At 65.6% G+C, this 56,639-nt stretch carries 53 protein-coding genes, 2 pseudogenes and 1 riboswitch (1 of these 56 running past the window's edge); of the genes and pseudogenes, 28 read left to right on the top strand and 27 right to left on the bottom strand.

Annotated elements, in window-relative coordinates; all coding sequences use genetic code 11:
* Positions 1-123 carry the end of a DNA polymerase III subunit alpha gene (locus QOH60_RS04490; RefSeq protein WP_526417529.1) on the top strand. The gene continues 3,162 nt to the left of window position 1, outside the view, so the window shows 123 of its 3,285 coding nt (coding positions 3,163-3,285); its start codon lies beyond the left edge, outside the window; it ends in the stop codon at positions 121-123.
* Positions 124-135: 12 nt separating this feature from the next.
* On the opposite strand, the gene QOH60_RS04485 is transcribed toward QOH60_RS04490, so the two are convergent.
* Entirely contained in the window at positions 136-552 is a 417-nt protein-coding gene (locus tag QOH60_RS04485; RefSeq protein ID WP_526417527.1) for a TIGR03667 family PPOX class F420-dependent oxidoreductase, read from the bottom strand.
* Between the two features lie 23 nt (positions 553-575).
* Here QOH60_RS04485 and QOH60_RS04480 point away from each other — a divergent pair, with 23 nt between their 5' ends.
* On the top strand, positions 576-1,223 hold the full coding sequence (locus tag QOH60_RS04480) for a nitroreductase family protein (protein WP_526417525.1): 648 nt from the start codon (positions 576-578) through the stop codon (positions 1,221-1,223).
* Between the two features lie 82 nt (positions 1,224-1,305).
* Here QOH60_RS04480 and QOH60_RS04475 read toward each other — a convergent pair whose 3' ends face one another.
* Positions 1,306-1,770, bottom strand: a complete 465-nt coding sequence (locus QOH60_RS04475; protein ID WP_526417523.1) for a tRNA (cytidine(34)-2'-O)-methyltransferase — start codon at positions 1,768-1,770, stop codon at positions 1,306-1,308.
* A 397-nt stretch (positions 1,771-2,167) separates the two neighbouring features.
* On the opposite strand from QOH60_RS04475, the gene QOH60_RS04470 reads away from it, so the two are divergent.
* From QOH60_RS04470 to QOH60_RS04455, 4 genes are read left to right on the top strand one after another with little or no spacing between them, the layout of a single operon-like run.
* Positions 2,168-4,885, top strand: a complete 2,718-nt coding sequence (locus QOH60_RS04470; RefSeq protein ID WP_526417521.1) for a sensor histidine kinase — start codon at positions 2,168-2,170, stop codon at positions 4,883-4,885.
* Positions 4,882-5,301, top strand: coding sequence for a roadblock/LC7 domain-containing protein (locus tag QOH60_RS04465; RefSeq protein WP_526417519.1), 420 nt, complete (start codon positions 4,882-4,884; stop codon positions 5,299-5,301). Before QOH60_RS04470 ends, QOH60_RS04465 begins: the two co-directional genes overlap by 4 nt.
* Before the next feature lie 7 nt (positions 5,302-5,308).
* Positions 5,309-5,659, top strand: a complete 351-nt coding sequence (locus QOH60_RS04460) for a DUF742 domain-containing protein (protein ID WP_526417517.1) — start codon at positions 5,309-5,311, stop codon at positions 5,657-5,659.
* Positions 5,640-6,224 carry a GTP-binding protein gene (locus QOH60_RS04455; protein ID WP_526417515.1) on the top strand — a complete coding sequence of 195 codons (585 nt, stop codon included), beginning with the start codon at positions 5,640-5,642 and terminating at the stop codon, positions 6,222-6,224. The genes QOH60_RS04460 and QOH60_RS04455 overlap by 20 nt, the downstream gene beginning before the upstream one ends.
* Before the next feature lie 8 nt (positions 6,225-6,232).
* Here QOH60_RS04455 and QOH60_RS04450 read toward each other — a convergent pair whose 3' ends face one another.
* From QOH60_RS04450 to QOH60_RS04440, 3 genes are all read right to left on the bottom strand, one after another.
* Positions 6,233-6,916, bottom strand: a complete 684-nt coding sequence (locus tag QOH60_RS04450) for an LpqN/LpqT family lipoprotein (RefSeq protein ID WP_526417513.1) — start codon at positions 6,914-6,916, stop codon at positions 6,233-6,235.
* A 103-nt stretch (positions 6,917-7,019) separates the two neighbouring features.
* Positions 7,020-9,671, bottom strand: coding sequence for an ATP-binding cassette domain-containing protein (locus QOH60_RS04445; protein WP_526417511.1), 2,652 nt, complete (start codon positions 9,669-9,671; stop codon positions 7,020-7,022).
* Positions 9,672-9,711: 40 nt separating this feature from the next.
* Positions 9,712-10,908, bottom strand: coding sequence for an NADH:flavin oxidoreductase (locus QOH60_RS04440; RefSeq protein ID WP_526417566.1), 1,197 nt, complete (start codon positions 10,906-10,908; stop codon positions 9,712-9,714).
* 53 nt (positions 10,909-10,961) lie between these two features.
* Here QOH60_RS04440 and QOH60_RS04435 point away from each other — a divergent pair, with 53 nt between their 5' ends.
* From QOH60_RS04435 to QOH60_RS04425, 3 genes are all read left to right on the top strand, one after another.
* Entirely contained in the window at positions 10,962-11,840 is an 879-nt protein-coding gene (locus QOH60_RS04435; RefSeq protein WP_526417509.1) for a bifunctional methylenetetrahydrofolate dehydrogenase/methenyltetrahydrofolate cyclohydrolase, read from the top strand.
* Positions 11,837-12,118 (top strand): DUF3017 domain-containing protein, encoded by a 282-nt coding sequence (locus tag QOH60_RS04430; RefSeq protein WP_526417507.1) that lies wholly within the window; start codon positions 11,837-11,839, stop codon positions 12,116-12,118. The genes QOH60_RS04435 and QOH60_RS04430 overlap by 4 nt, the downstream gene beginning before the upstream one ends.
* A 130-nt stretch (positions 12,119-12,248) precedes the next feature.
* Entirely contained in the window at positions 12,249-13,772 is a 1,524-nt protein-coding gene (locus tag QOH60_RS04425) for an FAD-dependent oxidoreductase (RefSeq protein ID WP_526417505.1), read from the top strand.
* A 3-nt stretch (positions 13,773-13,775) separates the two neighbouring features.
* On the opposite strand, the gene QOH60_RS04420 is transcribed toward QOH60_RS04425, so the two are convergent.
* The 6 genes from QOH60_RS04420 to QOH60_RS04395 are packed head-to-tail and all read right to left on the bottom strand — an operon-like array spanning position 13,776 to position 18,501.
* Positions 13,776-14,399, bottom strand: coding sequence for an ATPase (locus QOH60_RS04420; RefSeq protein ID WP_526417503.1), 624 nt, complete (start codon positions 14,397-14,399; stop codon positions 13,776-13,778).
* A gap of 23 nt (positions 14,400-14,422) precedes the next feature.
* Positions 14,423-14,779 (bottom strand): type II toxin-antitoxin system prevent-host-death family antitoxin, encoded by a 357-nt coding sequence (locus QOH60_RS04415; RefSeq protein ID WP_526417501.1) that lies wholly within the window; start codon positions 14,777-14,779, stop codon positions 14,423-14,425.
* A gap of 36 nt (positions 14,780-14,815) precedes the next feature.
* Positions 14,816-15,265: a lipoprotein LpqH gene (locus QOH60_RS04410; protein WP_526417499.1), complete on the bottom strand. Its 450-nt coding sequence runs from the start codon at positions 15,263-15,265 to the stop codon at positions 14,816-14,818.
* Positions 15,266-15,293: 28 nt separating this feature from the next.
* Positions 15,294-16,022 (bottom strand): class I SAM-dependent methyltransferase, encoded by a 729-nt coding sequence (locus QOH60_RS04405; RefSeq protein ID WP_526417497.1) that lies wholly within the window; start codon positions 16,020-16,022, stop codon positions 15,294-15,296.
* Positions 16,019-17,140, bottom strand: coding sequence for a homoserine O-acetyltransferase MetX (gene metX, locus QOH60_RS04400; protein WP_526417495.1), 1,122 nt, complete (start codon positions 17,138-17,140; stop codon positions 16,019-16,021). Before metX ends, QOH60_RS04405 begins: the two co-directional genes overlap by 4 nt.
* Entirely contained in the window at positions 17,137-18,501 is a 1,365-nt protein-coding gene (locus QOH60_RS04395) for a bifunctional o-acetylhomoserine/o-acetylserine sulfhydrylase (RefSeq protein ID WP_526417493.1), read from the bottom strand. The genes metX and QOH60_RS04395 overlap by 4 nt, the downstream gene beginning before the upstream one ends.
* Before the next feature lie 41 nt (positions 18,502-18,542).
* Positions 18,543-18,662, bottom strand: a riboswitch (SAM riboswitch).
* 222 nt (positions 18,663-18,884) lie between these two features.
* Here QOH60_RS04395 and QOH60_RS04390 point away from each other — a divergent pair.
* Entirely contained in the window at positions 18,885-21,125 is a 2,241-nt protein-coding gene (locus QOH60_RS04390; RefSeq protein ID WP_526417491.1) for an NADP-dependent isocitrate dehydrogenase, read from the top strand.
* Positions 21,126-21,191: 66 nt separating this feature from the next.
* Positions 21,192-22,409, top strand: coding sequence for an NADP-dependent isocitrate dehydrogenase (locus QOH60_RS04385; protein ID WP_526417489.1), 1,218 nt, complete (start codon positions 21,192-21,194; stop codon positions 22,407-22,409).
* Here the strand turns inward: QOH60_RS04385 and ephH are convergent.
* Positions 22,406-23,239: an epoxide hydrolase EphH gene (gene ephH, locus QOH60_RS04380; RefSeq protein ID WP_526417487.1), complete on the bottom strand. Its 834-nt coding sequence runs from the start codon at positions 23,237-23,239 to the stop codon at positions 22,406-22,408. The two genes, QOH60_RS04385 and ephH, sit on opposite strands and share 4 nt — an antisense overlap.
* An 82-nt stretch (positions 23,240-23,321) precedes the next feature.
* Between ephH and trpS the strand changes: the two genes are divergently transcribed.
* Together trpS and yhjD are read left to right on the top strand one after the other, a co-directional pair.
* Positions 23,322-24,329, top strand: coding sequence for a tryptophan--tRNA ligase (trpS, locus tag QOH60_RS04375; protein WP_526417485.1), 1,008 nt, complete (start codon positions 23,322-23,324; stop codon positions 24,327-24,329).
* 67 nt (positions 24,330-24,396) lie between these two features.
* Entirely contained in the window at positions 24,397-25,380 is a 984-nt protein-coding gene (yhjD, locus tag QOH60_RS04370) for an inner membrane protein YhjD (RefSeq protein ID WP_526417564.1), read from the top strand.
* A gap of 23 nt (positions 25,381-25,403) precedes the next feature.
* Here yhjD and QOH60_RS04365 read toward each other — a convergent pair whose 3' ends face one another.
* From QOH60_RS04365 to QOH60_RS04350, 4 genes are all read right to left on the bottom strand, one after another.
* A complete protein-coding gene (locus QOH60_RS04365) occupies positions 25,404-26,663 on the bottom strand; it encodes a D-alanyl-D-alanine carboxypeptidase family protein (RefSeq protein WP_526417483.1) in 1,260 nt (419 codons plus the stop codon).
* 173 nt (positions 26,664-26,836) lie between these two features.
* Positions 26,837-28,198, bottom strand: a complete 1,362-nt coding sequence (locus QOH60_RS04360) for an aspartate aminotransferase family protein (protein ID WP_526417481.1) — start codon at positions 28,196-28,198, stop codon at positions 26,837-26,839.
* Positions 28,195-28,716 (bottom strand): Lrp/AsnC family transcriptional regulator, encoded by a 522-nt coding sequence (locus QOH60_RS04355; protein WP_526417479.1) that lies wholly within the window; start codon positions 28,714-28,716, stop codon positions 28,195-28,197. Before QOH60_RS04355 ends, QOH60_RS04360 begins: the two co-directional genes overlap by 4 nt.
* 4 nt (positions 28,717-28,720) lie before the next feature.
* A complete protein-coding gene (locus QOH60_RS04350) occupies positions 28,721-30,442 on the bottom strand; it encodes an amino acid permease (protein ID WP_526417477.1) in 1,722 nt (573 codons plus the stop codon).
* Between the two features lie 103 nt (positions 30,443-30,545).
* On the opposite strand from QOH60_RS04350, the gene sigJ reads away from it, so the two are divergent.
* Positions 30,546-31,493, top strand: a complete 948-nt coding sequence (sigJ, locus tag QOH60_RS04345; protein ID WP_526417475.1) for an RNA polymerase sigma factor SigJ — start codon at positions 30,546-30,548, stop codon at positions 31,491-31,493.
* Here the strand turns inward: sigJ and QOH60_RS04340 are convergent.
* Positions 31,417-32,067, bottom strand: a pseudogene (locus QOH60_RS04340) (carboxymuconolactone decarboxylase family protein); the annotation flags it as partial. The gene sigJ and the pseudogene QOH60_RS04340 overlap by 77 nt on opposite strands.
* 34 nt (positions 32,068-32,101) lie before the next feature.
* Between QOH60_RS04340 and QOH60_RS04335 the strand changes: the two are divergent.
* Both QOH60_RS04335 and QOH60_RS04330 read left to right on the top strand, forming a co-directional pair.
* On the top strand, positions 32,102-32,878 hold the full coding sequence (locus tag QOH60_RS04335; RefSeq protein ID WP_526417473.1) for an SDR family NAD(P)-dependent oxidoreductase: 777 nt from the start codon (positions 32,102-32,104) through the stop codon (positions 32,876-32,878).
* A gap of 14 nt (positions 32,879-32,892) precedes the next feature.
* Positions 32,893-34,539 carry an acetolactate synthase large subunit gene (locus QOH60_RS04330; RefSeq protein ID WP_526417471.1) on the top strand — a complete coding sequence of 549 codons (1,647 nt, stop codon included), beginning with the start codon at positions 32,893-32,895 and terminating at the stop codon, positions 34,537-34,539.
* Positions 34,540-34,628: 89 nt separating this feature from the next.
* Here QOH60_RS04330 and QOH60_RS04325 read toward each other — a convergent pair whose 3' ends face one another.
* The 4 genes from QOH60_RS04325 to sdhC all read right to left on the bottom strand — a co-directional run bounded on the left by QOH60_RS04325 (position 34,629) and on the right by sdhC (position 38,184).
* Positions 34,629-35,342 (bottom strand): succinate dehydrogenase/fumarate reductase iron-sulfur subunit, encoded by a 714-nt coding sequence (locus tag QOH60_RS04325; protein WP_526417562.1) that lies wholly within the window; start codon positions 35,340-35,342, stop codon positions 34,629-34,631.
* A gap of 73 nt (positions 35,343-35,415) precedes the next feature.
* Entirely contained in the window at positions 35,416-37,197 is a 1,782-nt protein-coding gene (gene sdhA, locus QOH60_RS04320) for a succinate dehydrogenase flavoprotein subunit (protein WP_526417469.1), read from the bottom strand.
* A 10-nt stretch (positions 37,198-37,207) separates the two neighbouring features.
* Positions 37,208-37,606, bottom strand: a complete 399-nt coding sequence (locus QOH60_RS04315) for a succinate dehydrogenase hydrophobic membrane anchor subunit (protein WP_526417560.1) — start codon at positions 37,604-37,606, stop codon at positions 37,208-37,210.
* A 167-nt stretch (positions 37,607-37,773) separates the two neighbouring features.
* On the bottom strand, positions 37,774-38,184 hold the full coding sequence (sdhC, locus tag QOH60_RS04310) for a succinate dehydrogenase, cytochrome b556 subunit (protein ID WP_526417467.1): 411 nt from the start codon (positions 38,182-38,184) through the stop codon (positions 37,774-37,776).
* Between the two features lie 241 nt (positions 38,185-38,425).
* Here sdhC and QOH60_RS04305 point away from each other — a divergent pair, with 241 nt between their 5' ends.
* The 5 genes from QOH60_RS04305 (at position 38,426) to QOH60_RS04285 (ending at position 44,224) form a co-directional block, all read left to right on the top strand.
* Entirely contained in the window at positions 38,426-38,815 is a 390-nt protein-coding gene (locus tag QOH60_RS04305; RefSeq protein WP_526417465.1) for a cytidine deaminase, read from the top strand.
* Positions 38,812-40,104, top strand: coding sequence for a thymidine phosphorylase (locus QOH60_RS04300; protein WP_526417463.1), 1,293 nt, complete (start codon positions 38,812-38,814; stop codon positions 40,102-40,104). Before QOH60_RS04305 ends, QOH60_RS04300 begins: the two co-directional genes overlap by 4 nt.
* Positions 40,104-41,192 (top strand): adenosine deaminase, encoded by a 1,089-nt coding sequence (locus QOH60_RS04295; RefSeq protein WP_526417461.1) that lies wholly within the window; start codon positions 40,104-40,106, stop codon positions 41,190-41,192. The genes QOH60_RS04300 and QOH60_RS04295 overlap by 1 nt, the downstream gene beginning before the upstream one ends.
* Positions 41,193-41,389: 197 nt before the next feature.
* Complete coding sequence (locus tag QOH60_RS04290; protein ID WP_526417459.1) at positions 41,390-41,839, top strand: hypothetical protein; 450 nt, start codon at positions 41,390-41,392, stop codon at positions 41,837-41,839.
* Positions 41,840-41,854: 15 nt separating this feature from the next.
* Positions 41,855-44,224: a hypothetical protein gene (locus tag QOH60_RS04285; RefSeq protein ID WP_526417457.1), complete on the top strand. Its 2,370-nt coding sequence runs from the start codon at positions 41,855-41,857 to the stop codon at positions 44,222-44,224.
* Positions 44,225-44,292: 68 nt separating this feature from the next.
* Here the strand turns inward: QOH60_RS04285 and QOH60_RS04280 are convergent, their stop codons facing one another.
* Both QOH60_RS04280 and QOH60_RS04275 read right to left on the bottom strand, forming a co-directional pair.
* Positions 44,293-45,105: an alpha/beta fold hydrolase gene (locus tag QOH60_RS04280; RefSeq protein ID WP_526417455.1), complete on the bottom strand. Its 813-nt coding sequence runs from the start codon at positions 45,103-45,105 to the stop codon at positions 44,293-44,295.
* Positions 45,106-45,145: 40 nt separating this feature from the next.
* The gene (locus QOH60_RS04275) at positions 45,146-45,796 is read right to left on the bottom strand and encodes a TetR/AcrR family transcriptional regulator (RefSeq protein WP_526417453.1); all 651 of its coding nucleotides are present in this window, start codon (positions 45,794-45,796) and stop codon (positions 45,146-45,148) included.
* A gap of 56 nt (positions 45,797-45,852) precedes the next feature.
* Here QOH60_RS04275 and QOH60_RS04270 point away from each other — a divergent pair, with 56 nt between their 5' ends.
* A complete protein-coding gene (locus QOH60_RS04270) occupies positions 45,853-46,389 on the top strand; it encodes a VOC family protein (protein ID WP_526417450.1) in 537 nt (178 codons plus the stop codon).
* A gap of 159 nt (positions 46,390-46,548) precedes the next feature.
* Here QOH60_RS04270 and QOH60_RS04265 read toward each other — a convergent pair whose 3' ends face one another.
* Positions 46,549-47,943 carry an HNH endonuclease signature motif containing protein gene (locus tag QOH60_RS04265; RefSeq protein ID WP_526417448.1) on the bottom strand — a complete coding sequence of 465 codons (1,395 nt, stop codon included), beginning with the start codon at positions 47,941-47,943 and terminating at the stop codon, positions 46,549-46,551.
* 138 nt (positions 47,944-48,081) lie between these two features.
* On the opposite strand from QOH60_RS04265, the gene QOH60_RS04260 reads away from it, so the two are divergent.
* Entirely contained in the window at positions 48,082-48,429 is a 348-nt protein-coding gene (locus QOH60_RS04260; protein ID WP_526417446.1) for a VOC family protein, read from the top strand.
* 11 nt (positions 48,430-48,440) lie between these two features.
* Here the strand turns inward: QOH60_RS04260 and satS are convergent, their stop codons facing one another.
* Positions 48,441-49,769 (bottom strand): protein export chaperone SatS, encoded by a 1,329-nt coding sequence (gene satS, locus QOH60_RS04255; RefSeq protein ID WP_526417444.1) that lies wholly within the window; start codon positions 49,767-49,769, stop codon positions 48,441-48,443.
* Between the two features lie 114 nt (positions 49,770-49,883).
* Here satS and QOH60_RS04250 point away from each other — a divergent pair, with 114 nt between their 5' ends.
* From QOH60_RS04250 to QOH60_RS04240, 3 genes are read left to right on the top strand one after another with little or no spacing between them, the layout of a single operon-like run.
* Positions 49,884-51,110 (top strand): hypothetical protein, encoded by a 1,227-nt coding sequence (locus tag QOH60_RS04250; protein WP_526417442.1) that lies wholly within the window; start codon positions 49,884-49,886, stop codon positions 51,108-51,110.
* 10 nt (positions 51,111-51,120) lie between these two features.
* Positions 51,121-51,816 carry an esterase gene (locus QOH60_RS04245; RefSeq protein WP_526417440.1) on the top strand — a complete coding sequence of 232 codons (696 nt, stop codon included), beginning with the start codon at positions 51,121-51,123 and terminating at the stop codon, positions 51,814-51,816.
* A 32-nt stretch (positions 51,817-51,848) separates the two neighbouring features.
* Positions 51,849-52,409, top strand: coding sequence for a hypothetical protein (locus QOH60_RS04240; protein WP_526417438.1), 561 nt, complete (start codon positions 51,849-51,851; stop codon positions 52,407-52,409).
* 11 nt (positions 52,410-52,420) lie between these two features.
* Here QOH60_RS04240 and QOH60_RS04235 read toward each other — a convergent pair whose 3' ends face one another.
* On the bottom strand, positions 52,421-53,422 hold the full coding sequence (locus QOH60_RS04235; protein ID WP_526417436.1) for a putative nucleotidyltransferase substrate binding domain-containing protein: 1,002 nt from the start codon (positions 53,420-53,422) through the stop codon (positions 52,421-52,423).
* A 121-nt stretch (positions 53,423-53,543) separates the two neighbouring features.
* On the opposite strand from QOH60_RS04235, the gene QOH60_RS04230 reads away from it, so the two are divergent.
* Complete coding sequence (locus QOH60_RS04230) at positions 53,544-55,109, top strand: amino acid permease (RefSeq protein ID WP_526417434.1); 1,566 nt, start codon at positions 53,544-53,546, stop codon at positions 55,107-55,109.
* Between the two features lie 6 nt (positions 55,110-55,115).
* On the opposite strand, the gene QOH60_RS04225 is transcribed toward QOH60_RS04230, so the two are convergent.
* A complete protein-coding gene (locus tag QOH60_RS04225) occupies positions 55,116-56,282 on the bottom strand; it encodes an agmatinase family protein (RefSeq protein ID WP_526417432.1) in 1,167 nt (388 codons plus the stop codon).
* 116 nt (positions 56,283-56,398) lie between these two features.
* Between QOH60_RS04225 and QOH60_RS04220 the strand changes: the two are divergent.
* Positions 56,399-56,639: pseudogene (locus QOH60_RS04220) on the top strand (homocysteine S-methyltransferase family protein); the annotation flags it as partial.

Here is a 56,639-nt window from a genome sequence, read left to right as displayed (position 1 = left end):
ACCGCGCCGGCGATGCTGATCCGCGGTCAGCTGCAGAACGCCACCGGCGCGGTCACCGTGGTCGCCGAACGCATGGGCCGCATCGAGATGGCGATCAGCTCCCGTTCGCGCGATTTCCGCTGACCGCTCAGTTCCCTATTCGGCGGGCGGCGTCGTCCACACCTTGTCGATGCTGATCTTCAGCCGGGTGCTGTACGCGGCGAAAAACTCCTCGGTGAAACCGAAACTCTTCGCGAGCTCGCTGTATTTGGCTACGTACTCCTGGTCTTGCAACGGATCGGCGCCCTCCGCGTCGATGCTCGTTTCGCCGCCGACAGCGACGACCCCGCTGCCGTTGCCGTCCGAATCCAGGCTGAAGCTGACCCGGGGGTGTGCCTTGATGTGTCGGATCTTAGCGGCGTTGGGTTCGGAGTAGATGATGACGTCCTTGCCGTCAAAGTAGAACCAGACGAGCCGCGGCACCGGCTGTCCTGATTTGGCGACGGTGGTCAACCACCCGTAGTTGTCGGATCGGAGTCGGTCGGAGACATCTTGCGTCAGTTCGGCTGTCATGTTTGCGAATGTAGTCTCGCCCCATGACAAGCCTGAATCTGTCCGCCGACGAGGTCCTGACGACGACGCGCTCAGTGCGTAAACGACTCGACTTCGACAAGCCGGTGTCACGCGACGTTCTGCTGGAATGTCTAAAACTTGCGATCCAGGCGCCCACCGGCGGCAACCAGCAAGGCTGGCAATGGGTGTTCGTCGAGGACCCCGACAAGAAGAAGGTCCTCGGCGAGATCTATCGGCGCAACTTCAACGAGTACCGCAAGATGCAGGGGCCGGAGTACGCCGAGGGCGACAGCCGCGGCGAGCAGCGCGAGCGGGTGGTGTCGTCTGGGTCCTACCTCGCCGACCACATGCAGGACGCGCCCGTGCTGTTGATTCCGTGCCTGGAAGGCTCGGTGGACTACGCGACGCTCGGCGCCGCGTCGTTCTGGGGCTCGATCATCCCGGCGGCGTGGAGTTTCATGATGGCGCTGCGCTCGCGCGGGCTGGGGTCGGCGTACACGACGCTGCATCTGCTCGGCGACGGCGAGAAGCAGGCCGCCGACCTGCTTGGCATCCCATTCGAGAACTACCGGCAGGCCGGGCTGTTCCCCGTTGCCTACACCAAGGGCACGGATTTCAAGCCGGCCAAGCGGCTGCCGGTGGAGCAGGTCGCGCACTTCGACACCTGGTAGACGCCCCCTTCAGCGAGAGTGACGTTACGTAGACGCCTACTCGACGTTTCTCTGCATAACGTGAATTTCGGCGTGGCCGGCCCTAGACCGCTCCTGCGAACCCGTGCTGTCTCCACGCCTCATACACCGCGACGGCCGCGGCGTTAGAAAGGTTGAGCGATCGGCGTCCGCTGATCATCGGGATACGCACGGCCGCGGTCACGGCCGGATCGGCCAGCGTCTGCGCGTCCAGCCCCGTCGGCTCCGGCCCGAACAGCAGCACATCACCTGGCTGATACGTGATGTCGGCGAAGGACGTCGTCGCGTGCGCGGTGAACGCGAACACCCGAGCAGGCAGCAGGGCCCGCCACGCCGCGGCCAGGGAATTGTGCACGGTGACCGACGCGAGGTCGTGGTAATCCAGACCTGCGCGTTTGACCTTCGGTTCGGACAGATCGAAACCAAGCGGCTGCACCAGATGGAGCTCGCAACCGGTGGCAGCAACCATACGAATCGCGTTGCCTGTATTCGGGGCAATCCGTGGACAGAAGAACATGACGCGGAACATCTGCAGCATGATGACAGCAGCGATGAGCGCGCGCGCGGAGAGCGAACCAAAAGAGCAAACGAAAAAAATCAACACCCCGGCGCGGAGGCAAACAAAGCGAACCCGCTTGCGTCGGCGCTGAACAATCGAGCGCAATGGCAGACTTTACGACGCCAGCGTGCGAAGTTAATTTGCTCGCGTAGAATTCCAGCGACGCAACGCAGCGCTTGTGAAATCTGTCTGTTCAGTAAGAACGGGTGGTGTCCACACGCGATGGCTGGCATACTCGTCGAATTGCCAGGCGTTTACCGCCCGCCCGGCTGGCTAAGACCACCGGGGACCACAAAGCAGGAAAGTCCATGAACCACGCGAACATTCACCACATCGGCAAATCCGCGCCTTGCAAGGGCCGCGGTCGATGACCATGTTCGAGCAGCCGGCGCTGCATGAAGAGGAAAATGACTTTCCTGAGCCGGCCCCTTCCAAGCGCCCGTCACGGCTGTCCCCGGCGAACTGGTCGGTTCGCTGGAAAGTCCTCGCGATCGTCCTCATTCCGGTCGCGCTGGCGATGGCTCTGGCCGGCTTGCGCGTCTACAACAGCGTCACCGACGCGCGCGATCTGCGGCAGGCGGCCGACCGGGCCGAGATGGTCACCCCGATCGAGAACTACACCGGGGCGCTGGAAAGCGCGATCCTGGCCTATTCGACCGGCACCGATGGACCCGTCGCGCGCAAGGCTTTTGATGACAGCAAGGGCGAACTCGAGCGCCAACTCTCGCGCACGAAGGTTGATCCCGACGTCCGCGATGGCATCGACCGCCTGCTGAAGGCCGGGCCGGCGCTGCTCGACCAAGTCGCATCCAACAGCATCGGGCTGCGCGACACCGTGACGACATATGCACCGGTCCTGCTGACCGGTGAGGACGCGATCGCCGGATCGGTTCGCGTCGACGACGAGAAGATTCGTGCCCAGGGCCAGGGCCTTAGCCGCGCGGTGGGGGCTCGCGGCCAGATGTTCATGCAGAAGCTGCTGGTCAACCGCGGTGGTGAGCTGCCAGAACCGATGCTGCGCACGTCGGCGATCACGCTGGCCGGTACCGAGCCGTCCACTTTGTTCGGGATGAACGAGGTGCTCGGCGTCAACTCACCGGACGCCAAGGCGTTGCAGGAGCAGTTCGTCACGCGCATGGCGATGATCTCCAACCCGGACGTTCCGCTGGTCGGCAACCCCGACCTCATGCAGTCGTTGCAAACCACCGACGACATCGCCAAAAAGGTGATCTCCAACACCACGGCCTCGGTCACCGGCGAGGTGGACAACCAGGCAGCTGCGGCCCGGACCGCAGCGATCCGCGACTCGGCAATCGTGGTGGGCGCGATCCTGGTCGCGCTGCTGCTGGTGTTCCTCGTCGCTCGCGCGCTGGTGCGGCCGCTGCGCCGGCTGCGCGAAGGAGCTCTGCGGGTGGCGCATGAGAACCTGCCGGACGAGATCGAGCGCATCAATGCGGGCGAGAGCCCGGGCGCGATCGAGCCCATCGCCGTGCACACCACAGAGGAGATAGGTCAGGTCGCCCACGCGGTGGACGATCTGCACGAACAGGCGCTGCTCTTGGCCGCCGAACAGGCGCGACTGCAGGTGCATGTCAGCGACATGTTCGAAACAATGTCCCGGCGCAGCCGGTCGCTGGTCGACCAGCAGCTGTCGCTGATCGACGACCTCGAACGTCACGAGGACGACCCCCAGCGGCTGGACGCGCTGTTCAAACTCGACCACCTCGCAGCGCGGATGGGCCGCAACGGCACCAACCTGCTCATCCTGGCGGGTGCGAAGATCCGTCGTGAGCAGATCGAGCCGATGCCGGTTGCCGACGTCGTCAGCGCCGCAGCGTCACAGGTGGAGGACTACCAACGGGTGGTCACGGCGACCGTGCCCGAGAGCTCGGTGGTCGCCGAGGCCGCAGGAGACATCGTCCACCTTCTGGCCGAACTCATCGACAATGCCCTGCGCTATTCGCCGCCGGCCTCTGAGGTCAAGGTGTCTGCGGTCCACACCGGCAACCGCGGTGTCGTGATCGAGGTCAGCGACGTCGGTCTCGGCATGACCGACGGCGATCTGCGGATCGCGAACATGCGGCTGGATTCCGGCGGCGAGGTCACCCCGTACACCACCCGGCACATGGGCCTGTTCGTGGTCGGCCGCCTCGCGAGGCAGCACGGCCTGGTGGTCCGGATGCGCAGTTCGGTGGCGGGCGAGCCGCGGTCCGGGATGACCGCGGGCGTGTTCATCCCCGCCGCGCTCATCGACCGGATGCCCGACCCGGATTCCCCGCCGCAGTCCGCGTTTCAGCCGGTGGCCGACCCCGTCCCTGACGTTGCCTCCTCGGCAACCCTGCACAGCGACGCCGGGCTCTTCGGCCAGCCGTACCGCAACGGACGCGCGTCCGGGCTGCCCCGGCGCAGCCCGGGGACCAGCGGAATCGTCGATGAGCCAGACAGTGCCCCGGCGCCGGTCGAACCGCGGACACCGGCGGACACGTCTGCGTTTTTCTCCTCGCGGGAGAAGGCCTTCGAGCCTGAGCCAGAGGAGACGGTGGATCAGCCTGAGGCCCTCTACGAGCCGGACCTCGAGCCGCAGCACGAGCCGCAGCCGGCGCCACTCGAAACGCCGGCTCCCGTCGAGGAAGCAGCGCCCGCGGAGCCCGCGCCCCGAAAGCGGCCGCCCTCATCCCCGCTCGGCGATACCGATGTGATCTTCCAGCGCATGGTGTCGGAGTGGCTGGTCGACCCGCAGGAGATCATGCCCCCGATGCAGTCGTGGGAGTCGGTGTGGGACACCGGCTGGGCGGCCGCAGAGGAAGCCGAGGCAGCCCCAGTCGATACGCGAACAGAACACGGACTGCCCGTGCGCGACCCCGGCGCGCGACTGGTGCCGGGCTCGGCGGAATCCGGACGACCCAATGGTGCCGCGCACCGCAAGGACGACGACGCCAACGGCGAGGGCAACGGCGAGGGCAACGGCGGCGGTGAACCGGCGTCGCGGCGCGATCCCGACGCGGTGCGTGCGTCGTTGTCGAGCCACTGGGGTGGTGTGCGCGCCGGTCGGTCACATGCACGTGACGAACCGGACGATGAATGACGAAGAAGGACAAGCGTTCCCATCATGACCAGTCACTGGACTGGCTGGTGTCGGCGTTCGCCCGAGAAGTACCCGGTGTGGCCCACGCGATCCTGGTGTCCGCCGACGGTTTGCTCGTCGCGGCAAGCGAGCATCTTCCGGTGGAGCGGGCAGACCAATTGGCCGCTGTCAGTTCAGGTTTGGCCAGTCTGTCCACCGGAGCGGCTCAGCTCTTCGAGGGTGGCGACGTGCTGCAGTCGGTCGTAGAGATGGAGCACGGCTATCTGCTGCTGATGCGCGTCGGCGACGGGTCGCATCTGGCGGCGCTCGCATCCACGTCATGCGATATCGGACAGGTGGGTTACGAGATGGCGGTTCTCGTGGAACGTGTTGGCGGCGTGGTCAAGTCGTCACGGCGGGCGACCCAGCACTCGTGAGGCGTACATGGATAACGAACCAAGCCTGGTACGGCCGTACACGCTGACGGCCGGGCGGACCCGTGCAAACATCACGCTGCCGTTGGAGGCCCAGATCGAGGTGGTGGAATCTCATGTCCAGCAGAACTGGCTTCCCCACGACGTTCGCGCGGACATTGTGACGTTTTGCGACACAAGGCCTTCGGTGGCCGAGATCGCGGCCAAGCTCAACCTGCCCGTGGGTGTCGCCAGAGTACTCGTTGGCGACCTCGTGGAGGCCGGCCATCTGCGTATCCTGGCCACACTCGATGAGACATCGTCGATCGTGGAACGGCGCGAACTGATCGGAAGGACGCTGCGTGGCCTCCGTACTCTCTGACAGGCGCGTCGCAGCGTCGACGAAGATCGTGATCGCCGGTGGATTCGGCGCGGGTAAGACCACGTTCGTCGGCGCGGTGTCCGAGATCATGCCGCTGCGAACTGAGGCGATCCTCACCGAGGCATCGGTCGGTGTCGACGAGCTCGCGGGCACGCCAGCGAAGCGAACGACAACCGTCGCAATGGATTTCGGCCGGATCACCTTAGGCGCCGAAGATCTGGTGTTGTACCTGTTCGGGACACCGGGCCAGCGGCGCTTCTGGTTCATGTGGGACGACCTGGTGCGCGGCGCGATCGGGGCGATCATCCTCGTCGACATCCGGCGCCTGCAGGACAGCTTCGCGGCGGTCGACTTCTTCGAGGCTCGCGACCTGCCGTTCCTGGTCGCGATCAACGAGTTCGACGGTGCCCCGTCCTACCCGGCGGACGAAGTGCGCAAAGCGCTGTCGTTATCCCCGCATGTGCCGGTGATCACCATCGATGCCCGGCAACGTGATTCAGCAAAAGAGGCACTGATCTCACTTGCCGAGTATGCGCTCACCCAGCTGACGCCCGGGCGCCGCTGACGCGAACCTCAGGCCTTGATCGTGGTCTTCTCGTCGACCACGTTCATCGCGTCGGCGAGCGCGTCCTTGTCCGCATCCGGCGAGTCCGCGCTGAGCTGAAGGACGAACACGCCCTTGTCGCTCTTGATCAACACGGTCTTCTGCCCAGCGACGCGAGTCTTTCCATCTGCGGTGTAGGGCCCCGAGATCTGGGAAGCCGGGAAGTTGTCGAGTGTGGTGCGCGACCCGTCGCCTCCCGAGAACCCCGGCAGGTTCTTGACCTCGCCTGACGCGGCGGCGAGGAATTGATCCTCATCGACGTCGCCAGAGAGCTTGAAAAGGATTGCCTGGATTTTCGGGGGATCGCTTGGGTCCGTCGCGTTGCTGAACGCGATCGTCGGGTCTTTCTCTTCTTGGAGGGGTTTCCAGCCGTCGATATCCGGCAGCCCGATCGCGGGCGAGTTCGGATCGTCGGGCGGGAGCTTCGTGCTCGTCACGTTGTTCTTCTTCAGGTAGTCGTCGATGGTCTCATTGGACCCCGAGGCCTGCGCAGACGTGGACGTTGTCGACGAGGATGACGACTTCGATGATGACGAGGCCGATGACGACGTCGACGACTTGGTGTCGTTCTTGTTGGAATCACAACCGGCGAGCCCGAAGGCCAATGTCGCAGCGGCGATCGCAACGCCGATGGCCGGAGCTGACTTCTTCATACGGTGGTCTCCCAGGGTTTTCAGTGCCGGCCGTCGCCAACATCGCTCGCCGGATTAAACCATGCCCGAGCGAACCTCGGCGAGAGTCGTGATCTTGGGTCCGTCACGTTAGGTGGCCCGAAAGCCGGATCCGCCAGCGAACGAACGCGGTGTAGCCGACGCAGATGGCCAGCAACATGCCGATGTCGAACCACCACGCCGCGGCGTCGTGTTTCCAGTGCGCGTCCCGCGGTAACAGCGGGCCCGGGACCAGCCTCAGCAGGTCGATGGTTGACGCCGAAGCGGCGAAGCCCCACCGCGCCGGAGTGACCCACGACATCTGGTCGAGCACGGCTCGCCCCGTGACGGGAATCATGCCGCCGGAGAACACCAGCTGCGACATGATCGCCACCACGAGCAGCGGCATGATCTGCTCGTTGGACCTAGCAAGCGCCGACAGTGCGAGCCCGACCATCGCGGCGGCGATGGTGGTCGCGGCGATGTCGACGAACAACTCGATGCTGGGATTGCCGATCACCGAACCGCTGGTGACGGCATCTTTGCCCCAGCCCTTGCCGATCACGGCGATCGTGGTGACAATGGCCGACTGCACCACCGAGAACGCCGCGAACACAATGACTTTCGCCAAAAGGTATGCGGTGGTGGACAATCCAACGGCCTGCTCACGGCGGAAGATCGCTCGTTCGCCGATCAGAGCACGGATGGTCAGCGCGGTCCCCATGAAGATCGCGCCCACGTTGAGCATCACCAGGATCTGTCCCGGTTCGTTGGGCGCCTCCCCGCCCTCAAGCGCTGTCTTGGGGACGCCGAAACCGACGTCGCCAGGCACGGACAGCGACAACACACCCATGATGAATGGCAGCAGCATCAGGAACGCGAAGTAGCCGCGGTCGGATATCACCAGGCGCATCTGGCGTCGCGCGATGGTCGAGAACTGGCGTCGCAGGCTCGTTTTCGCCGGCTTTCCCAAGTCCTGGGGCGTCTCGGAGGCCGGTTGCGGCGGTGGCGGGCCATGCTGGGCGAGGTAGCGTGCATGCGCCGCGTCGGGATCCCCGGCGACCGAGCTGAAGATGTCAGCCCAGTTGGTGGTGCCCATCGACGGGCCGATCTGGTTGGGCGGCCCGTAGAACGCCGTCTTACCGCCCGGCGCCAGCAGCAGCACTTGGTCGCACACGTCGAGATAGGTCAGCGAGTGCGTCACCACCAGCACGACGCGCCCTGCGTCGGCGAGGCCCCGCAGCATCGTCATGACCTGGCGGTCCAGCGCGGGGTCGAGTCCCGATGTCGGCTCGTCGAGGATCAGCAACGACGGGCCGGTGAGCAGCTCGAGTGCCACCGACGCGCGTTTGCGCTGGCCGCCGGACAACTTGTCGACCCGGGTGTCGGCGTGCCTGGTCATCTCGAGTTCCTCGAGCACCTGCGAGACGACCGCGGCGCGGTCGGCCTTGGTGGTGTCCGGTGGCAGCCGCAGCTCGGCGGCGTACATCAGCGCCTGGTTGACGGTCAGCTGGCCGTGCACGACGTCGTCCTGCGGCACCATGCCGATCCGGCTTCGCAGCGATGCGTACTCGGCGTGAATGTTGTGGCCCTCGAACGACACTGCGCCACTTGTCGGCTGCGTGTAGCCGGCGACGAGCCGGGCGAACGTGGATTTGCCTGCGCCCGAAGGCCCGATGACGGCCGTCAGCGTTCCTGGCCGCGCAGTGATCGAGATGTTGTCCAGTAGGGTCTTGTTGCCCTCGATCGTCCACGTGACCCCGTGGACTTCCAAACCGCCTGTCCGAGTAGCGGCTTCGGTCTCGGTGCGACGAACCAGCGTACCGCCCTGGAAGACCAGGTCGACGTTTCCGATCGTCACGGTGTCGCCCTCGTGCAGCAGCGCCTGGTCGACCCGGTTGCCGTTGACGAACGTGCCGTTGATGCTGCGCTCGTCGCGAATCTCGGTGCCCGCGGGCGTGGGCACCAGCGTCGCGTGATGTCGTGAGGCCAACACGTCCGGGACGACGATGGTGTTGTCGGTCGCGCGGCCGATGGTGACGGATCCGGCCGGCGGCGCGCCCCCGCCGCCGCGCAGGATCCGGATCATGCTTGTCGCCAGGTTGCCGTCGCTGCCGCTGCCGGGTCGCGCTGCGGGCCCTATCTGGGTCTGACCAGTCTGAACGTAGTTCGGCTGCGCTGGCGGCGCGGTCCGCGGGCCGCCAGGCGGCCTGCCCTGCGGTGGCCCGCTCGGTGGCCGCGACGCCGGACCGCTGGGTGGCCCGCCAGGGTAGCTGCGCTGGGGCTGCGAGGGGCTTGGCGGATAGCTCGGCGGATAACTGGGCTGGGGCTGCGAGCCGCTGGGCGGATAGCCCGCCGGCGCCTGCTCGGGAGCGGGCCACGTCGTGCCGGATCGCGCAGCCCGTACCGGCACCACGGTGGTTTGCGGTGGACGGCCTACCGCGCCCGTGTGCCGTCCGACCTCGAACATCAGCCGGGGGCCGTCGGGATTTCCGATGTTGATGATCTGGCCGTCGCGGATGTCGACGGTCGGCACGCGCCGGTTGTCGACGAACATCCCGTTCAGGCTGCCGTTGTCGATCGCCACCCAACGGCCGTGATCGAATCGCAGCAGCAGATGTGCGCGCGACACCAGTGAATTGGCCACGCGAACGTCGGCCCGTAGGTCGCGCCCGACGACCACGTCGTGTCCGGGTGCGAAGGTGCGCTCCGACCCTTCAGTCTTTACGGTCAGCGCGCGCGGCGATGGCTGGCTCATCGGCCATCACTCTATAGGCACTCGTGCTTCTTGCCCTGGGTTAGCCCGGTGCTCCAGTAACCACACAGTGTGTGCGCACCGATGGCCGCGACCGAAATGCGGCAGGCATGCACTTGTTGCAATGCGTGCAAGCGGAATGCGTGGTCGCGTCGGCGGCGATCCGGTTGACCAGATCGGGCTCCGCGAGCAACGCCCTTGCCATCGCGACGAATTCAAAGCCCTCCGCCATCGCGAGGTCCATCGTCTCGCGGTTGGTGATGCCCCCGAGCAGGATCAGCGGCAGCGACAGCTCGGCGCGGAACTTGCGGGCATGGTCGAGCAGATACGCGTCGCGGTACGGGTATTCGCGAAGAATTTTCTTGCCGATCATCCGCACGCCCCATTTCATCGGCGGCCTGAACACCCCGGCGAATTCCTTGATAGGGACGTCGCCGTGAAATAGGTACATCGGGTTGATGAACGAGCTGCCCGCTGTCAGCTCGATGGCATCCAGGCCGCCGTCCTCCTCGAGCCACTTCGCGGTGGTCAGCGCCTCGTCGGTGCGGATGCCGGGCCGCAGCCCGTCGGACATCGTGAGTTTGGCCGTCACCGCGATCTGGTTGCCTGCCGCGCGGCGGACTGCCTGCACGACTCGGCGAGCCACCTTCGCGCGGTTCGCCAGCGACCCACCGAACTCGTCGTTGCGGCGGTTGATCAGCGGGCTGAGAAACGCGCTGCAGAAGTAGCCGTGGCCCAGGTGGACTTCGACGGCGTCAAAGCCTGCGTCGATTGCGATTCGGGTGGCATGGGAGTGGGCGGCGATCACTCCCTCGATGTCGTCGCGGCCGGCCTTCTTCGTGAATTGCATGACGAGGGGGTTGAAGAAGCGGCCGGGTGCCAGGGCCGGACCTCCGGGGCGGCCGGCCCTTACAGGACCTGCATGACCGATCTGGGCGCTGATCGCTGCGCCTTCGGCGTGGATGGCGTCGGTGAGCCTTCTCAGGCCGGGGATGGCTTCGGGCCGCATCCACATCTGGCCGGGTTCGGTGCGGCCGGCGGCCGACACGGCGCAATAGGCCACCGTTGTCATGCCCACGCCCCCTGCGGCGGGCAGCCGGTGGTACTCGATCAAGTCGTCGGTCACCAGCGCGTCGGGACTGGCCGCCTCGAACGTCGCGGCCTTGATGATCCGGTTGCGCAGGGTGAGCGGCCCGAGCTTGGCGGGGGAGAAGACATTTTTCGGTCGCTCTTCGCGCAAGCGCTCATCGGCGGGCGGGCTGGCCACCCCAGCAGCATGTCAGACTGGCGTTCGTGACTGCGACAGTGCTCGATGGCAAGGCCACCAGGGACGAGATTTTCGCCGACCTGACGCAGCGGGTGTCGGCGCTCACCGCGGTCGGCCGGAAACCTGGTCTTGGCACGATCCTCGTCGGCGACGACCCGGGCTCGCAGGCCTACGTGCGCGGAAAGCACGCCGACTGCGCGAAGGTCGGCATCACGTCGATCCGCCGTGACCTGCCTGCCGACATCACCCAGGCGAAGCTCGACGAGACCATCGACGAGCTCAACGACAACCCCGAGTGCACCGGCTACATCGTCCAGCTGCCGTTGCCCAAGCACCTGGATGAGAACGGGGCGTTGGAGCGCGTCGACCCGGACAAGGACGCCGACGGGCTGCACCCGACGAACCTCGGCAGGCTGGTGCTCGGCAAGGCCGCGCCGCTGCCGTGCACGCCGCGCGGGATCGTGCATCTGCTGCGCCGCTACGACGTCGAGATCGCGGGCGCGCACGTGGTGGTGATCGGCCGGGGGATCACCGTCGGCAGGCCGCTCGGCCTGCTCCTCACCCGTCGTTCAGAGAATGCGACAGTAACGTTGTGCCACACCGGAACTCGTGATCTGCCTTCGCTGACCAGGCAGGCCGACATCGTGGTGGCGGCGGTTGGCGTGCCGCATATGGTGACGGCCGACATGGTCAAGCCTGGCGCGGCGGTCGTCGACGTCGGGGTATCGCGGGTGGACGGCAAGCTGACGGGCGACGTCCATCCCGACGTGTGGGAGGTCGCCGGGCACGTGTCGCCGAACCCGGGCGGCGTGGGTCCGTTGACGAGGGCGTTTCTGCTGACGAACGTGGTCGAGCGGGCCGAGGGGGCGATGAGCGCTTGCGCGAAGAGCAGACAGCAGCCGTGACTGTTCGCGACGTCGTCCGCAACCAGTGGGCGATCATCGTGGTGTTCGCGATCTTCTTCGCCGCGTTCGGCCTCATCGTCACCGACTACTGGCGCCGCGGCTCGCTGCTGCTCGGCATCGGAGTCGGCGTGGCCGCGGTGCTGCGACTCGTGTTGTCCGACGAGCGGGCGGGCCTGCTCGTGGTGCGGGGCCGGGCCACCGACGTCATCGCGATGGCGCTGGTCAGCGCCGCGGTGATCCGCATCGCGTGGACGATCGATCCGTTGGGCACGCGGTAGGCCGCGCTGTCGTCTCAGCAGCCGCACGAGTTACACAGCGGAGGCATAGCTCGTCCGCGGGGTGCCGGTGGGACCCGTGTGAGGGCTGATACCGAGGTTACCTACAGGCACCTTCGCTACCCTGGCGACAGTGCCGAACGAACACGTCGACGTCGTCGTCGCGGGCGCCGGGCCGAACGGGCTGATGCTGGCCTGCGAGCTCGCATTGGCAGGCGTCCGCCCGGTCGTTATTGACCTGCTCCCCGCTCCCAGCACCGAACCGAAGGCGAACGGCCTTGTCGGCCAAGTAATTCGGCTTCTCGACATGCGCGGGCTGTTCCAGGAGTTCAGCCGGTCGGACGAGCCACCCTCACCCTTGTACGAGTGGATCTTCTCGGGCATGCGAGTGCCGCTGGCAGGCGTCGCAGACAACCCGATGTACGCATGGATGATCGCTCAGCCGCAGTTGGTACGGCAACTGAACGATCGCGCGCACGACCTCGGGATAGACGTCCGCTGGGGCCATGAGTTCACCGATCTGGAGCAAGGTGCCGACGGCGTCGCGGTCACGGTCACGTCGCCTTCGGGTGTATACACCTTCGACTCGAGATTCCTCGTCGGTGCCGACGGTGGTCGCAGCCCGGTGCGCAAACGGGTCGGCATCGATTTCCCCGGCTACACGTCCGATGTCGTGGCGCGACTGGCCCACGTCCGCGTGCCTGACAAGGTGCGCAATCCGGACGGAACCATCGACATCCCCGGCAGCGCGCCAGTGCGCTTCGGCCACAACAGGTTCGACGGCGGTGTCCTCATCTATGCCCAGTTCGAGCCCGGCAGGCACATGGTCGGCACGGTCGAGTACGCGTCCGAGCTCCCCGATGAGTCCACGCCGTTCACCCTCGACGAGCTCCGCGACAGCACCCGCCGAGTGCTCGGCGTCGACTTTCCGCTGGAGCCGCCGCAGGGCGACGGGCCGCACGCCATGCGGCGCATGTCTGGGCAGAACACCCGGCAGGCCGTCAGCTATCGCGTGGGAAACGTTTTCCTACTGGGAGATTCGGCCCACGTGCACTCTGCGATGGGTGGCCCCGGTCTGAACCTCGGACTTCAGGACGCGCTGAACCTGGGCTGGAAGATGGCTGCGACCGTCAACGGATGGGCGCCGCCGGGCCTGCTCGACACCTATCAAAGCGAGCGGTATCCGGTGGGCGAGCGGGTGATGATGCAGTCGTCGTCGCAGACGGCGCTGATGGCATCCGGGCCCGAAGTAGCCGCCTTGCGAACGCTTTTCGGTGAACTCCTGCAGATCCCGGCCGTCGCGGACCACATGGCCCGGCTGCTCGCCGGTGCCGACACGCGCTACGACGTCGGCGACGATCACCGCTTGTCGGGGCTGCTGGTGCCCGACCTGACGTTCGACGACGGCCGTCGGGTCGCCGATCTGTTGCACGCTGCGCGGCCCGTGCTGGTCGACTTGTCCGGCGGCGATGTCTCGCGCGAAGCCCTCGGCTGGGCCGGCCGAGTCGATACGGTCGTCACCACACTTGCCGACGAGCCGATGCGCGGGTTGCTGCTTCGCCCCGACGGCTATGTCGCTTGGGCCGCAGACGAATTCGAGAGTGCCGATCGCAGTCGGTTGCACGCCGCGCTGCGTCGCTGGTGCGGCGAGCCCTAGCCACTACAACGACAGCGTGGCAGCGACGATCGGCTTCGCCCACTCCGGCGTCGACGACAGATCGGGCGCCCCGACGATCTTGCCGTGGTCGACGTGCACGACGAGCACCGGCCGCGGCGCGTCCCCGACAGCTGGGTCCGCTTGTGCCGAGTTGTCGTAGACGCGTAGTTCGGCCAGCGCGGGCAACAGTTTGATCAGATTCAGCCGGCTGTGCTGCCACCGCCGCCGGATCGTCGACTCGGGGATGTCGTGGCCACCCGCCTGCACGCGGTGGCGTACCCGGGCGATGTGTGTCTGAACGCTGTCCAGACCGACGTACCAGACGCGCACCTCGATGCCGTCTGCAGCTGCCTCAGCGAGCAGCCGCGGAATCGTAGTGCCGCCCAACGTTGTTTCGAACGCGAAATTGAGCCGCTCGGCGATCGCCTGCTCGAGAAGCCGCTTTCCCTGCCGCCAGGCCGCGGAGTTCGCCTTGTTTTGGTCGAGCCCCGGATTGGCCGTGATCAGCTCCCGCGCGGCCTCGTCCGGGTTGTAATAGTCGCTGCCTGCGGCGCGAAACATCGCGCCGCCAATGCTGCTCTTGCCCGCGCCGTTGACGCCGGCGAGGACGTAGATCTGTGGGCTCACGCGGACGTGAGGAGCATGAAGGGCTAGGGCCGCCGCTTCGGACGGGCAGCCTTCACCGCCGCGCGCCCGAGCCGCTGCGGTGACGCGCCGAACGCGTCGGCCATCGCCGTCTTCGCCTTCGGTGTCTGCATGCGCAGTAGCAGGTCGTCGAAGCGCTCGGTCAGCTCGTCCAGCGCGGGTTCGCTTGCCCGCGTGAGCGCTTCGAACTCGGCGATCGACAGCAGCACCGCGCGTGGCGTGTTGTGCTTGGTGATCGCGATGGCGCCGTTGACTGCGGCCTGCTCGAAGATCGTCCCAAACTCGTTCTTGAATCGGGTTGCGGCCACCGTGGGCAGGTCGACCAGGTCGCCCGCACGGTTGCGGAATGTCAGGCTAGGCATACGCCCATTCTAGCTCTTATGGCCAAATTAGCCATTCTATCCAGAAGTTCCGGGGCAGTTCGCCGCAGTGATCTCGATGTTCTTCTTGATGTGGGCATCCTTGGTCTGATGGATCTTGCCGCGCACGGTGAACGTGTTGTCGGCCTTCGTCACGGGCATCGCTTCACCCATGGTCGACGTTGTCTCCCAGAAGTACTTGTTGTCTCCGTCCACGCCCGAGACCGCGATCGAATGGGCAGTGAGGTCAGCGATGCCGATGTCGGCGACGATATCGCCCTTGGTGTTCGCGATCGGCGCGTACACAAGCAGACTCCCGCCAGTGCCTAGACACTTCACCGGGTCGCCGAGCGCGACGTTTTTGTCGTCGAACTTAAGGGTCACCGGGGCAGCTGGGGGCGCCGGCGCCTTTGATTGTTCACTTGTCGAGCACCCGGTGGCGGACGTGATCAGCAGGGCGGCGAGGACGAATCCGAGTCTTGAGAACACGCCGAGGCACACTACCGCCTCAACACGATCAAGCAGACAACGTCGCCCGAATGCAGATCGTCACGTACGGCAGCGCCACGCCTGTCGCGTTCTTCAGTGCCGGGTGGGTGGCTAGCAGCTTCCGCACCTCATCCAACGTGCGCGTCCGGACGTCCGCAGGGGATGTGATGCAATAGCTGCGCGAAGCCACGAGATCGATGAGTGCTTGCGGCGTAAGGTAACTCGTCCACTCCAGCTGATGGCGTTGGGCGTCCTTGAACGGCTCCGGCAGCGTCACCTGGTGGTTGTGCGGATCGTCCTCATGGCCGATGATCCCGCCGAGTTCCTTCACCCAGCCCAGCCGCTCGTCTCGCGTGTTCCACACCAGGCCGAGCCGGCCACCCGGTCGAAGCACGCGCGCCAGCTCGGGGATGGCCCGTGTCTGATCGAACCAGTGCCAGGCCTGTGCGACGAGCACCGCGTCCACGCTGTTGTCGGGAAGCGGGATCTCCTCGGCCGTGCCCAGCAGCGCAGGTGTATCGGGCAGCGAATTGCTCAGAACCTCAAGCATTTCCGGGATCGGGTCGACGGCCACCACCGAGAGACCGCGTTCCACGAGTCGCGTGGTCAGCTTTCCGGTACCGGCCCCGAGGTCGAGCACGTCACGGGCCCCACGTGGCAGCAGCCAGTCGATTGCTTCCGGTGGATACGACGGCCTGCCCCGCTCGTACGCGGCGGCCTCAGCTCCGAACGACAGGGACCGTGCGAGTTCTGTCATCGCTGTGCGAGTTTCAGCGTCTGCCTGATCAAGTCGCCCACGGCTTCCGACTCGATCAGAAAACCGTCGTGCCCGTAGATCGAGTCGACGACGTTGAGGCCCGTGCACCCGGGCAGCAGTTCGGCAAGCTCTTCCTGCAGCCGCAGCGGATACAGCCGGTCAGAGGTGATTCCCCCGACCACCACCGGCACCTTGCACGCCCGCAATGCGGCGGGTACGCCACCGCGGCCGCGGCCGACGTCGTGGCTGGAGAGCGCGTCGGTAAGCACGACATACGTGCCCGGATCGAACCGGTCCACCAGCTTTGCTCCTTGGTGCTCGAGGTAGCTCTGCACCGCGTAACGCCCGCCGGCCAACGGATCTTCCTCACCCTGCGGCTGGTTGGCGAACCTCTCGTCGAGTTCCACTTCTCCCCGGTAGGTCAGGTGAGCGAACCGGCGCGCGATGTCCATGCCGTCCAACGGCAGCCGGCCCGTGTCGTAATAGTCCCCGCCCTGCCAGTTCGGGTCGGACTTGATCGCGGCGACCTGCGCACACTGCGTGCCGACCTGGTCGGCGGTAGCCCGGGCGCCCACTGCCAGCACCAGCGCGGCGCGGACCGTGGCGGGATGGCTGACGATCCACTCCAGCGCCCGTGCGCCGCCCATCGAGCCGCCGACGACCGCGGCCACCTCCGTGATGCCAAGCGCCGCTAGCGCGGCGACGTCGGCGTCGACCTGATCCCGCACAGTGGTCGTGGGAAACCTTGAGCCCCAGTGCTTCCCATCGGGTGCCAATGAGCTCGGCCCCGTCGAGCCACGGCACCCGCCGAGCACATTGGTGGCCACGGCGCACCAGCGGTTCGTGTCGATCGCCGCGCCGGGGCCGACGGCGCTGTCCCACCAGCCCGCGGTCGGGTGACCGGGCCCCGCGGGGCCCGTCACGTGCGAGTCGCCGGTCAATGCGTGCAGCACCACCACGACGTTGTCGCGGGTTGGCGACAACTCACCCCAGCGCTGCACCGCAATCGAGACGTCGTCGAGTACCTGACCGCTTTCCAGCCGCAGCGCTCCGATGTCGACGATGCGTATGTCGCCTGCGGCGGGGAGTTCTGTGGTGGGCACGTCGAAGATCGTCACGAGACGCTCGTGCCGGTGAACGGCTTGGCGGCAGCGAAGCCCTGCTCAAGGTCGGCGAGGATGTCGTCGATGCCTTCGATCCCGACCGCCAGCCGCACCAAGCCAGGCGTGACGCCCGTGGTGAGCTGCTCCTCGGGACTGAGTTGGCTGTGCGTCGTGGACGCGGGGTGGATCACCAACGAACGCACATCTCCGATGTTGGCGACGTGGCTGTGCAGCGTCAGCGCGTTGACGAACGCCTTGCCGGCGTCCACCCCGCCCGCGATCTCGAACGCGAGCACAGCGCCGGTTCCCTTGGGCGCCAACTTCTTTCCCAGCTCGTACCATGGCGAGCTGGGCAGCCCGGCATAGTTCACCGACAGCACGCCGGGGTGGTTGTCGAGGTATTCGGCGACCCGTTGGGCATTGGCGACGTGCCGCTCGACCCGCAGGCTCAGCGTTTCCAGGCCTTGCGCCACGAGGAATGCATTGAACGGCGAGGCCGCCGAACCGTAGTCACGCAGCAATTGCACCCGGGCCTTCAGCGCGAACGCCGGTGGCCCAAGCCCGGCATACACCACGCCGTGATAGCTCGGGTCGGGCGTGGTGAAACCCGGGAACTTGCCGTTGGTCCAGTCGAAGTGGCCGCCGTCGACGATCACGCCCGCGATTGCCGCCCCGTGGCCGCCGAGGTACTTCGTTGCCGAATGCACGACGATGTCGGCGCCGTGGTCGATGGGCTGGATCAGGTACGGCGTGGCGACGGTGTTGTCGACGATCAGTGGCACCCCGGCGTCGTGGGCGACTGCCGCGACCCCCGGGATGTCGAGGATGTCGTTCTGCGGGTTGGAGATCGTCTCGCCGAAGAACGCCTTCGTGTTGGGCCGTGCCGCCGCCCGCCACGACTCCAGGTCGTCGGGGTCTTCGACGAAACTGACGTCGATCCCGAGCTTGGGCAGCGAGTAGTGGAACAGGTTGTAGGTGCCGCCGTACAGCCGGGGGCTGGACACGATGTGGTCGCCGGAATTGGCGATGTTGAGCACCGCGAACGTCTCCGCGGCCTGCCCGGACGATAAGAACAGCGCCGCAACCCCGTTCTCCAGCGCGGCAATGCGCTCCTCGACGACGTTGGTGGTCGGGTTCATGATCCGGGTGTAGATGTTGCCGGTCTCGGCGAGGCTGAACAGAGCGGCAGCGTGGTCGGTGCTCTTGAAGGTGTACGACGTCGTCTGGTAGATCGGCAGCGCCCTGGCGTTGGTCGCGGCGTCAGGTACCTGGCCGACGTGGATCTGTTTGGTTTCGAACGACCACTTTGAACTGGGGTCGACGTCGGAGCGAGGCTCGTCCGAGCGACCATCATATGACGCGGGCTCAGTGCTCATGGGGGATCATCTCCTGTAATGACGGGGGGTCCGTCATCACGGACCCGCGCTTGCCGTGTAGCCGCTACCGGCTACTCAACCTGGTCATCACCCGGGGCACCCCACCGCGGTTGGAGGGTTGCCGGCCAGCAAGCCGGGGCTTGACGCTGGCACTCATGACCGAAGAAAAGGGTATCGCACACCGCTGAGCGGGTGCCAGCGGGTTCTGCGGACGCGAGGAGCAATAGGAGCTGCGGACGCGAGGAGCAATAGGAGCTGCGGACGCGAGGAGCAATAGGAGCTGCGGACGCGAGCTCAGTTCGACCTGGGTCTGACACGGAGCAGCCCTCGACGGAATACTGGTAGCCGGCTTGACCGAACCGACGTCGGGAGACGACCAAGACATGAGCGCCGAACAGCCGACCATCATCTACACGCTGACCGACGAGGCGCCGCTGTTTGCGACCTACGCCTTTCTGCCGATCATCCGGACCTTCACCGAGCCGGCGGGCATCGACGTCGAGACGAGCGACATCTCCGTCGCCGCACGCATCCTGGCCGAGTTCGCCGACGACCTGACCGACGAACAGAAGGTGCCGGACAATCTGGCCGAGCTGGGCAAGCTCACGCAGGACCCGAAGACGAACATCATCAAGCTTCCGAACATCAGCGCTTCGGTACCGCAGCTTTCGGCCGCCATCGAGGAGCTGCAGGAAAAGGGTTACGCGATTCCCGACTATCCGGCGCATCCGAAGACCGACGAAGAAAAGGCACTCAAGGAGCGCTACGGCAAGGTGCTCGGCAGCGCCGTCAATCCGGTTCTGCGCGAAGGCAATTCGGACCGTCGCGCGCCCAAGGCGGTCAAGGAGTACGCGCGCAGGCACCCGCACAGCATGGGAGAGTGGTCGCAGGCGTCACGCACGCACGTCGCGACGATGAGGGGCGGCGACTTCTACCACGGCGAGAAGTCGATGACGCTGGACAAGGCGCGCACGGTGCGGATGGAATTGAAGACCAAGCGTGGCGAAACGATCGTGCTCAAGCCCGAGACGGCGCTGGACGACGGCGACGTCATCGAGAGCATGTTCATGAGCAAGAAAGCTCTGGTCGAGTTCTACGAGCAGCAGATCGAAGACGCGTACAAAACCGGTGTGATGTTCTCGCTGCACGTCAAGGCGACGATGATGAAGGTCAGTCACCCCATCGTCTTCGGCCACTGCGTGAAGGTCTTCTACAAGGATGCGTTTGCCAAGCACCAAAAGGTGCTCGACGAGCTGGGCGTGAACGTGAACAACGGAATGGTCGATCTGTACAACAAGATCGAGGCGCTGCCGTCATTCCAGCGCGAGGAGATCATCAAAGACATTCACGATGTCCACGAGCACCGGCCCGAACTGGCCATGGTGGATTCGGCCAAAGGAATCACCAACTTCCATTCGCCCAGCGACGTGATCGTCGACGCGTCGATGCCGGCGATGATCCGGCTCGGCGGCAAGATGTACGGCGCCGACGGGCGCACCAAGGACACCAAGGCGGTGAACCCCGAGTCCACGTTCTCCCGGATCTACCAGGAGATGATCAACTGGTGTAAGACCAACGGCCAGTTCGATCCAACGACCATGGGCACCGTGCCGAACGTCGGCCTGATGGCGCAGAAGGCCGAGGAATACGGCAGCCACGACAAGACTTTCGAGATCCCCGAGGACGGCGTCGCCGACATCGTCGACGTCGACACCGGTGAGGTCTTGCTGTCGCAGGACGTCGAGGAGGGCGACATCTGGCGGATGCCCGTCACCAAGGACGCGGCGATCCGGGACTGGGTCAAGCTGGCCGTCACCCGCGCCCGCGCCTCGGGCATGACGGTGGTGTTCTGGCTGGATACCGAGCGTCCCCACGAGGCCGAGCTACGCAAGAAGGTCAAGGCGTACCTGAAGGACCACGACACCGAGGGCCTGCACATCCAGATCATGCCGCAGGTGTGGGCGATGCGGTACACGCTCGAGCGGGTGACCCGCGGTCAGGACACCATCGCCGCGACCGGAAACATCCTCCGTGACTACCTCACCGACCTGTTTCCGATCCTGGAGCTGGGCACCAGCGCGAAGATGCTGTCGATCGTTCCGCTGATGGCCGGCGGCGGCATGTACGAAACCGGCGCTGGCGGTTCGGCGCCCAAACACGTCCATCAGCTGGTCGAGGAGAACCACCTGCGCTGGGATTCGCTCGGCGAGTTCCTCGCGTTGGGCGCCTGCTTCGACGATCTTTCAGACAAGACCGGCAACAAGCGGGCCGCGCTGCTTGGCACCACGTTGGATGCCGCGATCGGCAAGCTGCTCGAAAACGACAAAGGCCCGTCGCGCAAGACCGGTGAGATCGATAACCGCGGCAGCCAGTTCTATCTCGCGTTGTACTGGGCGCAGGAACTTGCCGCCCAGACCGAGGATCAGGAGCTGGCCGACCATTTCGCCGGGCTGGCGAAGGCGCTGGCGGACAATGAAGAGGCCATCGTGGGTGAATTCGCCGAAGTGCAAGGCAATCCGGTGGATATCGGCGGCTACTACTACCCCGACCGCGAGAAGACCACCTCGGTGATGCGGCCGAGCAAGACGTTCAATTCGACGCTTGCGGACGCGAGGAGCGAATAGGCACCGCGGACGCGAGGACCGAATAAGTACCGAAGCCGCGCAACGCGACTAAGTACTGTGCTCACCATGTCCAAGATCAAGGTCGAAGGCCCAGTTGTCGAGCTGGACGGCGACGAGATGACCCGGATCATCTGGAAGTTCATCAAGGACATGCTGATCCTGCCGTACCTGGACATCGACCTCGACTACTACGACCTGGGCATCGAGCATCGCGACGAGACCGACGACCAGGTGACCATCGATGCGGCACACGCGATCCAGAAGCACGGCGTCGGCGTCAAGTGCGCCACCATCACCCCCGACGAAGCGCGGGTCAAGGAATTCAACCTGAAGGAGATGTGGCTGTCGCCCAACGGCACCATCCGAAACATCTTGGGCGGCACCATCTTCCGCGCGCCGATCGTCATCAACAATGTGCCACGGCTGGTACCGGGCTGGACCAAGCCGATCATCATCGGCCGGCACGCATTTGGCGATCAGTACCGCGCAGACAATTTCAAGGTCGACCGGCCCGGCACGTTCACGGTGACGTTCACCCCGGACGACGGCAGCGAACCGATCGTGCACGACGTGGTCAAGATCCCCGAGGACGGCGGGGTGATGATGGGCATGTACAACTTCAAGAAATCCATCGAGGACTTCGCTCGCGCGTCGTTCAAGTACGGGCTCAAAGAGCGCTATCCGGTGTACCTGTCGACGAAGAACACCATCCTGAAGGCCTACGACGGCATGTTCAAAGACGAGTTCCAGCGCATTTACGACGAGGAGTTCAAAGAGGAGTTCGAAGCCAATGGGCTGTCCTACGAGCACCGGCTGATCGACGACATGGTGGCCTCATGCCTCAAGTGGGAGGGCGGCTATGTCTGGGCATGCAAGAACTACGACGGCGACGTGCAATCCGACACGGTCGCACAGGGTTACGGGTCACTGGGCCTGATGACGTCGGTGCTGATGACCCCGGACGGCAGGATCGTGGAGGCCGAGGCCGCGCACGGCACCGTCACGCGGCATTTCCGTCAGCACCAGGCCGGCAAGCCCACGTCGACCAACCCGATCGCGTCGATCTTCGCCTGGACCCGAGGCCTCGACCATCGAGGGAAGCTCGACAACACTGCGGAGGTCGTCGACTTCGCACAACAGCTTGAACACGTCGTCATCGAGACGGTCGAGGGCGGCCAGATGACCAAGGACCTGGCATCGCTGATCGGTCCCGACCAGGAGTACCTGAGCACCGAGGAGTTCATGGGCGCCCTCGACGACAACCTGCAGAAGGCGCTGGCCTAGCCGGCCGATTGCGCCCGCGGCCGGTGGACGTACTGATCGACGAAGCCAAGGATGACGTCGGCGACGCGCTCAGGTGCCTCGAACATCGGGATGTGGCCGACGTCGTCGAACTCGGTGACCTGTGTGATCTCCGGGATGGCTCCGGTGAACCCGCGGGTGTAGCGCGGGTGGGGCAGTACCCGGTCCTTCTCGCAGATCACCAGATGCGTCGGCACCCGGGTGTCGGCCAGTTCCATCAGCCCGGGAGCCAGCAGCGACTTGATCAACAACTGGTAGTACGCCGGGCAATTCGCGACGTCGTCGAGGATATCGAGCATGTTCTCGTCGCTGAGCCGCTCGGGGTACGCGCTGATCGGGAAATGGGCAAGCCACCGGGCGAACGGAATTCGCATCGAGTGCTTCTTGAGGAGCTTCACCACGACGTAGACCGGTGCTCCCGCCAAGAACTTCGCGACGATCTCGAACTTGACCGGGGACCAGCGGTGCCAGCCACCGGCCGGGGCGATCGCGGTCACCGTGCGGGCGCGGGCGCGTCGCTCCAACTCGAAGGCGACCCAGCCGCCCAGCGAGTTGCCGACGATGTGCGCGGTGTGCCAGCCGAGTTCGTCCATCTGCCGTTCGACGTGATCGGCGAGGGTGGCGCTGCCCAGGAACGACGAGCCTTTCGGGCCGCCGTTGTGGCCTGCCATGGTCGGTGCGAACACCTCGTAGCGACCGGCGTCGGCAATTCGCGGCGCGACGTCTTTCCACACCGTCTGGGACATGATGAATGGGTGCAGCAAAAGCATCGGCTCGCCGGAGCCCACATGGATCGGTGCACGCTCAGCCATGGGGTGACGATAAAGGCGATACCGCCGGTACCGCAAATTACAAGGAAACCCGCTTGAGGTGGCGTGGAAAGATTCAGTGGTCATGAGCAGTCAAAAACGCGTCTTCTCCGGTGTCCAGCCCACTTCCGACTCCCTGCATCTGGGCAACGCGCTCGGTGCGGTCACGCAGTGGGTGGCGCTTCAGGACGAGTTCGACGCGTTCTTCTGTGTGGTCGACCTCCACGCGATCACCGTGCCTCAGGACCCCGATGTGCTGCGGCGGCGCACGCTGCTGACGGCCGCGCAGTACCTGGCTCTGGGTATCGACCCGGCCCGCAGCACCATTTTCGTGCAGAGCCATGTGCCCGCTCATACCGAATTGGCTTGGGTGCTGGGGTGTTTCACCGGATTCGGGCAAGCATCGCGGATGACGCAGTTCAAGGACAAGGCGCAGCGGCAGGGTACGGATTCCACGACCGTGGGACTGTTCACCTACCCGGTGCTGCAGGCCGCCGACGTCTTGCTCTACGACACCGACCTGGTTCCGGTCGGTGAGGACCAGCGTCAACATCTCGAGCTCGCCCGCGATGTGGCGCAACGATTCAACAGCCGCTTCCCCGGCACCTTCGTCGTGCCCGACGTGCTGATCCGCAAAGCGACCGCCAAGATCTACGACCTCGCCGACCCGACGGCGAAGATGAGCAAGTCGGCAGCCACCGACGCCGGTGTGATCAACCTGCTCGACGATCCCAAGATCACCGCCAAGAAGATCCGTTCCGCGGTCACCGACAGCGTCAGAGCGGTCCGCTACGACCCCGACGCGCAGCCGGGCGTCTCCAACCTGCTGGTCATCCAGTCGGCGGTGACGGGTGAAAGCGTCGAGAAGCTCGTCGACGCCTATGCAGGCCGCGGCTACGGGGATCTGAAGGCCGACACCGCTGACGCCGTCGTCGAGTTCGTCGCCCCGCTCAAGTCCCGGGTGGACGAGTTGGTCAGCGACACAACGGAGTTGGAGGCAATCCTGACGAAGGGCGCCGAACGGGCCCGCGAGGTGTCGGCGAAGACGGTCGCGAACGTCTATGAGCGGCTAGGGTTCTTCCAGATTCCGTAGCGGGGGAGCAGTGGCGAAGAAGGACACGTCGGAACCGGACAAGCCCGGCTTTCTCGACCGGCTGCGGATGCGGTTTCCGTGGTTCGACCATGTGATGCGGGCCGCGCAGCGCTATCAGGATTGCAAGGGTGATTTCTTCGCCGCCGGGATCACGTACTTCACCGTGTTCGCGCTGTTTCCGTTGATGATGGTCGGTTTCTCGGTAGCGGGATTCGTGCTGGTCCGCCACCAGGATTGGTTGAATCAGATCAAGGACTGGGTCAAGGGATCGGTGAAGGGCGACACCGCGCAGACCCTGACGTCGTTGATCGACGCCGCGGTCGATTCACGGACCTCAGTCGGTCTGATCGGCCTTGCCGTTGCGGCGTATGCGGGATTGGGCTGGATCGGCAACCTGCGTGAAGCCCTGAGCGCGATGTGGGAGCAGCGTCACGAGCCGGGCGGCTTTGTCCGCACGAAGCTCTCGGATCTGATGGCCTTGGTTTCGGTGTTCTTGGCGATCATCGTGACGGTCGGGCTCACTGCCCTGACCACCAGCGACCTGATGCAAAAAGTGCTGAGCTGGTTCAATCTTGAGGACGCGCCCGGCGTGACCTTGGCGCTGAAGATCGTCACGCAGCTGCTGTCACTGGGGATTTCGTGGCTGCTGTTCTCATGGATGATCGCGCGGTTGCCCCGGGAATCGCTGAGCTTGCGAAGTGCCGGGAAGGCCGGGCTGCTGGCGGCGATCGGCTTCGAGGTCTTCAAACACGTAGCGTCGATCTACCTGAGCCGAATCACGCATGGGCCGGCCGGGGCCACGTTCGGTCCCGTGCTTGGTCTGCTGGTGTTTGCGTACATCACCGCGCGGATGATCCTGTTCGCGACGGCATGGGCAGCGACGTCCACCGAGAACCTTGCCCTCGCCCCGGTCGCAGCGCCTGGCCCCGCGACAATCGAGCCGCGCGACTTCGGCGACGAGGGCGCCCGCGCCCGCACAGCGGTGGTGGCAGGGATCGTGGGAGCGCTTGCCGCGCTTGGCCTTTCGCGGCTGCGATCCAAAAAAAGGTGAGCGCGGCTGCGACGGCGCCGTGACTAGCTGTGCGCGCGGCGGTTGATTGAGCGCGCGCCGAGCATCAACCCGAACACGGTGACGGTGCCGACGATCGCCACACCGATCCGCACGGGCAGCTCGTTGACGGCGGTGGGAAAGCTGGCCGCGGCCAGCCCCGGGGCGGCGGGTCCGGCGTTCGCGATACTCAGCGACGGGTCTGGGTCGACGAGCTTGCCGACTCGCGTGCCGGGGGGTGTGGCGTACCCGTAGTCGAGCAGATGGGCCGCCTGCTCCCACGGCGCGATCGGTTGGCGCGTGCCTTTGAGCAGCACTGCCACCAGGCGCCGACCGTCGCGGTTGGCCGCCCCGACGAACGTCTGGCCGGCGTCGTCGGTGTAGCCGGTCTTGCCGCCGATCGCACCCGGGTAGTTGTACAAGAGCTGGTTGTCGTTCTCGAGCGTGTATCCGGGATGGTCGGTCTTGTCCGGATCGTCGGCCCGCGCCGGGTGACCGGGGAACTCGAACGTGCGGGTCGCCACCACTTGCGCGAATGTCGGGTTCTCCCACGCGTAGCGGTAGAACAACCCCATGTCGTAGGCCGACGTGCTCATGCCCGGCCCGTCAAGACCGGAGGGCGTGGCCACGCGGGTGTCGCTGGCGCCGAGCTTGCCTGCGAGCGTGTTGATCTTGCCAAGCGCGGCGTCCATGCCACCCAACTGCATCGCCAGCGCGTGCGCGGCGTCGTTGCCGGAGTGCATCAGCAGGCCGTGCAGCAACTGGAAGACGGTGTAGTTTCCGCCGACGTCCACACCGACCCGGGTGCCGTCGGCGTTGCCGTCCTCGACGGTTCCCGCGACGACCTTGTCCTGGCTCAACTCGTTGATCGACGCCATCGCGATCAGCACCTTGATGACGCTGGCGGGCCGATGCCTGCCGTGCGGATCCTTGGCGGCGATGACGTCGCCGTTGTCGAGGTCGGCGACCAGCCATGCCTCGGCGGAGACATCGTCGGGCAGTGGTGGCGTGTTCGGCGCGACGACGACGCCGCAGCCGGACAGCGCTTTGCCGCCGACCGGATCAGCCGGAACGGCCAGTGGTTGCGGCGGGTCGCCGGCCGTCGGCACCTCCGACTCGTCGACGGCAGGGGGCGTGGAGACGCGGTAGGGGCAACTCGCGCCGTCCGGTGACGCGGCGGGTTCGCCGTGGGCGGCCGGCATCGTCAGCAGTGCCGGGGCGCAGACCATCAACACGGCCGTGACCAGGCCTGCAGCGCCGCGGCCCGCGGTTCGCAAAGTCGCCATCGTGTGCAGGTTAGGCGGCGTATCCCGCGATTCCAGGGAGCCACGCTGTGACTGGTGTGGTTTGTGTTGCAAATGTGGCCACGGGGCGTGGGTCGCCGCGGCGAAATTCACGTTATGCAGAAGAAGTGCGAGAAAGGCTCTGCGTAACGTGAATCTCGACGAAAAGGCCCGGACTACAGCCTGGCCCAGGCCTCCGACAGCACGTGGCGCAACTTCTGCTCGATCTCGTCGAAGACGGCCTGCCCGCTGATCAGCGGCGGCGCCAGTTGCACCACGGGGTCGCCGCGGTCGTCGGCGCGGCAGTACAACCCGGCCTCGAACAACGCCGAGGACAGGAAACCGCGCAGCAACCGTTCGGATTCGTCGTCGTCAAAAGTGGCCTTGCTCGTTTTGTCTTTGACGAGCTCGATCCCGTAGAAGAACCCCTCGCCGCGGACGTCGCCGACGATCGGCAGGTCGTAGAGCTTCTCCAACGTGGCGCGGAATGCGGGTGCGTTCTCCTTCACGTGAGCGTTGAGGCCCTCGCGCTCGAAGATGTCGAAGTTGGCCAGCGCGACCGCTGAGGAGACCGCGTGGCCGCCGAACGTATACCCGTGCGGGAACGTCGTCTTGCCGTCGTTGAAAGGCTCGAACAGCCGGTCCGTGGCGATCATCGCGCCGATCGGCGAGTAGCCCGACGTCATGCCCTTCGCGCAGGTGACGATGTCCGGCTGGTAACCGAAATCCTCGCAGGCGAACATCGAGCCGATCCGGCCGAACGCGCAAATCACCTCATCGGAAACCAGCAAAACGTCGTATTCGTCGCAGATTTCGCGCACGCGCTCGAAGTAGCCCGGCGGTGGCGGGAAACAGCCGCCCGCGTTCTGGACGGGCTCGAGAAACACCGCCGCGACAGTGTCGGGCCCTTCGAACTCGATTGCCTCGGCGATCCGGTCGGCAGCGTAGCGGCCGAACTCCTTCTGATCGACGTCGAAAGGCGCTGGGGCGCGGTAGAAGTTCGTGTTCGGCACGCGGAAGCCGCCGGGGACCAGCGGCTCGAACGGCGCCTTGAAGGAAGGCAGGCCGGTGATCGACAGCGCGCCCTGGGGCGTGCCGTGATAAGCGATCGACCGCGAAATCACTTTGTACTTACCGGGTTTGCCCGTCAGCTTGAAGAACTGCTTGGCCAGCTTCCACGCCGATTCGACAGCCTCACCGCCGCCGGTGGTGAAGAACACCCGGTTCAGATCACCGGGCGCGTACTGCGCAAGGCGGTCTGCCAACTCGATTGCCGTCGGTGTCGCATACGACCACAGCGGGAAGAAGGCGAGCTCGCGGGCCTGCTTGGCCGCGACCTCTGCGAGTTCTGCGCGGCCGTGGCCGACCTGGACGACGAACAACCCGGACAGGCCGTCGAGATAGCTCTTGCCGTGGCTGTCCCAGATTCGCACGCCCTCACCGCGAACGATGACCGGTGGCGTGATGCCCGGCCCGTGCCTGGCGAAGTGGCCCCATAGATGCCGATCGGCCTTGGCCGACAACTCTGTCGACGTCATCGTGTACCCCAATTGTATTGCTGTTTGACAAGTTTCAGGTATACCAGCGTCTCGGTTGAGGTCACGCCGGGCAGTGCGCGAATCTGCGTGTTGAGCAGCTCGAGCAGATCGTCGTCGTCCTCGCACACCACCTCGACGATCACGTCGAAGGACCCGGCGGTCAACACCACGTAGTCGATCGACGGCAGGGCCGCAAGCTTCTCCCCGAGCTTGATCGCGTCGCCCGTGCAGCGGATGCCGATCTGCGCCTGGCGGGCGAACCCGAGCTGCATCGGGTCGGTGACCGCCACGATCTGCATCACGCCGGCGTCGATCAACCGCTGCACGCGCTGGCGCACGGCCGCTTCGGACAGTCCGATGGCCTTGCCGATGCCGGCATAGGACCGTCGGCCGTCCTCCTGCAGTTGCTCGATGATCTTCTTGGACAGATCGTCGAGCTGGACCCCGGCCGCGGCCCGCGCCGGGCCCGCCCGCAGGGGGACCGCCTGAATGCGAGCCCGGCCGTCGGCTTTGGCCATCAGATCAACCGTCCTTTGTGTACTCCGTGCCGGTCTCGGGATCGACCGCGGTCTTGCCCGGTGGCAGGTTCGAAAGATCGTGCGCGACGATCGTGTCCTCTCGAGAGTCTGGCAACCTCCCCACCGTCGGCGCTCCCGCCCCCACCCCGGCGGGCGCGTGCTCGAGCACCAGGTCCGCGCTCCGCATCGGCAATGTCTCGCCTTTGAAGAATCTCGGAGCCATCGCCCACCAGACGAACATCAGGATCACACCGAGCAGCAGAGCCCCGACACCTACCACCGCGACCGCGCCGAACCCGAAGATAGTCACGTTGTTCCCGTCGTCGTCGGTGAGCCAATCGACCTCCGCGTACTTGATCAGGCCGTAGACGAACATCACGAACAGGCTGACGCCGCCGAGCAAGGGGACGACGCCCCGCATGACGAAGTCACGGGCGTTGCGAGTCAACGTCTTGCGGTAGAACCACACGCACGCCAAGCCGGTCAGCCCGTAGTAGAACGCGATCATCAGTCCGACCGACCCGATCAGAGCAGTTAGCAGGTTAGTGCTGATCACCGTGAACAGCAGATAGAACAGGATCGATACCGCGCCCATCACGATCGTCGACACGCTCGGCGTCAGGTACTTGCGATGGATCTTCGCGAACGAATCGGGCAGCGCCTTGTAGACGCCCATTGACAGCGTCGTCCTCGCCGTCGGCAGGACCGTCGTCTGTGTCGACGCGGACGCCGACGTCAGGATTGACGCGGCCAGCAGCAGCAGCCCGATGTGCCCGAGAACGCTGTCGCCGAACAGGGGCGGCCCGATAGCGCGGAATACATCGTCTGAGTTGTCGGTGTTGCCCAGCCCAATGCCCTCTTCGCCAACGCCTGCGTACGCGACGGCGGCAACCGACACCAGCGCGTACGTGGCCAGCAGCAGGAAGGTGGAGATCACGGCCGCCCGTCCCGGGTTGCGGCCGGGGTCGTCGGATTCCTCGTTGCATGCGACGGCAGTGTCCCAGCCCCAGTAGATGAAGATCGTGGTCAATATCGCGGGGGCGATGACATCCCCGAACCCCATTCCGCTGGGCCAGAACCAGGACAGCGAAGGCATCAGCGAATAGTCCTCAGCCTGATGGGTGTAGACCTTGTACAGCGCGACAACGGCGAAGAGCACCAGCACGATGACCTCGATGGACAGCAGCGCGTACTGGATGCGCGCCGACACCTCGATGCCGCGATAACAGATGTAGGTCATCACGACGATCCAGATCACGCCCGCGACCGTCGACCACACCACGTTGTCGGCCAGGTTTGCGACCGAATCCCCGGCCCCGAGTTCGCCGACGAACGTGAACGAGTACGAACCGGCGATCTGCGCCAGGTTGGCCATCACGATGACGTCGGCGGCGATGATGCCCCACCCGCCCAGCCATCCGACAATCGGCCCGAACGTACGAGACGCCCAAGTGAAGGTGGTGCCGCAGTCCGGCTCTGCCTTGTTGAGTTCCTGATAGGCCACCGCGATCAGGTACATCGGGATGAACGAGATCAGCACGATCGCGGGGGCTTTGACCCCGACACTCGTGTGGTTTATCGCGACGATCAGGCCCAGCGTGGCCGCCAGGCTGTATGCCGGCGCGGTGGACGCCATCCCGACGACGATGCTCGACACCAGACCGAGTGCGCCGCCCTTGAGGCCCTTGCTTTCGACGTTCGTAGCCGTAGGTTCACTTACAGTCATGCGTCGGACACTACGATTTCAGTCGTCATTTCGCTTAGGTACGACGGATTTATTTCCCTCGTTGTAACACGGCAACGGAATCGGCCCTGACTAGGCTGATTGGGTGACCGCTGCACAGCGTGTCGACGAGTTCGAGACCCTCCGGCCGCATCTGCTCGCCGTGGGTTATCGGCTCACGGGCACCTATGCCGACGCCGAGGACGTGGTGCAGGACGCGTGGTTGCGTTGGCAGCGGTCATCGGTCGCGCCGGACGATCTGCGGGCCTGGCTCACGACGGTGGTGAGCCGGCTCGCGCTGGACCGGCTGAGATCAGCGGCGCACCGGCGTGAGGCGTACCTCGGAGATTGGCTGCCGGAGCCGGTGGTGACCACGTTCGGCGTGGCCGATCCGCTGGCGGCGGTGGTGGCCCATGAGGACGCGCGCTATGCGGCGATGGTGGTGCTGGAGAAGCTGACTCCCGATCAGCGCGTGGCCTTCGTCCTGCACGACGGGTTCGGCGTGCCGTTCTCCGAGATCGCGTCGATTCTCGCGGTGAGCGACGCATCGGCGCGACAGCTGGCCTCGCGGGCGCGCCGGCTGGTGAGCGATCATGACGGACCGGTTGACACCGCGCACGACGAGATCGTCGGCCGCTTCCTGGCCGCGATGGCGTCAGGCGACCTCGACGCCGTCGTCTCGCTGCTGCATCCTGACGTGACATTCACCGGTGACTCGAACCGCAAGGCGCCCACGGCTTTCCGTCCCGTCGAGGGCCCGACCAAGGTGGCGCGGTTCCTGTTCGGGCTGGCCCGCCGCTACGGGCCAGGGTGGCTCGAGTCGAGTCAATTGGCGTTGATCAACGGCGAACTCGGCGCGTACACACCGGGCACGCCCGCCCGCGACGGCTTCCCCGAGATGATGCCGCGCATCACGGTGCTCAGTGTGCGCGACGGAAAGATCTGGGCCGTGTGGGATGTGGCGAACCCCGACAAGTTCAGTGGCTCGCCGCTGTCTGATCGCCTTCCAGCTGCTGGTTCCCCCATGGAACCCGGCACGCGTCACCCGAGCTGAAGCCCTGCTCGGTGATGCCGAGCGCGGTGTTCATCCGGGCCCGCATGTTCTCCAGGCCCACCTGATACGTCAGCTCGATTACTCCGGCGTCACCGAAGCGCGCGCGCAAATCCGCGACCTGCTCGTCGGTGACGGTGTGCGGGTCCGTCGTCATTGCGTCGGCGTAGGCGATCGCCGCCCGCTCGTCGTCGGTGTAACGCGGCGAGGTGGCGTAGTCGTCGATGTGCTTCAGCCGGTCGACGTCGAGGCCTTCCATGCGGATCAGCATCGCGCCGAAGTCCACGCACCACGAACATCCGATCGCGCGGGCGGTCCAGTAGACGGCAAGCTCGCGGACATTGGCGGGAAGCTTTGTCGACGCCCGCTCGACGGCCGTCTCATGGATAGCGCCAGCGATCAGCAGCCCGCGATGATGCGCGGTGATCGCGAAGGGCTCGGGCACCTCGCCGAAGCGGCGTTTGGCGTAGCGGTACATCGCGCGGGTGAGCAGGCCGGCGCGCTTCGGGGGCAGGGATTCGATGCGTGTTTTCTGGGTCATGCCCTGTAGACGATGCACTCGATGAAGATGTGACGCCGACGCTTCAGAACGTTGGCTCTAGTCTGTCGGCGTGGATATCAACGGAGTAAGTGCAATCGTCACAGGTGGGGCGTCCGGTATCGGTGCCGCCACCGCCCGCCAGTTGGCCGCCAAGGGCGCCAGGGTCGTCATCGCTGATTTGCAGGCCGACCGCGGCCAGGAACTCGCCCACGAGATCGGCGGCGCGTTCGTCAGCGTCGACGTCACCAACACCGCTCAGATCGAAGACGCGGTCAACACCGCGGTCGACCTGGGTCCGCTGCGTGCCCTGGTCAACTCGGCCGGTGTCGGCTGGGCGCAGCGCACTATCGGCAAGGACGGCGAGTTCGAATCGGCACACAACCTGGACGCCTACAAGAAGGTGCTCGCCATCAACCTGGTCGGCACCTTCGACTGCATCCGGTTGGCCGCGACCGCGATGAGCCGGCTCGATCCCACTGAGACGGGTGAGCGCGGCGCGATCGTGAACATGACCAGCGTTGCCGCTTTCGACGGCCAGATCGGTCAGGCCGCGTACTCGTCGTCGAAGGGCGGCGTGGTGGGCATGACGCTGCCTGTGGCCCGCGACCTGTCAGCCGTCGGGATTCGCGTCAACACCGTGGCGCCGGGGCTGATCGACACCCCGATCTACGGCGAGGGCGAGGCTTCCGAGGCGTTCAAAGCCAAGCTGGGCGAGTCGGTTCTGTTTCCACGGCGGCTGGGCACACCCGACGAGCTCGCCTCGATGGTGCTCGAATTGATCACCAACTCCTACATGAACGCCGAAGTCGTCCGGGTCGACGGCGGTATCCGGATGCCGCCGAAATAGTTTGGAGGTCATTGATGACGACGGCTGCGGAGCTGATGGTCAAGTGCCTTGAATCCGACGGGGTGGAGGTTGTCTTCGGCATCCCGGGGGAGGAGAACATCCACTTCATCAAAGCCTTGGCGGCTTCGCCGATCCGTTACGTGCTGACACGGCACGAGCAGGGTGCATCGTTCATGGCCGAGATGTACGGCCGCGTCACCGGACGCGCGGCCGTGGTGTCGAGCACGCTGGGGCCGGGCGCCATCAACATGCAGCTCGGTGTCGCCGACGCAACGACCAACAGCACGCCGCTCGTCGCGATCTCGGCACAGGTGGGGCAGGACCGCGAATTCAAAGAGTCGCATCAATACGTCAACCTCACGTCGATGTTCCGTCCCATCACCCTGTGGGCTGAGGGCGTGCCGACGCCGCGCGCGATACCCGAGATGTTCCGCAAGGCGTTCAAAACCGCGGAGACCGAACGACCCGGCGCGGTGTACCTTGCGATTCCCGAACACATCGACGCCGACGAAGACGACTACGACCTTGCGCCGCTGCGTCGCGACGTCGTGCGGCCCGACGCTCCGTCACCGAGCCAGATCGAGCGTGCGGCCGCGATGTTGCGGGAAGCCAAGCGCCCGGTGGTGCTGGCCGGCCACGGCGCAGCACGCGGCCACGCCACCGAGGCGCTGATCCGTTTGGCCGAGGCGCTGGGAGTGAACGTAGCCAACACTTTTCACGGCAAGGGCGTGATGCCCGACGATCACCCCAACAGCATGGGCACGATCGGGTTCATGCGCCACGACTACGCGAACTTCGGATTTGACAACGCCGACGCGGTGATCGCCGTCGGCTACGAGCTGCAGGAGTTCGATCCCGTCAAGATCAATCCGAAGGCGGACAAGAAGATCATCCACGTGCACCGCTTTCCCGCAGAGGTTGACGCCCACTACGGCGTCGATGTCGGCATCATCGGCGACATCACCGCCTCGCTGGACGCGCTCACCGAGGCGCTGGACGGCAAGCGTTTTGACGCCGACACCGACACGTCGATGGCCGACCTCCTCGCTGAGGAACTCACACGGGGACAACAGGATTCACGGTTTCCCCTCGCGCCGCAACGTATCGTCGCCGACACCCGTGCTGCGCTCGGCCGCGACGACGTCGTGCTGGTGGACACCGGCGCGATCAAGATGTGGATGGCTCGTCTGTACCCCACGTACGAGCCCAACACCTGCTTGATCTCCAACGGGCTGTCCACCATGGGCTTCTCGCTGCCGGGAGCGCTCGGCGTGAAGCTGGCTCGGCCTGAGGCAAAGGTGCTGGCGACGATGGGTGACGGTGCGTTCCTGATGAACAGCCAGGAAATCGAAACCGCTGTCCGCGAACGGATCCCGCTGGTGGTGCTGATCTGGGAGGACAGCGGCTACGGGCTCATCGAGTGGAAGATGGACCTGGAACTCGGCGATCACTACTACGTCGACTTCACCAACCCCGACATTGTGAAGTACGCGGAAAGCTTCGGCGCCAAGGGTTATCGCATCGCCAGCGCCGACGAACTGTTGCCGACGTTGACGGCCGCCCTTGCCGACGACGGTGTGTCGGTGATCGCCTGCCCGGTGGACTACTCGGAAAACCTGCGCCTCACCGACAGGCTGGGCGAGCTGGAGGAGAGTCTCTAGCCCGACCGGATATTCTCGCCGAAATCTGCACCAGGGCTGCGCTATTCGCGAAATTACGCCCCTGGTGCAGATTTCGATGTGCCGGTGGGCTAGCCGTTGAACAGCAGCGCGCGCTTGACCTCTTGGATCGCCTTTGTCACCTCGATGCCGCGCGGACAGGATTCCGTGCAGTTGAACGTCGTTCGGCAGCGCCACACACCGTCGACCTCGTTGAGGATCTCCAGCCTCTCGGCGGCGGCCTCGTCGCGGGAGTCGAAGATGAACCGATGCGCGTTGACGATCGCCGCCGGGCCGAAGTAGCTGCCTTCCGTCCAGTAGACCGGGCAACTCGTCGTGCAGCACGCGCACAGAATGCATTTCGTGGTGTCGTCGTAGCGGGCGCGATCGACCTGGCTCTGGATGCGTTCGCGCGTCGGCGGGTTCCCGGTGGTGATCAGGTACGGCTTGATCGCGCGGTAGGCGTCGAAGAACGGCTCCATGTCGACCACGAGATCCTTCTCCACCGGCAGCCCGCGGATCGGCTCGATCGTGACGGTCAGCTGCTTGCCTGCCTTCTTCGGCAGCAGGTCGCGCATCAGCACCTTGCACGCCAACCGGTTGACCCCGTTGATGCGCATCGCATCTGAGCCGCAGACGCCGTGCGCGCACGAGCGCCGGAACGTCAAAGTGCCGTCAAGGTAGCCCTTGACATAGAGGAGCAGGTTGAGCAGCCGGTCGGTGGGCAGGCACGGCACCCGGAAGCTCTGCCAGCCTGCGGCGTCCGGGTTTTCGGGGTTGAACCGGGCGATCTTCAGCGTGACCATCACCGCGCCGTCGGGAATCGGCGGCAGCGGCGGATCGCCCACCTCCGGCGCTTCCGCAACCTGTTCCGTCACGTCAGTACTTCCGTTCCATCGGCTCGTACCGGGTCTGCACCACCGGCTTGTAGTCCAGCTTGATGTCGGCCAGAAGTTCGGTCGCCCAGTTCGTTTCGCGCGCGTCGTCGATGACCTTGTAGGCCATGGTGTGCCGCATGTAATTGGTGTCGTCGCGGTTCGGGTAGTCCTCGCGGGCGTGGCCGCCGCGAGACTCCTTGCGGTTCAGCGCACCTGCGACGGTCACCTCGGCCAGCTCGAGCAGGAAGCCGAGTTCGATGGCCTCCAGAAGGTCGCTGTTGTACCGCTTGCCCTTGTCGTGCACCGAGATTCTGGCATAACGCTCCTTCAGCGCGTGAATGTCGGTCAATGCCTGCTTCAGCGTCTCCTCCGTGCGGAACACCGCAGCGTTGTTGTCCATCGACTGCTGCAGTGCGGAGCGGATGTCGGCCACGCGCTCGTTGCCGTGCTCGGAGAGGATGTCGCCCACCCACTCGACCACCATCGCGGCGGGCTCCGGGGGCATCTCCACGAAGTCGTAATGCTCGGCGTAGTCGGCTGCGGCCAGGCCGGCGCGGCGCCCGAACACATTGATGTCCAGCAGCGAATTCGTGCCCAGGCGGTTCGCGCCGTGCACGGACACGCAAGCGCACTCGCCGGCAGCGTACAGGCCTGGCACGGCAGTTATGTTGTCGCGCAACACCTGTCCGTGCACGGTGGTCGGAATCCCGCCCATCACGTAGTGACACGTCGGGTACACCGGCACCAGCTCCTTGACTGGGTCGACGCCCAGGTACGTGCGGGCGAACTCCGTGATGTCGGGCAGCTTCGCCTCCAGCACATCGGCGCCCAGATGCCGCACGTCGATGTAGACGTAGTCCTTGTGCGGGCCTGCGCCGCGGCCTTCGAGCACTTCTCGTACCATTGAGCGGGCCACGATGTCGCGCGGCGCCAGGTCGACGATCGTCGGCGCGTAGCGCTCCATGAACCGTTCGCCCTCACCGTTGAGCAGCCGGCCGCCCTCGCCACGCACCGCCTCGGAGATCAGAATGCCAAGCCCAGCCAAGCCCGTCGGGTGGAACTGGTGAAACTCCATGTCCTCCAACGGAAGTCCCTTGCGGAAGACGATCCCGATGCCGTCGCCTGTCAGGGTGTGCGCATTCGAGGTCGTCTTGTACATCCGGCCCGAACCGCCGGTGGCGATGACGATCGCCTTGGAGTGGAAGACGTGGATGTCGCCGGACGCGAGCTCGTAGGCGACTACGCCCGTCGCCACCGGGCCACCCGGCGTCTCCGTCAAAGCGAGGTCGAGGACGTAGAACTCGTTGAAGAACTCGACGTCGTGCTTGACGCAGTTCTGGTAGAGCGTCTGCAGAATCATGTGGCCTGTGCGGTCCGCGGCGTAACACGCGCGGCGTACCGGGGCCTTGCCGTGATCACGGGTGTGCCCGCCGAACCGGCGCTGGTCGATGCGGCCCTCGGGTGTCCGGTTGAACGGCATCCCCATCTTCTCGAGGTCCAGCACCGCGTCGATGGCTTCCCTGCACATGATCTCGACGGCGTCCTGGTCGGCGAGGTAGTCGCCACCCTTGACGGTGTCGAACGTGTGCCATTCCCAGTTGTCGTCCTCGACATTGGCCAGCGCGGCGCACATTCCGCCCTGCGCGGCGCCGGTATGGCTGCGCGTCGGGTACAACTTGGTCAGCACCGCGGTGCGTACCCGGGGCCCGGCCTCCACGGCAGCGCGCATCCCGGCCCCGCCCGCACCGACGATCACCACGTCGTAGCGATGTTGGCGAATCATTGCTCGGCCCTCATTGTGTGGCCACGAGATTCGGGTTGAACGTGAGCAGCACGTAGGTGCCGAGCACGAGCGTGAAGATCATCGACACCGCGAGCAGTCGGGTCAGCCAGAAGCGGGTCCAGTCCTTGCGGGCATAGTCGGCGATGATCGTGCGCATACCGTTGGCGCCGTGCAGCTGCGCCAGCCAAAGCAGCAGCAGATCCCAGGTCTGCCAGAACGGCGAATGCCACCGCTGCGCTACGTAGTTGAAGTCGATCCGGTACACCCCGTTGTCGACGATCAGCATCACGAACAGATGCCCCAGCGCCAGGAACACCAGGACGATTCCCGACAACCTCATGAACAGCCACGCGTGCTTCTCGAAGTTCGGCATGCCGGTCCGGTACCGGGGAGAGCGCGGATTGTCCAAGCTGGCCGGCCGGTCATGGCTGCGCTGGAGAACCGGGGCCGGCCAACCCCGGCGGCCTTCTGGACCTGTCGCTCTTCGCGCAAGCGGCTCATCGGCAGCTGTTGCTCTTCGCGCAAGCGGCTCATCGGAAGCTGTTGCTCTTCGCGCAAGCGGCTCATCGGAAGCGCTCACAGGAAACGCTCCGCCATGTGCGCGCCCAACACGATCAGCGCGGCGGTGAGGACCACCACGAAGATGCCCGCGACGATCCACAGCATCAACCGCTGGTAGCGCGGGCCCTGCGACCAGGAGTCGATCAGGATCACCCGAATCCCGTTGAGCGCGTGGAACAGCACCGCGCCCACCAGCCCAGCCTCCATGAGGCCGACGAGCGGCGTCTTGTAGGTGCCGACGACCGCGTCGTAGGCGTTCGGGCTGACTCGCACCAAGGCTGTGTCGACCACGTGGACGAACAGGAAGAAGAAGATCGTCGCTCCGGAAATGCGGTGCAGCACCCACGACCACATGCCCGGGTCTCCGCGATAAAGCGTCTTGCGGGACGGTCTGCTCCGCGGCTCGTCGATTGCTGGGCTACTCATCTGTGCCCTTGGCTCTTGGCACGTGGCTCTTCGCCCAAGGGCTCATCGCTACGCAAGCGCTCATCGCACCTCCAACGACCATCGGTGGACTATTCGGAGCCTAATCCGATTTCGGGCCCGCGAAACGGCAAACACGCACTACGGCCGCAGGGCAGGACGCGAACTAGTGTGAAGTTGCCGACGTTTCCCGCTCGCCGGGTGTCGTCGGCACCTGGCTTCAACCACGGCGGAAGCAGCGACAATGAACGGCTCCATCGACTGGAAAGCGTTGCGGGATAAAGCGATTGACGCATCAAGTCACGCATACGCACCGTATTCGCGGTTCCCGGTCGGCGCCGCGGCACTGGTCGACGACGGCCGCGTCGTCGCGGGGTGCAATGTGGAAAATGTCTCATATGGCCTGGCTCTCTGCGCCGAGTGCGCGGTGGTCTGCGCGCTGCATTCGGGCGGCGGCGGACGGCTGGTGGCGCTGGCCTGCGTGGACGGCGCCGGCGCGACGCTGATGCCGTGCGGGCGTTGCCGTCAGGTGCTGATGGAGCACGGTGGGCCGCAGATGCTGATCGACCATCCCGACGGCCCGCGTCCCCTCGGAGAGCTGCTGCCGGACGCGTTCGGGCCGGAGCTGCCGTGAGGCATCTCGACGCGCCGACTGTGATCCGGCACAAACGTGATGGCGGCCACCTGACCGCCGAGGAGATCGACTGGGTGATCCGCGCGTACACCGACGGCGAGGTCGCCGACGAGCAGATGTCGGCTCTGCTGATGGCGATCTTCCTGCGGGGCATGGACCGCGACGAGATCGCGCGCTGGACCGCGGCGATGGTGGCGTCGGGCGAGCGGTTCGACTTCAGCGATCTGCGCCGCGACGGCAAGCCGTTGGCGCTCGTGGACAAGCACTCCACCGGCGGGGTCGGCGACAAGCTCACCCTGACGGTGGTCCCGGTCGTGATGGCCTGCGGGGGCGCGGTGCCCCAAGCCGCGGGACGGGGTCTCGGCCACACCGGTGGCACGCTGGACAAACTCGAGGCGATCCCGGGGTTCACCGCCGAGCTGTCCAAAGACCGGATCCGCCAACAGCTTTGCGACGTGGGCGCGGCGATCTTCGCGGCGGGCGAGCTGGCGCCGGCGGACCGCAAGATCTATGCGCTGCGCGACATCACGGGGACCACGGAGTCGCTGCCGTTGATAGCCAGCTCGGTGATGAGCAAGAAGATCGCAGAGGGGACGCAAGTGCTGCTGCTCGACTGCAAGGTCGGCTCGGGTTCGTTCCTGGCGACAGAGGACGAATCCCGCGAGTTGGCCCACGTGATGGTCGAGTTGGGCAAGGCGAACGGTGTGGTGACCCGTGCCCTGCTGACCGACATGAACGCCCCGCTGGGGTTCACGGTGGGCAACGCGTTGGAGGTGGTTGAGGCGATGGAGGTGCTGGCCGGCGGCGGACCCGACGAAGTGGCGGGGCTGACGCTGATACTGGCCGCCGAGATGCTCGACGCAGCGGGTCTTGACGCTCGCGACCCCGCGGCCACGCTGTACGACGGCTCCGCGATGGACTGCTTTCGCGCCCTGGTCGCCGCTCAGGGCGGCGATCTGACCGCGCCGCTGCCGCTCGGCGCGCACGTCGAAACCGTGACCGCCGACCGGGGCGGCACGATTGGTGACATCGACGCAATGGCGGTGGCGATGGCTGCGTGGCGGCTCGGAGCGGGCCGGGCGCGCCCTGGCGACCCTGTGCAACCCGGCGCCGGTGTGCGTCTACACAAGCGCCCCGGAGATACGGTGGTCGGGGGCGAGCCGGTGTTCACGCTCTACACCGACACGTCTGCGCGTCTGCCTGGGGCGCTGGCCGAGCTGGACGGGGCCTGGCGCATCACTGACGGCGAGTGTGTGGACCGTCCCCTCGTGATCGACAGGATCGTGTGATGACTACACCGCTGACCCTCGGCACCATCGGCCGGGCGCCCAAGGCGCTCCTGCACGACCACCTCGACGGCGGGTTGCGGCCGGCGACCGTTCTGGAACTGGCGGAGCAGTTCGGTTACGACGACTTGCCCGCCACGGATGTCGACGCACTGGCCGCGTGGTTTCGCAAGTCCGCGCACAGCGGATCGCTTGTGCGCTACCTCGAACCGTTCGCGCACACCGTTGCTGTGATGCAGACGCCGGCGGCGCTGTACCGGGTCGCTTTCGAGTGCGTCGAGGATCTGGCCGCAGACAACGTCGTGTACGCCGAGGTGCGGTTCGCGCCGGAACTGCACATCGATCAGGGCCTGTCGTTAGACGATGTCGTCGACGCGGTGCTGGCTGGATTCGCCGATGGCGAAAAGGCCGTCGGCCGAGACGGGCGCGGCATCACCGTGCGATGCCTGGTCACCGCCATGCGCCACGCCGCGCGGTCGCTGGAGATCGCCGAGCTGGCGATCCGATTCCGGGACAAGGGCGTCGTTGGCTTCGACATTGCGGGTGCGGAGGCCGGCTATCCACCCACCCGACATCTCGATGCGTTCGAGTACATGCGAAACCACAATGGGCGCTTCACCATTCATGCAGGAGAAGCATTCGGCCTGCCGTCGATCCACGAGGCGATCGCCTACTGTGGCGCGGACCGCCTCGGGCATGGCGTGCGGATCGTCGACGACATCACCGAGCGTGCCGACGGCACTTATCACCTTGGCAGGGTCGCGGCCATCGTGCGCGACAAACGAATTCCGCTAGAGATGTGCCCGAGCTCCAACGTGCAGACGGGCGCGGTCGCGAGCATTGCCGAGCATCCGTTCGATCGCTTGGCGCGCTTGCGGTTCCGGGTCACCGTCAACACGGACAACCGGCTGATGAGCGACACCACGATGAGCCAGGAGATGCTGCGGCTGGTCGAGACGTTCGGGTACGGCTGGAGCGATCTGGCGCGGTTCACGATCAACGCGATGAAGTCGGCGTTCATCCCGTTCGACGAGCGGCTGGCGATCATCGACGACGTGATCAAGCCGCGGTTCGCCGTGCTGATCGGGTAGCGGCTCGCCAGCGAAAATCGATCGATTTTGTCCGTTTGCTGAACACCACGGCACAAAAGGTTCACAGTTGGCAGATAGGTTCCTGTAAGGGGACTTTATCTGCGTAAACGTTAATTTAATACCGGGTTGCCCGAGTGTGCAACCGTCGCGGAGCTCTTCGTTGAGTTTGCTGTCTTCAGGAAAGGAAACGTCACCCCATGTCCCACAAAAAGTTTCTCGGCACCTCGGTGATAAGTTCGGCGATCGCAGCCGCCGCGCTCACGCTGGCGAGTCCAGCGTCGGCGCAAATCCTCGACCGGCGGATTGCCGTCGACTGCCCCCAACCGTTCAGTCAGGAATGCATGGCGGACGGCAAGGTGGCGGTGCCTGCAAATGGTGACCTGTTCATCGAGTTCAGGGGAGACCCCAAAGCCTGCGCAGACATCATCGGGCACATCTCCGTCAACGGCGTGGAGTTCGGATCCGGCCAGACCGGCCCCGGACGAAACAACTTCGCCTTCTACGTCAATGGGGCCGACGTACCCTCGTGGCCGGACAATCAATACCACATCGCGATGCGGGCCGACGGCGTGCCGGGCGGATGCAACACCGGGGCGATGAGTGGATGGGCAGGCATTCTGCACATCGAGACCGGCAGCGACGCTTAATAGAACTGACCGGCCGTGATACTGCTGAGCCGCAGGCAGTTTGGCGTGCTGTCCGGCCTGACGCTGGTGGCTGCCTGCTCTACGGAAGGGCAGAAGGAGCCGCCCCGGCCGGTGTCCGGGCACCCTCGCCTGTTGATCCGCGAATCCGATCTGGAGCGGTTGCGCGGTTGGGCGTCTGACTCGAATCCCGTTTACAAGGACGGCCTTTCGGTGCTTGTCGGTAAGGCCAAGAAGAGCATGGACGACGGACATGTGCCGGCCGAGGACGGCGGATCCGACGCGTATGAGACGTACCCGACGGAATGGTACGCCGAGCTATTCGCGTTCATGTCGCTGATCGAGCATGATCAGCCCGCCCGAGACGATTACGGGCGACGGGCGCGAAATCTGTTGATGCACATCGTCGATAAGGCGTCTCCCGGCGTCGGCGGCGACGACGAACCGTTTCGCGATCCGCGGTTCGCCACATTCGACCGATCGCGCTGGAACGGCGACGGGTTCGGCTTGACTGTCGACTGGGCCTATCCGTACTTCTCGGCTGACGACAAGCACCGCATCCGCGAGGTCTTCATGCGTTGGGCGGACGAGCAGTTCACCGCGTATCCGTCGGAGCAAGGTGGCGGCGGGGCGGCTGATTTCCGCAAGGACGGTCCGTACAACGATCGCGCGATGCTCGACAATCAGACCCATGTGCGCTGGGCAATGAACAACTACTACAACTCCCACATGCGCAACATGGGCCTGATGGCGATGGCCCTGGACGCCGGCGACGACCCCGGCGACCAGTTGCACAACTACCTGCGCAATGCCACGGGACAATGGCTGTACATGGCAGACCATGCGATGCGGACGGTCGCTTCAGGCGGTCTGTCGCCTGAGGGCACCGAATACTCCCTCACCGCACTGGCATTCCACGTGCAGTTCTTGGTTGCAATGCACACCGCCGGGCTGGATGACCCCGCCAAATGGGGCCCGCAGGTGGTTATGGGCGATAACCCTTTCTGGGCGGAGTCCATGACCGCGAACTTCCACACGTTGCCTCCCAAGCCGTCGCCGGCGCCGCCCGGTGCGAACGAGCCAGGGGACATCTATCAGGTGGCCGCGTTCGGAGACCTCCAGATATACGAGGCTCCGGACCTTACGAACACGCTTGGGCCCATGGCAATCTACGCCCGATCGCGTGGTGACCAAGCGACCGTCGACGCGGCCCGCTGGCACATGATCAACGTGCCCGCCGGCGGCGCGGGCGCCTTAATCGACCGCGTCGGCTCGACCGATCAGCTCAACACAGCGATTCTTTACTTTCTGACACTCGATCCGAGCGCGCCGGAGCCGAAGGACCCGCGGCCGGCGCTGCCGCTGGAGCACAAGGCAAGCGGGTTGAACCGCTTTTTCTCGCGCACGACGTGGTCCGAGGACGCGCGCATGTTCACCTACTCGCTGACGTGGAAGACAATCGATCACCAAGGCGGGGACGGCAACGAGTTCGAGTTCTTCCGCAACGGCGAATGGCTGACCAAGCAGCGCACCGGCTACGACACCACCTGGTACTCCGACTACCACAACACCCTGACAATCGAAAACGCGCCGCTGCCGCCCGAGAGCGAGGAGCGCTATCTGGATCTCGCGCGGCGCGGCACGCAGGTTCCAGACAGCCCGGCAGGTGACCCGACGCTCGTCGCGCAAAGCAGTGGCGATGAATATTTCTACGCGACCGGCGATGCGACACCGCTGTACAACTCGCCCTCGCTCGACCGCACCGAGGTCGCCCACGCCAGCCGGTCGCTGGTGTGGCTGAAACCCGATCGCGTCGTCGTCTACGACCGGGCCGAAACGCACACCGATGGGCGGTTCAAGCGGTTTTGGCTGCAGCTGCCCGCACCAGCAGAGGTAAGCGGCAACCGTGCAGTGATGAAAACGCCAGGGGGGCAACAACTGGTGAGCACCACGCTGCTACCGGAGGCCGCAGCGCCTGTCTCCACGCCTTCCGAACCCGACGCAGGCCGGCCGGCCGCCGGCGAGCCGATGCAGCACCGGTTGATGGTGGAGGCCCCGGGTGCCCCGCGGAGCACGCGCTTCCTCCATGTCGTGCAGGGTGCGGACGGTGGGGCCGTGCCTGATGCGGCCACGCTGCTCACGAGCCGGGCGGGCGTTCCGTACGTCGGCACGGCCTTCGGAGACACCGCCGTCTTGTTCCCGGTCAATCTCGGCGGCGACGTCGCGTCCACCACGGTCAACGTGCCGCAGGGCGTCAAGCGCATCCTCGTCACGGGTTTGACGAAGAGTGCGGGGTACCGCGTCGAGTCCGGGGGCTCCGAGGTGACCGTTACCGCGGGCGGCGCCACCCAAACGGATGGGGGCGGGGTACTCGTCGTCAGGCTGTGAACACTCGCGATGGCCAGCAGCTTTGCGTTTGGTGGGCGGTAGAGCACGCACGAGAAGTGTTTCACGCGTTAGGCCTCTAGTACCTCGATGAGCCGCTTGGCGAATTCCTCTGGGAGACCGAGGAACCCGCCGTGGTCACCGGGGAACTCAACGGGCTGGGTGCCGAGAAGGTCGGCCAGCGCGGTGGACGTCCGGTAGGTGATCAGGTGCCGGGAGTCCGCGCCGATGCCGACCACCACGCGTGCCGGCGACGCGGTCAATGCCGCGATGTCGGGGACGTACTCTGCGGTCGGGCGCAGCTCGTGGTCGAAGAATCGGGCGCTGTTCGCGAGGTTCTGCGCCGAGGGTTTCCCGGGAGCTTGAACGGGCGGGCCGTCGCCGCCGAGATCGAAGCCTGCGTTGTGCATGAACTTCATCCAGGCCGCGCCGATGCCCTGCGCGTGGAACGTCTCGACGATGTCGTCGGTCTTCGCGCGCTGCTCGGCAGCGTCGGGCAAAAGCTCCAGCAGCGGCGACTCGTGAGCGACGAGCGTGCGAATGCGATCGGGATGCCGAGCGACCATGGCCAGCCCGGTGACCGCCCCGCCGCTGGAACCGAATACGTCCGCGGAGTCGGCCCCGACCGCGTCGAGGATGGCGACGACGTCGTCGGCGCGCAGGTCGGGCGTGGAGTCCTGCTCGGGGTCGTCGACCGGGCTGGCCGAGATGCCGCGCGGGTCGTAGGTGATGACGGTACGGCTGACCGCCAGGGCGTCGGCCAGGCCCGCGAATTCGCCCGCGGCCATCGGCGATCCGATCACCGCGAGGACGGGGCCGCTTCCGCGGACTTCGTAGTGCAGTCGGGCGCCCGGCACCGCAAGGGAGTGTGTGGTGTGCGTCATGGCTTTATCGACTCTTGTCGGCCCGGAAACTCATCGTCGACTACGCATCGTCGAAGAGAGCGCGGGCCACCACATCGACCAATGCGGCCCGCGCCCGCCGGTCGCTCCATCTCCGGTTGACGGTGAGCGAGCGGTACGGCCCCGTACTGTGGCTAAGCGCCCACCATAGGTCCACCGCATCCCCGATCGAGACCCGCAGCCCCCCTGCCTCTGCGAGGAGCTGCACGAGCCCTCGGAGGTCGCTGCGCCGGCGGCGTTCCAGTTCGTCGTGAAGCTCGGCGATCTCCGGATCGGATGCGGCCACTGAGCGCACGATCTCGTCGACCGGCGCAACGCGGCGGAGAACGTCACGACTGGCATCGAACATCAACTCGAGTCGGCGCCGCTGGTTGGGCTCGGCCTTCACCTGCTCAAGCCAGTCCCCGGTCTGCCATGCGTCGGTGCTGGGTGCTCCGGCGGACGCCTGCTCGACCAACGTGCGCAACACGTCTCGCTTGGTGCCGAAGACGGCGTACACGGTCTCCGGCGACACCTCGGCGCGCGCGGCGATCTGCGCGATCGTGGTTGCCGCATAGCCGTTCTCGATGAATGCAGCCTTCGCGGCATCGACGATCGCCGCGCGGGTTGCCTCACGCTGGCGGGTGCGCGCCGACGAGCGGTATTGCCGACGAGGCTTGACTTCCTCAGGCATTTCGATACAGTGCCACTGTAGTTATTCCACTGATGCTGCAATCAAGGAAGTGCATCATGACATTCCACCACGTAGCGATCGCGACGAGCAACCTTGACGCGGCACACCGGTTCTACACAGAGGCAATGGGTTTTCGGCTGTCCCATGTCGAAGCCGGCGACGCGCCCGAGGGCGACGCTTGGTTCCGGCACGTCTTCTACGACACTGGCGATGGCTCGATGCTCGCCCTCTTCGACCTGCACGGCGATCGCTACGTGGGCATGGATCTCGCCATCTCGCGTGGCCTCGGTCTGCCTAACTGGGTGAACCACATTGCATTTGGCGCCGACGACCTGACCAGCCTCAACGCGGCGCAGGACCGTTGGCTGGCACATGGCTTGGACGTGATGCGCGTCGACCACGGCATGGTGATCTCGATCTACACTCACGACCCCGATGGCAACTTCATCGAGCGCAGCTTGTGGGTGCATCAGCCAAGCGCGGCTGACGCGCTGCAGGCGGAGTCACTGTTGCGCGATCCGAACCCGCCGCGCACCAGTCCGCTCAAGATCGAATTCTTCGCAGCGCGAAGCGAACCGGTGCCGTCGGCGTAGGACCGTCAGGGGAACACTCGAGGCATCGTCGGATCTTGGCCTCCAGGCCCTCTGACTCGCAAAGATCTTGGGAGATCGATACTTTGGCAATCCCCGCGATGTCGGTGGGCGTCGCTTCGCGAACCAACAATTCGGCCATTGTTGGGCAAGTGTAGGAGATCACTCGTCTCCCTCGTCTTCATCGTCGTCGTTTCGGAGGTAGCGCTGTGGGTGCCAGTAGCCGTTGGTGGTGGGTTTGCCGAAGTCCAGGTGTGGTGGGGGGATCCATTCGGTGATGCCGTTGGCGGTTTTGCGGGTGGTCCAGCCGTCTTGGTCGAGGAGGCGGTGGTCGGGTCCGCAGGCGAAGGTCAGGTTGTCGATGTCGGTGCGCCCGCCGCGGGCCCATTGGTTGACGTGGTGGACCTCGCAGAGGTATCCGGGTGCGGTGCAGCCGGGTCGGCTGCAGCCGCGGTCTTTGGCGTGCAACACAATCCGCTGCGCGGGGGTGGCGATGCGTTTGGTTTCGGCCAGATACAGTTCGCGGCTGGTGTGTTTGTCGTAGATGCGTAGGTAGTGCCGGGCGTGGCTGGCCATGCGGATCAGGTCGGACATGGGCACGATGGTGCCGCCACCGGTGTGGGCGACCCCGGCCGCAGACTCTAGTTCTTGCAGTGTGGTGGAGACCACCACGGATACCGGCAGCCCGTGGTGGGAGCCGAGCTGGCCGCAGGACAGCATGGCGCGGCACAGCGCGTAGAGGGCGTCGTGGTTGCGCTGGGCGGTGCTGCGGGTGTCGGCGTGTTGGGCGGCCTCGGAGGGTTCGCCGTCGAGGACTGGTGACTCATCGGCGGGATTGCAAATGCCGGGCGCGGCCAACTTGGACAGCGCGGCGTCCAGGGTGGCGCACAGCTCGGGAGTGATGCGGCCCCTGATCGGGCTCGTGCCGTCGATGCCTTGGCGCCCGATGGTGATGCCGCGGGCCTGAGCGCGGTCCTCGTCGGTGAAATTGCCGTCGGGGTTGAGGCAGTCGGCCAATTTGTCGGCCACCTCGCGTAGTTCATCCGGGCGCAGGGTGGCGGCGTGGGTGGCCAACGATTCCTCCGCCTTGTCGCGGGCGGGGGCGTCGACCCAGGCGGGCAGTTGGTGGAAGAACCGGGCGATCTCGCGGACGTGTTCGGTGCTGATCGATCCGGCGTGCTGGGCGGCCGCGGTGGCTTCCCATACCGGTGCCAGTGGTTCCCCGGTGATCGCGCGCCGCGCGCCCAGCGTCTCGGCGTCGGCGATGCGCCGGTGGGCTTCGTCGGGCCGGATCCGCAGCCGGTCGGCCAGGTAGCCCTTCAGGGATCCGCCGACCTGCTCGGCGGTGGCCTGCCCGGCCGCGGCGTTGATGGCGGCGTGCTCGACGACGGGCAGCAGGTTGCGCACGGCTTGCACGGCGTCCAACACCGTGCACACGTCGGCGAACCCGAGCGCGTCCAGGTCGGGGGCCACGGCGACCAGGTTGGCCACCGCGGCGCTGACCCCGTCGACGGCGGCCATCACCGCCTGCCTGCCGGGCACCGAACTCGAACGCATATTCGAATACTAACCCCACCCACCTACAACCGACGCACCCATCCACAACTCAAAACCCCTGTGGATAACCACGTTTCGACCGAACCGATCTGTCGGAGCGCTGTGCTAGGGGACAGCGCGCACGTATCGTTGAGCTTCGTGATCAACGGCGCGCATGTGATCGTCTACAGCTCCGACCCCGCGGCCGACCTTGCGTTCTTCCGGGATGTCCTGGGATTCCCGTACGTCGATGCCGGCGGCGGGCGCCTGTTCTTCAAACTCCCGCCTAACGAGCTAGCGGTGCACGAAGCGGACACAGGCGGCGCGCACGAGCTCTACCTGACGTGCGACGACATCACCGAAACCATCGCGCAGCTGACTAACAAGGGCGTGAAGTGCACTCCACCCGCCGACCGGGGCTGGGGAATCATGACGACAGTCACGCTGCCAGGCGGCGGCGAACTCGGCATCTACGAACCGCGCCACCCGCGCGCCACCGACCTGTAGAGCCTGTAGAACTACTCCTTGCGCAGCCGCGATTCGACGAAGGCCTCCAGCTCTCCCCACTTTCCGACGGCCTTGGCGTACGGCGGCTTCGGCTTGGACACCGCGTCCGGGTCGAGCACATGGCCCACCAGCTTGCCGAGGTCGGTGTCGGGCTTCAGCGCCTCTTCGACTATCGAGTCCTCGGAATAGTCTCCGACATCGCGGAGCAATTCGACGGCCAGCTCGAGCTGCTCACGGTCGATCGCGTCCGGGCCCTCGGCCAGATCGTCGGTAACTCCGGTCAGCACGTACACGTTGTCCTCGGTCACGTCGACGCGCAGTGACCCGTCGGTGGCCGCCGTGCGGATGTCGTCGTATGTCGCGAGGTCGGATAGATCGTGGTCGTGTTCGTCGGCGAGGTACCGCGCGAGCGCACGTTCCGAGCCGAACACGCTGATCCGGCCGTTGCGGCCGAGGAAGATCGGCGTTTCCTCGAGGTAGCAGCGCAGCGTGAAATACGTTCCGCCGCTTGTCATCATCCGGATCGGATCGATGCCGACCTTTCCCCAGAAGTCCTCGTCGGCGCCGAGCACGACGTGGTCGGCAGGAGCGGTTTCCTCCGCCTCGTCGGCCTCATCGGCCTCGGCTTCCTCGTCGGCCTCCTCGGTCTCGTCGGTCTCCGGCTCGATGCTGGCGTCGTCGTCGTCAACCTCTTCTTCCTCTGGAGGCGGCTCCTTGAGTTCGGCCTCGGCCTTCGCAGACGCCGCGCTGTCGACCTCGGGGGTCGTGAACACCTCCGAGACCGCGTCGATGACCTTCTCCCAGCCCCTGCCGATGACGCTGCCGATCTCGCTCCAGCGCTTCTGGCCCGCTTTGTCGGAAAAGGTGTCGACGCCGCCGGACACCGTGGCCAGCACCGGGTTGCCGTTGAAGAACTTGCTGACCGCGGGCAGCTCACATACCGACCCGATCGAGGAGACGATCGAGAGCGTGCCCGCCAGCTGTTCCACCGATTCGGCTGTGGGCTTCTCCGCCAGCAGCTCGTACACCTTGATCAGGTCATAGCGGTTGTCGTCTGACGGGTTCAGCTTGTGTGCCGAGAGCGCCGTGAGCTTTTCCCACGCCGGGTGGTCGTCGAGGTCATTGGACGCTCCCGAGCGAACGAACGCGATGAGGTCGGAAGCCGAATCGAACACGTACAGGTCGTCCTCGTTGCCGAGGAACGCTTCCCACTCGTCGTCGGCGTCGCGCCACCGGGGTGCATACAGCGTGAACACGTCACGCTCGTCCAAAGCCAGCTCGATAGGGACTATGTCAGCCACGGGCCACACTCTAATCAAAGAGGCATGTGCGACTTCCATGAGTCGTGGGCGCAAAGGAACGCAATGAACGATGTCGGCCACCACCAATCGCCTGCCCCGCCCCGGTCTGCGTGGTAGGACCGTTGCGAAGAGTCACATCGGAGAGGACGAGCCATGACCCGAGTTACTCGTCTGGCGGTTGTCGCCCTGACGGCGATTGTGGCGGCTGCCTGCTCGCCGGCGACGCAGGCGCCACCACCCTCGTCGAGCGGCGGCCCCGCGCCGTCGACGCAGAAAGCGACGCAAATGGCCGCTCATGGTGTCGAGGCGAAGCTCGGGGAGATCCCGTGGGCGCAGGTAGGCCCGGGATGGCTTCTGGCGATATGGAGCCCGGTCACCGGGAAAAGCACCGGCCAGACCCCGGGGCCGGGTGAGCCGACGCGCGAGACGTCCACGACGTCGCTGTACCTCGTCAACCCGGCAGGCGGCCGTTATGCGATCGCCACGTTCCCCCCGCCGGGCGAGCAGGCGGCCCCGGACTTGGTCGACTGGTCGGGCGACGGCAGCCATGCCCTGTTCTTCACCCGGTCTGAAAGGCCAACGGCCACAATGATCGACCTGCACACGGGGACGCAGACCACAATCGATGTCAAGGACGAGCCGCGGTACACCAAGCCTGAAGGCAAGGCGTTGCTGATCTCCACGTCACGCAGCGGCGATAACCCCGGGACGCTCGAGCGGGTCGATCTCACCGGCAAGTCGCAGCTGATGTATCCGACCGACAAACTCCCGGGCATGTTCACCGGCCAGTACCTGATGACACCTGACGGAAAGCAACTTGTGCTCGGCACGACGGCGGGTCTGGTCATGATGGGCAACGACGGAGCGGCGGGCGCGAAGTTGCCGGTCCCGAACGAGAGCGACTGCAGCCCACTGCGGTGGTGGGATGGCAACGCCGGCACCACGCTTCTTGCGAGATGCAATGACTCTCAATATGTGTCGCGCCTGTGGCTGGTGCCCATCGGCGGCGCCGCACCGAGCCCGCTCACCGCGCCGAACAAGGGCGAGAACAGCCCCGACCTCGCAGACCTGAACGCATGGAAGCTTTCGGCGGGCACGTTCGTCCAGGCCGCCGGCGGGTGCGGATTCGTCTATCTCGCCAAGCTCAATCCGGACGGCACCACGTCCCAGGTAGCGGTTCCCGATGTCGACAACCACAAGAGTGTCAGCGTGGTGGGTGTCGACGGAGGCAACCTCGACCTGCGCGCCAGCGCCGCGTGCGGGGGTGGCCAATTGGTGGTCAACTACGACCCGGCCGCCAACAAATCGACCGTCCTGCTCGGGGAGCCTCTTAACGGCGGCGGCGTGGGATCGGTTCTGCCGTACCCGGGCCAGGGTTAGGGACCCGGTCATGGTGAAAAGCTGGCGCATGCTCGGGCAGGCGGTTGTGGTGGCCGCCGTCGCGTTCGCGGGATGGGGAAGCGGGGTCGCCGCCGCGCAGTCGGCGTGTGCGGATCTGGGCGGAACGGTCGGCGCCGACCAGGTGTGCCATGTCCGCGTGGCCGAGTCGACCTACGTCTACGAGATCGCGTTTCCGTCCGACTATCCCGATCAGCAGCCGGTGACCGACTACCTGAGGCAGGAGCGCGACTCGTTCGTCGACTTCGTCACCACGCGGCCGTCCCGCTCGGATCTTCCGTATGAGCTTGACGCGAAAGGTGCGACGTACCAGCCGGGATCACCGCAACCCGGCACCACGAGCCTGGTATTCCGGGTGTACAGCGAAACCGGTGGGGCCCATCCGATTCACTACTTCAAGACGTTCAATTACGACCTGAGCAGAGGTGTGCCGATCACGTTCGACACCTTGTTCACGCCCGGGGCCGCATCGCTGGACGTGATCTACCGCGCGGTGGTCAGCCGGCTGAAGAAGCGCGTTCCGGAGGAGGAGATGTACGGCGGCCATGATGTGAAGACCTACCAGGATTTCGCGATCACCGACGACGCGGTGATCTTCTTCTTCGATCAGGGCGAGGTTCTTTCGCAGGTGGCCGGGCCGATCGAAATCCCTGTGCCCCGAAGCGAACTCGCATCGATCTTGGCGTGAGGATGAATCGGCTTAGTACTTAGGAAGATCCAATGCCATCCAGCGCAGCCGTGCAAGCCATGCGAATGGCCTTCTCTGAACCGCGACGGTTGACCGCGGAGTCAGCGTCATGCCTACTCGCGGGGGCTGACGCTTTCGACGCCATGGAGGGGTGGCTCGACTTTCGCAGCCGCATGCACAACGACCACGGGCCGATGCTCTACGCCGGGACTGCAGCCAAACGACTGCGGGGATTTGCCCGTACGCTGAAACAGCGCATGGCAGCGGGTGCTAACGCAAAGGACTCCGAGTCGTCGTTAGAGGAATGCCGCTTCGTGATGGCGATCGCCGACGCTCTCGATGAACTTCAGAATCAGAGGGCTGCAGCCGAGGGTCGCGATATCGGCGCTTACGACCACGAATCTGGTGAGACGATCGCAATCCTCAGTGGCAGCGGCGACGCTCGCTTGATCCCGCCAGATGACTTCTCAGGCATGACTACTGAAGAGCTCATGGCCGAATACGAACGGAGCAGAGACCGGTTGGTGCGGAGCCTCGACGAGCGGGACGCTCGGGAACGGGAGGCCCGGAAGGGCCGGCAGCCCGGCGACTAGTCCGTCACCTCTCAGGCGAACGAGCTCAAATACCGCAATTTGCGGCTGATTCCGGCTATCTCGCGCGCGATGCTGCGCAGCGCCGCGCGATCGTGCGGCGCGAGCTCTGACAGCGACACCACATCCGAGGGCGCGCGTCCGTCGGCAAGAAAGCCGGCACGCGTCCGCCACCGGAACCCCTCCAACCATTCGAAGCATTCCCGCAAGCTCGCGGCATCGTCGGGTTCCAGGGTCCCGGCGCCTGCGGCATCGTCGATGCGGCGCAGCGTCGACGTCGACGAAGACCCCGCGGCCAGGCCCGCCCATCGCGCGATCTTCACGGCCGGGTCAACGGCGGCCCGCTTGAGGTCGACGGCGTCGGACTGCCCGGCGAAAATCCTTAGGCGCGAAGGGAAATGCGCCCGAAGTGCCGTCGCGTCCTGCAACAGCGCTTGCCGCGCCAGGTGGCTGTTTCCGACGGCTTCGACGGTCAGCGTTCGCAATGCGTCGTCAGCCACGTCCAGGGGGCCTGCCAGACGGGTCGAATCCGACATCAGGCCGATCATCACGACGCCGCGGTCGGCACGGGGATCGTCGGCCCAGAGGGTGATTCCTTCTGTCCAGCTCCGCATCCGTCTGCAGAACCGCGGCCGGCTGGCCAGCACCCCGTTCGCATCTCCGCCGATGCCGCACCGGTCGAGCACCGCGTGCACATCCGCCGCGCGCGCGAGCATCCCCGCCTTGCCGTCCTCGTCGACGTCGTCGCCGATCACGAGCATGGTCTCGAGATCCGAACCGGGCGCCGCCTCTCCGCGCGCCACGCTGCCGGACACGTACCAGGCCCACGACAGCTCGGCAGTGCCGGGAACAAGCCGCACGGCGGCGCTGACCGCGTGCCGCAGCGCATCGGCCCAGCGCGAGGCCAGTTCGATGGGATTGGCGCGCGAGCCGGTGGCGACCGCCGCGGCCGCACCCTGGACCGCGGAGCGCAGCGCTGCCTCGTCGCAGGCGTCGTCGATCGCGGCGAGGGACATGCCGACGATTCTTGCTCGCGTCGGCCGTTCACGTCACATCGTCGTCATCTTCACGAAACGAATCCAGTGATAACGCGGGTTACGTTTTGGCGGCAATTGACGTTTCACCAGGGAGGTTCGGATGACTGCCAGCCCTAATGCTCTTCGCGCAAGCGGCTCATCGCCGCTTGACCCGGCGATCTCGTCGGCAGATGACGCCGCGACACTCGAGGAGCTCGGCTACACGCAGGAATTGCACCGCGGCGTCGGTGGATACGCGTCGTTCGCCTCCGGCTTCTCCTTCGTGTCGATCCTCACCACGGTGTTCGCCTTCTTCCCGTTGGGCTTCTCGCTGGGCGGCCCCGCGTTCTTCTTCACCTGGATCATCGTCTTCATTTGCCAGTTCTCGGTGTGCCTCGTGTTCGCCGAACTCTCCGGCAAGTTCCCGGTGGCCGGGGCGATCTACCAATGGTCACGACGCCTGGCGGGCAACGCGGTTGGCTGGTTTGCCGGCTGGTTCATGCTGATCGGGTACATCGTGTCGGTGGCGGCGCTGGCGATCGCGATGCAGACCGTGCTGCCGCCGATCTGGTCTGGCTTCCAGCTTGTGGGTTCGGACATGGACCCGCTCTCGGTCGACGGCGCTACCAACGGCATTCTTCTCGGTTCCATCACGATCATCCTGTGCACGATCATCAGCGCGGCCGGCGTGCGGTTCATGGCCCGCATCACGGTGACCGGTGTCACGCTGGAGATCATCGGCGTCGTCCTGATCATCGGCGCGATGTTCTTCACTGCCGAGCGCGATCCGGCAAAGGCCGTCCTCGACACCGGTGGTCACGGCCATGGGTTCGGATATCTGCCCGCGTTCCTGGCGTCGATGTTGATGGCCGCCTATGTCATGTACGGATTCGACAGTGCCGCAGAACTTTCCGAGGAAACACGGAATCCGCGGCGCACCGCGCCGAAAGCGATCGTCAACGCCCTGCTGGTGTCGTTCGTCGGTGGCGGCCTGATGATCGTCGCGGCGTTGATGGCTGCCCCGGACTTGGGTGATGACTTGGCAACTGGCGGCATCGCATGGGTGATCGAAAGCCAGCTCGACACCTGGTTGGGCAAGACCCTGCTGGGCCTGGTCGCGGTCGCCATGTTCTCGGCCACCCTGGCGATCCAGGCGTCCGCGTCGCGGGTGATGTTCTCGATGGCGCGCGACAACCGGCTGCCGTTCAGCTCTGCGCTGGCCAAGGTCAACAAGCGCACCGGCACTCCGGTGATCACCGGCACCGTCGTCAGTGCGTTGGCGATTCTGGTGCTGCTGGTCAACATCGGTCAGTCGAGTGTGTTCGCCGCGATCGCCTCGGTGTCGGTGGTCATCGTGTACCTGGCCTACCTGATGGTGACCGTGCCCGCACTGATCCATCGGCTGAGGGGCACGCGCCTGTCGTACGGGCCGCCGATCATGGACCTCGGGAAGTGGGCGATCCCGGTGAATCTGACTGCCGTCGTGATGGGCGTGTTGTTGACGATCAACATCGGCTGGCCGCGCCAAGAGGTGTACGATCCGGCAGGCACATCCTGGGTGCTCCAGTATTTCGCGGTGATCTTCGTCGCGCTGACCCTCGTGGTCGGATACGTCGCCTACCGCGTCGTGAAAGACCGTGAGGGAGCACCGGTTCCGGAGGACGCTCTCGTCGGCGTCAAGAAGTAACCGGCCCTACGTTGCCTGCGGGCCCCACGCGTGGCGGTCCATCTGCGCGGCTTTGCGGCCGAGCTTGCCTGTAGCGACCATCACGGCCAGGCTGTCCAGAATGATGCGCGAGCTCAGCAGCGCGGTCTGTTCGGCCCAATCGTAGGGCGGCGCGCACTCGACCACCTCGAGCCCGCAAAGTCCTTCGGCGGCAATGCCTCTGATGAGGTTGATGGCTTCGCGGGGCAGTAGGCCGCCGGGTTCCGGCCAGCCGGTTCCCGGCACGAAACCCGCGTCGATCACATCGATGTCGAACGACAGGTAGACCGCTTCGGCGTCCTTCCACGCGGTTTCCAGCGCGAGCTCGACCACCTTCTCCACTCCGACGCGCTCGAAGTCGCCGACGGTGATGACGGTGGTGCCGCGCTCACGCCCGACTTTCACGCCCGCGCGGGGCGCTTGCCAGCCGCCGATGCCGACCTGCACGAGGTTGGTGGCCGGTGCGTTCTTGATGTTCGTCGCATGGAACCACGGCGTGGTGTGCATGCGCTCGTCGAGGTCGGTTTCCTGGGTGTCGACGTGGCGGTCGAAGTGGATGATCCCGATGTTGCCGTCGACGTGCGGGGCGATCCCGCGGATCGTCGGATACCCGATCGAGTGGTCGCCGCCGAGCACCACAGGGAAGACGCCTCGGCTGTACACGTGCGAGATGGCCTGGCTGATCTGGTCGAACGACTTCTCCAGGTTGCCCGGGATCGTGAAGACATCGCCGACGTCGACGATGTTGAGCTGTTCGCGCAGGTCCACACCGAGCTCGTAGCAGTATGTGCCGAAGAGGTTCGTCGAGCGGCGGATGCCCTGCGGGCCGAAGCGGGCACCGGGCCGGTACGTCGCACCGGAGTCCAGCGGGGCGCCGAACACCGCCACCTCGGCGTCGGTGACCTGGTTGACGTCCTCGATATAGGGACAGTTCAGGAACGTCCCGCGCTCGCCGGCGAAGTGGGGTAGCTCGCCACGGGAAAACGTCGGAATTGTCTTGTCCACCAACGTCGGTGAACCCTGGAGGCCGAACGCGAGCCCGCGTTGGATTTCCTCGTCGTGGCGGTGCAGCGAGATCAGCGCCTCGGCCTCCTGCGCCCACCGGCCCTGGCTGGCGGCGAACCCGTCGCTGTGCGAATGGTCATGGTCAGTCACCAAGGGACTATCGCACTTTGCGTCGGGGCGCGCTCGCCGACCCATTCCCCCTTGGTCGGGCGCCCGGATGGCTAGTCTTGTTTACAGCCGATTCACAGGATCGCGGGGTGACCGCTATGACGACGACGTTCCCGACGCAGCAGCCGGGGCTCAACTACCTGACCGAGGGGGGCACCGAGACCGAGATCTTGTACAAGTACGGCTACGACCTCCCGGAGTTCTCCATGCTTCCGTTGCTCGACAACCCGGATGCCATGGCCGAGTTGAGGAGGATGTTTGTCCGCTACCTCGATACCGCCGCCCGGAACGGGTTCGGCGTGGTGATGGGGGGACTCGACTACCGAGCGAGCCCCGATT

The sequence above is a fragment of the Mycobacterium sp. genome (genome assembly GCF_032159765.1).
GTDB lineage: Bacteria > Actinomycetota > Actinomycetes > Mycobacteriales > Mycobacteriaceae > Mycobacterium.
The sequence above is the reverse complement of the archived record's forward strand: the minus strand, read 5'-3'. Positions and strand labels throughout refer to the sequence as shown.

Bases quoted from the DNA above. Each gene is read 5' to 3' on its own strand.
- QOH60_RS04485 (WP_526417527.1), bottom strand. From the start codon at position 552: ATGACAGCCGAACTGACGCAAGATGTCTCCGACCGACTCCGATCCGAC.
- QOH60_RS04480 (WP_526417525.1), top strand. From the start codon at position 576: ATGACAAGCCTGAATCTGTCCGCCGACGAGGTCCTGACGACGACGCGC.
- QOH60_RS04475 (WP_526417523.1), bottom strand. From the start codon at position 1,770: ATGTTCCGCGTCATGTTCTTCTGTCCACGGATTGCCCCGAATACAGGC.
- QOH60_RS04470 (WP_526417521.1), top strand. From the start codon at position 2,168: ATGACCATGTTCGAGCAGCCGGCGCTGCATGAAGAGGAAAATGACTTT.
- QOH60_RS04465 (WP_526417519.1), top strand. From the start codon at position 4,882: ATGACGAAGAAGGACAAGCGTTCCCATCATGACCAGTCACTGGACTGG.
- QOH60_RS04460 (WP_526417517.1), top strand. From the start codon at position 5,309: ATGGATAACGAACCAAGCCTGGTACGGCCGTACACGCTGACGGCCGGG.
- QOH60_RS04450 (WP_526417513.1), bottom strand. From the start codon at position 6,916: ATGAAGAAGTCAGCTCCGGCCATCGGCGTTGCGATCGCCGCTGCGACA.
- QOH60_RS04445 (WP_526417511.1), bottom strand. From the start codon at position 9,671: ATGAGCCAGCCATCGCCGCGCGCGCTGACCGTAAAGACTGAAGGGTCG.
- QOH60_RS04415 (WP_526417501.1), bottom strand. From the start codon at position 14,779: ATGCCTAGCCTGACATTCCGCAACCGTGCGGGCGACCTGGTCGACCTG.
- QOH60_RS04405 (WP_526417497.1), bottom strand. From the start codon at position 16,022: ATGACAGAACTCGCACGGTCCCTGTCGTTCGGAGCTGAGGCCGCCGCG.
- QOH60_RS04395 (WP_526417493.1), bottom strand. From the start codon at position 18,501: ATGAGCACTGAGCCCGCGTCATATGATGGTCGCTCGGACGAGCCTCGC.
- QOH60_RS04390 (WP_526417491.1), top strand. From the start codon at position 18,885: ATGAGCGCCGAACAGCCGACCATCATCTACACGCTGACCGACGAGGCG.
- QOH60_RS04385 (WP_526417489.1), top strand. From the start codon at position 21,192: ATGTCCAAGATCAAGGTCGAAGGCCCAGTTGTCGAGCTGGACGGCGAC.
- ephH (WP_526417487.1), bottom strand. From the start codon at position 23,239: ATGGCTGAGCGTGCACCGATCCATGTGGGCTCCGGCGAGCCGATGCTT.
- trpS (WP_526417485.1), top strand. From the start codon at position 23,322: ATGAGCAGTCAAAAACGCGTCTTCTCCGGTGTCCAGCCCACTTCCGAC.
- yhjD (WP_526417564.1), top strand. From the start codon at position 24,397: ATGCGGTTTCCGTGGTTCGACCATGTGATGCGGGCCGCGCAGCGCTAT.
- QOH60_RS04365 (WP_526417483.1), bottom strand. From the start codon at position 26,663: ATGGCGACTTTGCGAACCGCGGGCCGCGGCGCTGCAGGCCTGGTCACG.
- QOH60_RS04360 (WP_526417481.1), bottom strand. From the start codon at position 28,198: ATGACGTCGACAGAGTTGTCGGCCAAGGCCGATCGGCATCTATGGGGC.
- QOH60_RS04355 (WP_526417479.1), bottom strand. From the start codon at position 28,716: ATGGCCAAAGCCGACGGCCGGGCTCGCATTCAGGCGGTCCCCCTGCGG.
- QOH60_RS04350 (WP_526417477.1), bottom strand. From the start codon at position 30,442: ATGACTGTAAGTGAACCTACGGCTACGAACGTCGAAAGCAAGGGCCTC.
- QOH60_RS04330 (WP_526417471.1), top strand. From the start codon at position 32,893: ATGACGACGGCTGCGGAGCTGATGGTCAAGTGCCTTGAATCCGACGGG.
- QOH60_RS04325 (WP_526417562.1), bottom strand. From the start codon at position 35,342: ATGGTCACGCTGAAGATCGCCCGGTTCAACCCCGAAAACCCGGACGCC.
- sdhA (WP_526417469.1), bottom strand. From the start codon at position 37,197: ATGATTCGCCAACATCGCTACGACGTGGTGATCGTCGGTGCGGGCGGG.
- sdhC (WP_526417467.1), bottom strand. From the start codon at position 38,184: ATGAGTAGCCCAGCAATCGACGAGCCGCGGAGCAGACCGTCCCGCAAG.
- QOH60_RS04305 (WP_526417465.1), top strand. From the start codon at position 38,426: ATGAACGGCTCCATCGACTGGAAAGCGTTGCGGGATAAAGCGATTGAC.
- QOH60_RS04295 (WP_526417461.1), top strand. From the start codon at position 40,104: ATGACTACACCGCTGACCCTCGGCACCATCGGCCGGGCGCCCAAGGCG.
- QOH60_RS04290 (WP_526417459.1), top strand. From the start codon at position 41,390: ATGTCCCACAAAAAGTTTCTCGGCACCTCGGTGATAAGTTCGGCGATC.
- QOH60_RS04280 (WP_526417455.1), bottom strand. From the start codon at position 45,105: ATGACGCACACCACACACTCCCTTGCGGTGCCGGGCGCCCGACTGCAC.
- QOH60_RS04275 (WP_526417453.1), bottom strand. From the start codon at position 45,796: ATGCCTGAGGAAGTCAAGCCTCGTCGGCAATACCGCTCGTCGGCGCGC.
- QOH60_RS04270 (WP_526417450.1), top strand. From the start codon at position 45,853: ATGACATTCCACCACGTAGCGATCGCGACGAGCAACCTTGACGCGGCA.
- QOH60_RS04265 (WP_526417448.1), bottom strand. From the start codon at position 47,943: ATGCGTTCGAGTTCGGTGCCCGGCAGGCAGGCGGTGATGGCCGCCGTC.
- satS (WP_526417444.1), bottom strand. From the start codon at position 49,769: ATGGAAGTCGCACATGCCTCTTTGATTAGAGTGTGGCCCGTGGCTGAC.
- QOH60_RS04250 (WP_526417442.1), top strand. From the start codon at position 49,884: ATGACCCGAGTTACTCGTCTGGCGGTTGTCGCCCTGACGGCGATTGTG.
- QOH60_RS04245 (WP_526417440.1), top strand. From the start codon at position 51,121: ATGGTGAAAAGCTGGCGCATGCTCGGGCAGGCGGTTGTGGTGGCCGCC.
- QOH60_RS04240 (WP_526417438.1), top strand. From the start codon at position 51,849: ATGCCATCCAGCGCAGCCGTGCAAGCCATGCGAATGGCCTTCTCTGAA.
- QOH60_RS04235 (WP_526417436.1), bottom strand. From the start codon at position 53,422: ATGTCCCTCGCCGCGATCGACGACGCCTGCGACGAGGCAGCGCTGCGC.
- QOH60_RS04230 (WP_526417434.1), top strand. From the start codon at position 53,544: ATGACTGCCAGCCCTAATGCTCTTCGCGCAAGCGGCTCATCGCCGCTT.